Here is a 50,107-nt window from a genome sequence, read left to right as displayed (position 1 = left end):
GGCGGCCAGCGCCAGCGCATCGCCATCGCCCGCGCGCTGGTGCTGAAGCCGGCGCTGATCCTGCTCGACGAACCGACCTCGGCGCTCGACCGCAGCGTGCAGTGCCAGGTGGTCGAGCTGCTGCGTCGGTTGCAGCGTCGCCACGGGCTGAGCTACCTGTTCATCAGCCACGACCTGGCCGTGGTACGCGCCCTGGCCCACGACATCCTGGTGCTCAAGGACGGCCGGGTGGTGGAGCAGGGCAGCGCCGCTGCGCTGTTCAGCCAGCCGCGCCACCCCTATACCCGCGAGTTGCTCGGAGCGATACCCGCGCTGCGCCTGGAAGAGCATCTGCGGGTGGCCGGGCTGGGAATCTGAGGCGGGAAACCATGCTGACTCTAAGGATGTTCCGAAAGGTTCTTTCCAGACGCCCCGGCGCTTTTCTTAAGATCGGCCTGCGGGCCCGTCAGGGACAAGGAGCCATGTCGGCTTCCGGGTCCGTCCGATCGATTGGGGGAATGCGATGAGTTCGTTACCGTTGTACTTCGATTACGCCGCCACCACGCCCGTGGACGAGCGCGTGATCCGGGCCATGGTGGAATGTCTCGGCTACCAGGCGTGTTTTGGCAATCCCGCGTCGAACTCCCATGCCTACGGCCGCCAGGCGCGGCGGGCAGTGGAGCGGGCCAGGGAGCAGGTGGCCGCGCTGGTCGGCGCCAGCGCCGGGCAGATTGTCTGGACTTCCGGCGCCACCGAATCCAACAACCTGGCCCTCAAGGGCGTGGCCCAGGCGCTGGACGCACCCGGCCACCTGATCACCAGTCGCCTGGAGCACAAGGCGGTGCTGGACACCGTGCAGCAACTTGCCGATGACGGCTGGAGCGTGACCTGGCTGGCGCCCGGCACCGATGGCCTGATCCGGCCGGAACAGGTGGAGGCGGCCTGGCGCGCCGATACCCGCCTGGTGTCGCTGATGCGGGTCAACAACGAACTCGGCACCCTGACCGACATCGCCGCCATCGGCGAACGGGTGCGCGAGCGCGGCGCGCTGTTCCACGTCGACGCGGCGCAGGCCAGCGGCAAGGTGGCGATCGACCTGGGCCGCCTGGCGGTGGACTTGATGTCGTTCTCCGCACACAAGACCTACGGGCCCAAGGGCATCGGCGCGTTGTACGTCGGGCCGCGCGCCGAGCGGCGGCTGAAGGCGCAGATCCACGGCGGCGGACACGAGCAGGGCCTGCGTTCCGGGACCCTGGCGACCCACCAGATCGTCGGTATGGGCGAGGCCTTCGCCCTCGCCGGCGAGCTTTTCGAGGAGGAGGGCAGGCGCATCGCCGGACTCCAGCGGCGTCTGCTGGAGGGGCTGGCGCAGATCGACGGCTGGCGCCTGAACGGCAGCGCCGACGCACGCATCGCGCATACCCTGAACCTGACCTTCGACAACCCGGCCTTTGTCCCCCAGGCACTGGAGTCCAGCCTGGCGGTGTCCAGCACCTCGGCCTGCAACTCGGCGCGGCCGGCGCCGTCCCACGTGCTTCTCGCCCTCGGCCACGATGCCGCCAGCGCTGGCCGCAGCGTGCGCCTGAGCCTCGGTCGCTACACCCGCGAGGCCGACGTCGACGCGGCGGTGGCCGCCCTCAAGGCCGCGGCGGATAGTGGCGCGCCGGCGTGGCAGCCGTTCCTCGGGGTATCCAGGGCAGGCTGAGCGGCCGGCTCGACCCGCCCTCGCCGAAGCCAGGGGCTGCGGATAACCGCGAAGCGGTTATTCGCCCTGCGGCTTCAGGGGCTTTTCGTCTTTGCCGCCATTTCCCGGCAATGTGCGCTTGGCGGATCATCCAGGTTGGGTATCATGCGTCGCCATTCCCATCCACCGCCGACGGAAGTCAGGCTTTGCCTGCGTGAGCCCAATGGACGATCTCTCCCCCGATTCCGCCTTGCCGTCTGCCGGCAGCGCCCAGGACAACGACGCGCCGCGCCAGTTGGTGGTCTGCATCGACGGAACCTCGAACCGCTTCGGCGACCAGCCGACCAACGTGGTGCGCCTGTACCGCTCGCTGTCGCGCGATCCGCGCAGGGTGCTGGCCTACTACGACCAGGGCGTCGGCACCTTCGGCCTGAAGGAAACCCTGTTCGAGTGGCAGAAGTTTCCCTCGCGGATCGCCGGCCTGGCCTTCGGCTGGGGGCTCAAGCGCAACGTCGAGGGCGCCTATCGCTTCCTCGCCGAGCACTACCGGCCCGGCGACCAGATATTCCTCTTCGGCTTTTCCCGCGGGGCCTACGCGGTGCGGGTGCTGGCCGCGATGCTGCGCGCGGTGGGCCTGATCGATGCGCACCAGCCGCACCTCTTCGACTACGCCTGGACCCTGCTCACCACCCGCATGCCGCCCCGCGACGAAGACAAGCGGGCCGGCACGCGTCGCCGCGGACCGGACTTCGGCCTGCTGGGACGCTTCCGCAAGGTCTTCGGCCGGCAGGTGAAGGTGCACTTCCTCGGCCTGTTCGACACCGTGACCTCGGTGGGCTGGGTCTACGACCCGCTGACCGTGCCGTATTCCTCGAACAACGAAATGGTCGACGTGGTCCGCCAGGCCCTGGCCATCGACGAATGCCGCTGCTTCTTCCGGCAGAACCTCTGGTTCGGCGAGAAGGACCGCAAGTCCGACGTGTTGCAGGTGTGGTTCCCCGGCATGCACTCCGATGTCGGCGGTGGCTATGCGCCGAAGGACTCGCGGCTGGCTCTGGTGGCCTTTACCTGGATGCTCGGCGAGGCGCTGGAGGCCGGCCTGCATGTCGACCCGGCGCGCAGCCGCGACCAGTTGCGCGCACGTTCGAAGCAGGGCCCGGACCCGACCGCGCCGATCCTGCCGGTGATGACCCGGCCCTGGCGCCTGGCCGAGTGGCTGCCGCTGCTGGTCTGGGACCGCCGCAGCGGCAACCGCGCCTGGCGCTGGTCGCGTGGCCGGCCGCGCTCGCGGCCGCTGGAACCGGTCGGGCAGGAAACCCGGGTCAAGCTGCACCGTTCGGTGCAGCGGCGGCTGGACGAATGCCCCGACTACCGGCCGTGCAACCTGCCAGCGCTGGAACGCTGCGACCTCATCGACGACTCGCCGTTGCTCGACGGCTACCGCTAGCGGCTGGCCGCGATCGCGTTCAGAACCACATGCGGATACCGGCGACGAAGCGCGCCTCGTCGTCGTCCTCGCCCTCGGCGCGGGCCAGGTCGGCGCTGTTGCCGTAGGAGCGGTTCCAGGTCACCCCGATGTAGGGCGCGAACTCGCGACGGATCTCGTAGCGCAGGCGCAGGCCCAGCTCGCTATCGGCAAGGCCCGAACCGATGCCGCGGGCGGGATCGTTCCTGCCGTACAGGTTGACCTCGGCGCTGGGCTGGAGGATCAGCCGGTTGGTCAACAGGATGTCGTACTCGCCCTCCAGGCGCAGCGCGCTCTGGCCGTTCTCGCCGAGGAAGGCGGTGACTTCCGCCTCGAAGTCGTAGAGCGCCAGGCCCTGCACGCCGAACGCCGCCCAGGTCTGCGGCGAGCCGGGCTTGAAATCCTGGCGCACGCCGGCGATCAGGTCCCACCAGGGACCGATGGCGTGCCCGAACAGCGCCTGGACCTCGGCGTCCTCGGTCTTGCCGTCGAGCCGTTCGCCTTCGCTGCGCAGCCACAGGCGGTTGATGTCGCCGCCGATCCAGCCGCTGGCGTCCCAGGCCAGCGCGCTGCCGTCGTCGGCGTCCTGGTATTCCAACTGGTCGAGCAGGAAGAAGCTGTTCAGCGCGCTGTCGTGCACCTTGTGCCCCTCCAGCGGCGGAAAGGCGGCACGGCGGTCGGCCTCGGTCGGCACCGGGATCGGCGTACGGCTCTGGCTGGGCGCGGCCTGCGCCGGAGGTTGCCGCGCAGCGCGGCTCATCCCCGGCATCCGGCCATGGTCCATTCCCTGGTGCTCCATGGGCTGTGCCGGGGCGGGCGATGCGGTGCCGTGGTCCATCCCCGGCATCCGGCCATGCCCCATCCCCTGGTGGTCCATGGGTTTCGCCGGGGCGGAGGTCCTCTGGCCGTGGTCCATGCCAGGCATCGCGCCGTGGTCCATGGCCGAGTGCTCCATGCCATTGTCCTGCGCGGCCTCGACGGGATTCGGCAGGCCCAGCAGCAGACCCAGGGCGAGGGCACCGCCGGCCAGGCGGGCGGGTTTCGGCTGGCGGCTCATGCGTTGTCTCCTTCGTCTACCCGCACTTCGCGGAACATGCCCATCTCCATGTGGAACAGCAGGTGGCAGTGGTAGGCCCAGCGCCCCAGGGCGTCGGCGGTGACCCGGTAGCTGCGGCGGGTGCCCGGCGGCATGTCGATGGTGTGCTTGCGCACCAGGAAGTTGCCTTGCTCGTCCTCCAGGTCGCTCCACATGCCGTGCAGGTGGATCGGGTGGGTCATCATGGTGTCGTTGACCAGGACGATCCGCAGGCGCTCGCCGTAGGTCAGGCGCAGCGGCTCGGCGTCGGAGAACTTGATGCCGTCGAAGGACCAGGCGAACTTCTCCATGTGTCCGGTCAGGTGCAGCTCGATGGTGCGCCCCGGCTCGCGGCCGTCCGGGTCGGCGAAGCGGCTGCGCAGGTCGGCGTAGGTCAGCACCCGCCGCCCGTTGTCGCGCAGGCCGAGGCCGGGGTCGGCGAGCTTCGGTGTCGGCGTCATGGTCTGCATGTCGACCAGCGGGTTGCCGTCCTCCGAAGCCGGATGGGACTGCATCGGCATGGTGTCCATGCCCATCCTGGAGTGGTCCATGCCGGCCATCTTGGAGTGGTCCATGCCGTTCATGTCCATGCCGGCCATCTTCGAATGGTCCATGCCATTCATGTCCATGCCCGACATCTTCGAATGGTCCATCTCTCTGGCGGGCCTCGTCGCCGCTCCATGCCCCATGGCGCCGTGGTCCATGCCGCCCATGCCCATGTCGTCCATGCCGATCAGCGGGCGCGGATCGGGCGTCGGCACCGGCGCGCTAAGCCCTTCGGCCAGCGCCAGGGTGCCGCGGGCGTAGCCGCTGCGGTCCATGGACTGGGCGAAAAGGGTATAGGCGCGCTCGCCGCCCGGTTCGACGATCACGTCGTAGGTCTCGGCCACGGCGATGCGCAACTCGTCGACGCTGACCGGCTCGACGTGCTGTCCGTCGGCGGCCACCACGGTCATCTTCAGGCCGGGAATGCGGACGTCGAAATAGCTCATCGCCGAGGCGTTGACGAAGCGTAGGCGGAGCTTTTCGCCGGGGCGGAACAGGCCGGTCCAGTTGCCGTCCGGCGGCTGTCCGTTGAGCAGGTAGGTATAGGTGTAGCCGCTGACGTCGGCGAGATCGGTGGGACTCATCTTCATCTCGGCCCACATCTTGCGGTCGGCCAGGGTCGCGGCCCAGCCGTTGGCGCTGACGTCGTCGATGAAGTCGCCGACGGTGCGCTTGTGGAAGTTGTAGTAGTCGGACTGCTTCTTCAGCTTGGCGAGGATGCGCTGCGGCTTCTCGTCCGACCAGTCGCTGAGCAGCACCACGTAGTCGCGGTCGTAGCTGAACGGTTCCGGCTCGCGGGCGTCGATCACCAGGGCGCCGTAGACCCCGGCCTGCTCCTGTAGCCCCGAGTGGCTGTGGTACCAGTAGGTGCCGTTCTGCCGGACCTTGAAGCGGTATTCGTAGAGACCGCCGGGAGCGATGCCCTCGAAGCTGAGGCCCGGCACGCCATCCATGTTGGCCGGCAGGATGATGCCGTGCCAGTGGATCGAGGTGTCCTCGGCGAGGCGGTTGCGCACCCGCAGGGTCACGTTGTCGCCTTCGCGCCAGCGCAGGGTCGGGCCGGGCAGCGAACCGTTGATGGTCATGGCGGTGGCCGGCGAGCCGCTGAGGTTCACCGGGGTCTCGCCGATGAACAGGTCGAAACTGTCGCCGGCGAGCAGGTTCTGCTGGCCCGGCCCGGCCAGGGCCCAGGCCGGGGCGCGCCAGAGACCCAGTCCGCCGAGCAGACCGGTGGCGGCGAGGCCTTTGACGAAGGTGCGTCGCGAAGTTCTGTGCATCCGCTGGTTTCCACGCAGGTGGCAGGACGGACTGCGCGAGCCTGCGCAGCCGGGAGGTCGCGGCCCCGCCAGGGCGGTGCGGCGATGCGGACACCCTAGCGGCGCGCGCCTGTCGGCAAGCTGTGGGGAAGATTACAGTGCTGTCAGCTCAGCGCGGCGGGTTCACCAGGTGGCGGTCGAAACCGCGCGCCACCAGGCGTTCCCAGGCGTCCATGACCTGCGCCGGGATCGGGCAGGCGACCTGGAAGCCCAGCGCCGGGTAACGCATGATGCGATCAAGGTCGCCGACCATCTCGTCGATCACCCCGAGTACGCCGACCAGGTTCGAGATGCCGTCGGGAAATGCGTAGTCTGGCGCATCCACGTGTCCCTCCAGCCCCGGCCAGCGGACCGGCAGGGTCAGCGCCACGCGGCGGATCGAGTTGGGCTTGGTGACGAAGGTCGCGCGGCGCAGGTCGGGGAACAGCTCGCGGGCGAAGGCGATGTTCTCGGCGAAGTTGGTCGCCCGCGGCTCGATCACGATGAGGCTGTCGCTTACCCCGCGTGCCCTGGCGTGGCGGGCGAACAGCTCGGCTTCCGGCTCGACCCAGAGATGGCGCGTCCAGTGCCCGGTGTTGCCGGTGAACAGCAGGCGTTCGGCGAGGCCGCGTTCGAGCAGTTCGCAGGCGTGGTCGCAGACCCGCAGGTCGTAGGAGCCGCATACCACCAGCAGTTCGCAGGGCACATGGCAGCGGCCCTGGCCGAGGAAGTCCCAGAGCAGCCGGGCATCTTGCAGGGTCGGGCTCATGGGACGCCAACGCTCCTCTCGCTGCCGGTCGTGGCGGGGTGCCGATGCTGGCAGTACAGCCGGTCGTCTTCGCGGACGATCCGCAGCTCGCGGAAATCCCGGACCGACCAGCGCGCGCCGGCGGCGAGCAGGCCGCTCTCCTCGCCGATCGCCACGCAGGTCGCGCCGGCGGCGCAGGCGGCCTGCACGCCGCTGAGGGAGTCTTCGAACACCAGGCAGCGCGACGGTGCCACGCCGAGCCTGGCCGCGGCCAGGCGGTAGCCATCCGGAGCCGGCTTGCCGTGGACCACGTCGTCGCGGCTGACCAGGGTGCGGAACGCCGCCTGCAGGTCGTGCTGGCGCAGCACGTGGTCGATGCGTGCCGGCCAACTGCTGGTGACCAGCGCCAAGGGCACGTCCAGCCAACGCAACTGGCGGATCACCGCGGCGACGCCGGGCAGCAGGGGACAGTCGGCGCCTTCCTCCAGCGCATCGACCCGTTGCTTGAGGATCCGCCGGCGCTCCATCGGCAGGTGGCCGAACAGATAGTCCAGGGTGTAGCCGCCCGGGCGACCGTGCACGTGGTCGCGCAGGCAGTCCGGGCCGAGCGCCACGCCCTGTTCGCCGGCAACCCGGCTCCAGGCCGCGGCGATGGCTTCGCGGGAGCTGATCAGGACGCCGTCCATGTCAAACAGAACGGCTGAAAACGCTAGTCGATGCATCTCGGGCACTCTGTAGGGCAAGCCAGACCAGGACCGCGCCGCCGAGGGCGAACAGCGCCATGATCAGATAGGACCACTGCGGCAGGCCTTCGTACAGCCAGCCGGCGGCCGGACTGGCGAGGCCCATGGGCAGCGCTACCGCCAGAGAGTAGTAGATCCCCTGGGTCAGTACCCGCGCGCTTTCCGGCGCGTGGTCGCGGATGTAACGCATCACCGCGGCGTGGTAGGCGGCGAAGCTGAGGGCGTGCAGGCACTGGCCGAGGAGGATCGCGGCGAGGTGTTCGCTGCCGGCCAGCAGGCCCCAGCGCAGCGCCGCGCAAAGGCTGGAGAAGAGCATCACCTGGAGCGCCGGGTGGCGGTCCAGGATGCGGTTGGAGACGGCGAAGAAGCTGATCTCGGCGATCACCGCCAGGCCCCAGAAGGCGCCGACCGAGAACGACGAGTAGCCCAGCGTCTGCCAGCCCAGCGAGGCGGTGGTGAAGTACAGCGAGTGGCTCAGCTGGATCATTCCCGCCGCGGCGATGGCCAGCAGCAGGGGGCGTTGCCGGAGGATCCCGCGCAGGTCGGGACGGCGCCTGGCGCCCGGCAGCGGCGAGTCCGGACGGCGCAGGCTGCGGCGACGGAGGAACAGGCAGGCCAGCGCGGTGAGCAGCATCGTCAGGCCGACCAGGGCGGGCACCAGTTGCTGGCCGAACCGACCGAGCAGCAGGCCGCCCAGGGTCGCGGTGAGGATGAAGGCCAGCGAACCGACTGCGCGTACCCGCCCGTAGTTCTGCAGGGCGGCCTTGTCGCGCTTGAGCAGGTAGGATTCGGTGAGCGGCAGCACGCTGGTCCAGAACGCGCCGTAGAGCACGCTCAGGGCGATGAACAGGGGCAGGCCCTCGGCCAGCTGGAACAGCAGGGCGCAGGCGCCGGCCAGGGCCGCCAGCAGGGTCGCCAGGCGCAACTGGTCGATGCGCCAGTCGGCCACGTAGGTCAGCGCCACCCCGGCGATCACCTGCGGCCAGTAGGCCGCGGCGATCAACAGGCCGATCTGGCTGGCGCCGAAGCCCAGGCTGGCCAGCCAGGTCGGCCAGAACGGATAGATCAGCCCCTCGGCGGCGAAGTAGCCGGAAAAGATCAGGTACATGCCGGTTCCCGCGTCGCCGTGCCGGTTCGCTGCGGTTTGCGCCTCACTCGAAGCGCGCCCTGGCGAAGGCGTTCTCGCCCTTGCGCCAGACCAGCAGGGACTCGCCCAGCACCACCAGGTCGACCATGCCGTCCTCCAGCGCGCCGAGGGCGTCCTGCGGGGCGCAGACGATCGGTTCCTCGTGGCGGTTGAAGGAGGTGTTGATCAGCGCCGGCTGGCCGCTGCGGGCATGCCAGGCATGCAGCAGGGCGTGCATGAACGGATCGGCCTGCGGCCGGATGATCTGCGGCCGCGCGGTGCCGTCGACATGCACCACCGCCGGGCAGCGCGCGCGGAAATCCGCATGGCAGTCGTAGGTCATGGTCATGTAGTCGGCCGCCACCTGGTCTTCACGCCAGCCAACGTAGCAAGCCTCGGCGTGTTCTACCGCGGTGACCGGGGCGAATGGCATGAACTCGGTGCGTTCCATGCGCTGATTGAGCCAGTCGTTGGCGCTGGCATCGCCGGGATGGTAGACGATGCTGCGGTTGCACAAGGCGCGCGGGCCGAACTCCATGCGGCCCTTGAACATGCCCAGCACCTGGTTTTCCCGCAGCGCTTCGACCAGCGTCTCGATCAGGTTGGCCGGCCGGCTGTAGGCCAACTGCGGGTACTGGCTGGCGATCAGCTCGGCATTCTGCGCGGCGCTGCGCGCGTCCGGCCCGAGGGCCATGCTCGGCGCCGGGAAGCGCGTACCGTTCTCGCGATAGGCCACCGCCACCGCCGCGGCCAGGGCCAGGCCGCCGTCGCCCATGCAGGGCAGCACGTAGACATCGCGGACCCCGGGGATCTCGCGCAGGCGCTGGTTCAGCTTGACGTTGCCGAACACCCCGCCGGCCAGGCACAGGTTGGCGCAGCCGGTGCGCGCCACGTGCTCCCGGGCGATGGCCACCAGCAGGTCTTCGGAGTGCCGTTGCGCGGCGGCGGCGACATCCGCCGGGCGTTCCGCCGCGCAGCGTTGCAGCAGCGGATCGCTGTAGCCGTCGTAGGAGGGCAGGTACAGTTCGCCGCAGCGGGCGCGCAGGCGGCCGTTCTCCAGGCGGATCATGTCGTTCATCAGCGGCAGCAGCTTTTCCGCGTCGCCGAACGCCGCCAGGCCGGTGATCTTGCCTTCGTGGCGGTTCGGCTTGAAGCCGAGCAGGCGGGTGATGCGCCCGTAGAAGTAGCCCAGGCTGTCGACGCTGGTCTCGCGTTGCAGGACCGTCTCGCCGCCGTCGGCGCGGTAGTGGGTGACGGTGAGCGACTGGAAGTCGCCGCGGCCGTCGCAGGTGAGGGTCAGCGCCTCGTCGAACGGCGAGCAGACGAATGCGCCGAGGGCGTGGCATTCGTGATGGTCGATGTACTCGACCTTGCCGCGCAGGCCGTTGGCGCGGACGAAGGCATCGAATTCGCCGCGCTTGGCCTTGTCGTTGGCCATCTCGTCGGCGATCCGCTTACGCAGGTGCGGCAGGCCCTCGGGACGCTCGCGGGCTTCCTCGAGGACCCGGTCCAGGTAGAGGTCGAGGTGCCGCCCGGCGTCGAACCCGGCGTTCCAGCCGTAGGCGATGCGGTCGATGTCGGCCAGGTCGATGCCGGCCTCGCCGAGCACATAGTCGATGGAGCGGCTCGGCCAGGCCTTGTGGTCCTTCTGGCGGGTGAAGCGCTCCTCGCTGGCGGCGGCGACGATCCCGCCGTCGCGCACCAGGCAGGCGCCGGCCAGGTCGTTGTTGGTGATCCCGAGAATGATCATGCGGTGTCCTCTTGCGCGAACGGGTGGGGGGCGAGAGGCGTAATAGGTTGCATGGCACCGGGAGCCCAACAACCTGCCAGATCTGGTCGCCTGCGAAATCTGGCAGGGCTACCGGATCTGGTAGCTGGACAGCCGTCGACGGGCTTGCCGGCCATACCGGCCGGGCGCCCGCGCCGGCATCAGAAGCTGTAGCTGAGGCGGCCGAACAGGATGCGCCCGTAGGGATCGGTGTAGCGCGGGTCGTAGCCGCTCTGGAAGGTGTAGGTCTGGTTGCTGAACGGCGGTTCGCGGTCGAACAGGTTCTTCACCCCGAGGGTCAGCCCCAGCGCGTGGCTGAGGCGGTAGCTGCCGGCCAGGTCCCAGAGGTTCCACGAGCCGACCTTGCCGTGGCTGGCGCGGTCGTAGTCGTTGTAGCCGCTGGTGTAGCGGTTGCTCAGGGTGGCCTGCCAGGCGTCGCGGCTCCAGGTGGCGTTGGCGACGTGCTTCCAGCGGGCGATCACGCCGACGCCCTGGAAGTCGCCGACGTTGTCCAGGTACTGGCCGCCGATCTGCTGCTGGAAGTCGTAGCGGGACACGTAGGTGCCTTGCAGGTCGAGCCCGAACTGCCCGTAGCGGCTGGCCGGGAAACGATAATCGAGGCTCAGGTCGACGCCGCTGGTCTTTACCTTGCCGAGGTTGGCCAGTCCGGTGACGACGTGATCGATCGAGCCGTCGGCCTTGCGCACGATGCGTCCGGCGTAGGCCTGCGGGTCGGCGAAGATCGCCGCTTCGGGAAACTCGGCGATCTGGTTGGCGATCCTGATCCACCAGAAGTCCAGGCCGACGGAAAGGTCGCGCAGCGGCTGGTAGACCAGGCCCAGGGTAACGTTGCGCGCGGTTTCCGGTCGCAGGTCGGTATTGCCGCCGGTGGCGTTGTAGAACTGCTGGGCGCAGTCGCGGTTGGCGATGCCGCCCTGGCTCGGCTGGCCGCCGGCGCACAGGCGCGGGTCGTCGTAGTTGGCGCTGGTATAGGTGGTGAAGGTCGGGTTGTACAGTTCGTACAGCGACGGCGCACGGAAACCTTCGCTGTAGGCGCCGCGCAGGACCAACTGGCGGAACGGCTGGAAGCGGAACGAATATTTCGGGTTGCTGGTGCTGCCGAAGTCGCTGTACTTGTCGTGGCGGATCGCCGCGCTGAGTTCCAGGCTGTCCAGCACCGGCACGTTGAGTTCGGCGTACTGCGCCTTCAGGTTGCGCTCGCCGCTGACCGTGGCGGCGGGATCGACGCCGAGGCTCTGCACGTTGCCGGCGAAGTCCTGGATGTCCTGGTGGAACGCTTCCTTGCGGAACTCGCCGCCCAGCGCCAGGGCCGCCGGCCCGGCGCCGAACCAGTCGCCGATCTCCCGGCTGGCGCGGGCGTCCAGGCCCTTGACGCGGCCGATCGAGGTACGGAAGTCGCCGCTCAGGGCATGGCTGCCGAGGTAGGCGAGGCCGGCGTCGGTCTGCGGCCCGAACGGGTTCAGCGTCCCGTTGGCGATGCCGAGGGCGGCGGCGCGATCATCGACGTAGCCGCTGTGGATATGGTCGACCACCTTGTTCTGGTTGTACGAGGCGCCGATATCGTAGTCCCAGCCGGCGAACTGGCCGTCGAAGCCGAGCAGCAGGCGCTGGCCGGTGTTCTGCGAGGATTGCAGGCGCGGCCCGAGCACGCTCTGTCGCCAGTTGACCTCCACCGGCCGGCTCGGGTCGAGGACGAAGCCGCCGGGTCCGGGAGTGATGCCGTTGCCGGGATAGAAGGCGGTGCCGGGATCGATCTGCAGGCCGGTGAGGGTCCCTGGGCCGACCTGGGTAGCGTTGTCGTTGCGCGACCAGAAGTACTCCAGGCTGACGTTGTGCTCGTCGGCCAGCTTGCCGGTGGCGCGGCTGAACACCGAGGTCTTCTCGGTTTCCGGCACCAGGTCGAGGTAGCGCCACAGGCTCTGCCGGCAGATGCCGTTGCGCGGAATCAGGTCGGCGCCCTTGCAACCGCCGGCGGCCAGCGGATTGCTGGCGTTGGCGCCCTGGCTCCAGTTGCCGGGGAAGGCGGTGCCGGAGCTGTAGTCGAGGCCGCGTCCCGGCTGGTAGTTGTAGGTGTAGCCGCGGTCCTTGGCGCCGAGGCGCTCCTGCTTGTCGTAGTTGGCCACCGCGAAGACATTGAAGCGATCCTCCTCCAGCTCGCCGAAGCCCCAGCTAGCGCTGACGTTGCGCTGGTTGCCGCCGCCGTCGTGGGTGGGGGAGGCGTAGCCGCTGTCGAAGCGGCCTTCGTTCAGGCTCTTGCGGGTGATGAAGTTGATCACCCCGCCGATGGCATCGGTGCCGTACAGCGCGGAGGCGCCGTCGCGCAGCACCTCGACCCGGTCGATGGCGGCGAAGGGAATGGTGTTGAGATCCACCGCGGAGCCGTCGATGGCATTGTTCGCCAGGCGCCGGCCGTTGAGCAGCACCAGGGTCTTGTTCGCGCCGATTCCGCGCAGGTCGGCGAACGAGGCGCCGCCGGTGGCGCTGCCGACCGAGCGACTGGAGTTGTATACGCCCTGGTTGCCGGAAAGCCGGCCGATCAGTTCCTCGGTGCTGGTCACGCCCTGTTGGCGCAGCTCCTCGGCGCGCAGGACGCTGATCGGCACCGCGGTTTCCGCATCGACCCGGCGGATCGCGCTGCCGGTCACCTCGATTCGTTGCAACTGGACCGTGGGCGGGTCGACAGGCGCCTGTTCCTCCGCCGCGGCGGCGCTGCCGGGAGCGAGCTGCAGGGCCAGCAGCAGGGCGGCGCCCAGCGGCGCGTCGGTGTGGAGCGATCGGTGCATGGTCGGGGCATCCCTTGTTCCGGTGTGTCCAGGGATGTCCGTCGAGCCGGGGGATTTTCCAGGGACGGCTTAGACCTTTGCGCCATGAGTTTATGTCCGCTGGGAACAAGCCCTGCCGTCGCGCCTTTCGTCGGCGGGCCGGAGCGGCAGAACCAGTCCCCTCTGCCGAGGTCGAAAAGCAGGCGTCGCGGCGGTGCTGCGGCGTCCTTTCTTCAGCTACATTTTTCTTTCAGCAGTCGTTCCCATCATCCAGGGCAGCACCCAAGGGGCAGATCATGGCTCGCACCACTCCCATCGAGCTTTATCGCAACATCGGCATCGTCGCCCACGTCGACGCCGGCAAGACCACGACGACCGAGCGGATCCTCTTCTACACCGGCGTCAACCACAAGATGGGCGAGGTCCATGACGGCGCGGCGACCATGGACTGGATGGTCCAGGAGCAGGAGCGCGGCATCACCATCACCTCGGCGGCGACCACGGCCTTCTGGCAGGGCTCGACCAAGCAGTTCCCGCACCGCTATCGCTTCAACATCATCGACACCCCCGGCCACGTCGACTTCACCATCGAGGTGGAGCGCTCGCTGCGCGTGCTCGATGGCGCGGTGGTGGTGTTCAGCGGCGCCGACGGGGTCGAGCCGCAGTCCGAGACGGTCTGGCGCCAGGCCAACAAGTACCATGTGCCGCGCCTGGCCTACGTCAACAAAATGGATCGCCAGGGCGCCGATTTCCTCCGCGTGGTCGCGCAGATCAAGCAACGCCTGGGCCATGTCCCGGTGCCGATCCAACTGGCGATCGGCGCGGAGGAAAACTTCAGCGGGCAGATCGACCTGGTGAAGATGAAGGCCATCTACTGGAACGATGCCGACCAGGGCACCAGCTACCGCGAGGAGGAGATCCCGGCGGAGCTGCGGGCGCTGGCCGAGGAGTGGCGGGCGCACATGGTCGAGGCCGCCGCCGAGGCCAACGACGAACTGATGAACAAGTATCTGGAAGGCGAGGAACTGAGCATCGAGGAGATCAAGGCCGGGCTGCGCCAGCGGACCCTGGCCAACCAGATCGTACCGGCGGTGCTCGGCTCCTCGTTCAAGAACAAGGGCGTGCCGCTGGTGCTCGACGCGGTGATCGACTATCTCCCGGCTCCGTCGGAAATCCCGGCGATCAGGGGCACCGACCCGGACGACGAAGAGAAGCACGACGAGCGCCATGCGGACGACGACGAGCCTTTCTCGGCGCTGGCGTTCAAGATCGCCACCGACCCCTTCGTCGGCACCCTGACCTTCGCCCGCGTGTATTCCGGGGTGCTGACTTCCGGCGACGCGGTGCTCAACTCGGTGAAAGGCAAGAAGGAGCGGGTCGGGCGGATGGTGCAGATGCACGCCAACCAGCGCGACGAGATCAAGGAAGTGCGCGCCGGCGACATCGCCGCGCTGATCGGCATGAAGGACGTGACCACCGGCGACACCCTGTGCGCCATCGACAAGCCGATCATCCTCGAACGCATGGACTTCCCCGATCCGGTGATCTCGGTGGCGGTGGAACCGAAGACCAAGGCCGACCAGGAGAAGATGGGCATCGCCCTGAGCAAGCTGGCCCAGGAAGACCCGTCGTTCCGCGTGAAGACCGACGAGGAGACCGCGCAAACCATCATTTCCGGGATGGGCGAGTTGCACCTGGACATCATCGTCGACCGCATGCGCCGCGAGTTCAGCGTCGAAGCCAATATCGGCAAGCCGCAGGTGGCCTATCGCGAGACCATCCGCAACACCTGCGAGATCGAGGGCAAGTTCGTCCGCCAGTCCGGCGGCCGCGGCCAGTTCGGCCATTGCTGGATCCGCTTCGCTCCGGCCGACGAGGGGCAGGAAGGCCTGGAGTTCCACAACGAGGTGGTCGGCGGGGTGATTCCCCGAGAGTTCATCCCGGCGATCCAGAAGGGCATCGAGGACCAGATGCAGAACGGCGTGCTCGCCGGCTACCCGCTGATCGGCCTGAAGGCGACGGTGTACGACGGCTCCTACCATGACGTCGACTCCAGCGAGATGGCGTTCAAGATCGCCGCCTCGATGGCCACCAAGCAACTCTCGCAGAAGGGCGGAGCGGTGCTCCTGGAGCCGGTGATGAAGGTCGAGGTGGTGACCCCGGAGGACTACATGGGCGATGTGATGGGCGACCTCAACCGCCGGCGTGGCCTGATCCAGGGCATGGAGGATACTCCGGCGGGCAAGGTGATCCGTGCCGAGGTCCCGCTGGGCGAAATGTTCGGCTATGCCACCGACGTGCGCTCGATGTCCCAGGGGCGCGCGAGCTACTCGATGGAGTTCGTCCGCTATGCCGAGGTACCGGCCAGCGTGGCCGAGGCGATCATCGCCAGGCAGGGCCGCTGAGAGCCGCCGCGCGCCGCCGAGGCCAGCGGCGGCGCGCGCCTTTGCGGGAGCGGCAGCCGCATCTTCGGCGCCGATGCGCTTGCCAAGCGGGGTTTTTGACGCCCCCTGGATGCTTAACTATAAGACAGTGACCAAGGCCCGCACCTATACGGTCACAAGGATGGCGAATCGATGCTTGCTTCAGCGATTGCCAGCGGTACCGCAGTCTCCCAGGTCTCCAAGCATCTCCTAATGTTCCTGGCCGCCCTTTTCCTCGCCCTCGGTGCATGCGGCTGGGCGATCCTGCACATCGCCAGGCACCAGGACGACATCGCCATCGAGCAGAGCCATTTCTACGTGGAAAAGGCGCTGCAGAATCGCCGGGAAAATTCCGAGCAGTTCTCCACCACCTATTCCTTCTGGACCGATGCTTACGTCTATCTGGGAAACCGGGTCGACGTGGACTGGGCCTTCACCAAGAACAACCTCGGCTCGGTGCTCTACACCACCAACGGCTACGACGGCGTCTTCGTCATCGACGACCGTGGCACTCGCTACGCCATGCTCGAGGGCGAGCTTTCCGAACGCTCGCTGGCCGACTCGCTGAACGCCGACACCGGGGACATCCTCCGCTCCGCACGCCGTGCCGCGGTGGACGAAGCGGCGATCAGCCGCTACGTCGACTTCGACGGCGCACCGGCGATCCTGGTTGCCTCGGCGATCAAGCCCACCAGCGATCATGCGCCCATCGACCTGGCCAAGGCCTCGGTGATGGTCTTCGTCGACCGGCTGACCCCGGCGAAGCTGGCCAAGCTCGGCGGCGACTACGGCATCGCCAACCTGCACCTGCTGGCCGGCGGCGCGGCGGGCGACAAGGAAAGCCTTGCCCTGGAGGGCACTCCCCATCGCCTGGCCTGGGTGTCGTCGCGTCCGGGTAGCGCCATGCTGCGGGAGACCGCGTTGCCGCTGCTGGGAATCTTCGTGCTCGCCGCCGGGCTGCTGTTCTGGCTGAGCCGCAGCGCCGTGCTCAACGCCCGCGCGGTGGATCGCCAGCAGAAGGTCCTGAAACGCAGCAACCAGGCCCTGCTGGCCAGCGAGGAACGTTTCAAGTCGATAGCCGAGGCGGCCTCGGACTGGATCTGGGAAGTCGACGGGCATTTCGTCTTCACCTATCTCTCCGTGCGCTTCCGCGACGTCACCGGCTACCAGCCGGAGGCCTGGATCGGGCGGCGGCTGGACGAGTTGCTGGATAGCGATACGGTGAACATCGTCAAGTGGCTGGAAGGGCTGCCCGATGCCGGTGCGCCGTCCAGCCTGGTCTGCGCTTTCCGCGACAGCCAGGGCCAGGCGCGGGTCGGCAAGCTGAGCGCCAGCGCGATCCGCAACGGCGTCGCCAGCGGCTATCGCGGCACGGCGGCCGACATCACCGACGAGGTCGAAGCCCATGCGAAGATCCAGCATCTGTCCCTGCACGATGCCCTGACCGGCCTGCCGAACCGCAACAAGCTGTTCCAGTTCCTCGAACGCCTGCTGGCGGAAAAGGCTGGCAAGTCGCCGGTAGCGGTACTGATGCTCGACCTCGACCGCTTCAAGCCGATCAACGACCAGCACGGCCATCCCGCCGGCGATGCGGTGCTCTACGCCATCGCCGAACGGCTGCGCGCCTCGACCCGCGACCAGGACATGGTTGCCCGGCTCGGCGGCGACGAGTTCGTGGTGGTCAGTACCCACGTGTCGTCGAAGCTGGAAATCGAGAAGTTCTGTAGCCGGCTGATCGACGTGATCAACCGCGAGGTCGCCTACGAAGGGCACAGCTTCCATGTCGGCGCCAGCATCGGCGTGGCCCTGGCGCCGGAGCACGGCGGCGATCCGCGCGGCCTGCTGCGTTGCGCCGACGTGGCGATGTACGAGGCCAAGGCCGCGGGGCGCAATACCTGGCGTTTCTACTTGGAAGCGATGGACTCCCATCTCGCCGAGAAGAAGCTGCGCGAGACCGAGTTGCGCGCCGCCTTGCAGAACGGCGAGTTCGAGTTGTACTACCAGCCGCGTTTCCTGGCGCAGGAACAGACGATCGCCTCGGCGGAGGCGTTGATCCGCTGGAACCATCCGCGCCGCGGGCTGATCGGCCCGGACGAGTTCATCGGCCTGGCGGAAGAAAGCGACCTGATCGTACAGATCGGCAACTGGGTGCTGCGCGAGGCCTGCGCCACCGCCGCCAGCTGGCCAGGCGAGGTGATGGTCTCGGTGAACGTGTCGCCGGCGCAGTTCATGACCGGCGATATCGTCTGGCAGGTGCGCGAGGCCCTGCGCCTGGCCCGCCTGGATGCTCGCCGGCTGGAGCTGGAGGTGACCGAGAACGTCATGCTCAACGATGTCGATGGCGCGCTGCGGACCATGACGGCCCTCAAGGAGCTGGGCGTCCGCCTCAACATGGACGACTTCGGTACCGGCTATTCCTCGCTCGGCTACCTGCGCACCTATCCCTTCGACAGCATCAAGATCGACAAGCGCTTCGTCGCCAGCATGGAGAAGACCGGGCGCGACCGTTCGATCGTGCAGGCCATCATCAATCTCGGCAACGCCCTGAACCTGCGGGTCACCGCCGAGGGCGTGGAGACCGAAGGGCAGATGCACATCCTGCGCGACGAGCAATGCCACGAACTGCAAGGGTTCCTGCTCAGCCGGCCGCTGGATGCGCAGCGCCTGCGCGATCTGCTGGAGCGCGAGGCGGGGCAGACCCAGGCGCCCCAGGTTTCCGCCGAAGGCCATGCTGCGCGCCGGCCTTGAGCGGGCGTCAGAAGGGCGCACGCGGTGCCTCGGCGGCCCTCGGTTCAGCGATCGCCCTGCGTATGGTTCAGAAAATGCTGAACTGATTATTTGACCTGACTGATTCCCTTCCCGTCTTCGCTTGCCGACACTCCGTCCTTCCCATGGCCTTGTGCCAGGGCCAGCGCCGGTGGTCGCCACCCGCTTCGGGCGAATCGCGGTGATGGTCTGCTACGACCTGGAGTTTCCCGAATGGGTGCGCCTGCCGGCGCTGTCCGGCGCACAACTGCTCTGCGCACCGGTGAACTGGCCGGCGGCACCGCGTCCCGAGGGCGAGCGGCCGGGCGCGGCTGGGCGAATGAAAAAGGGCGCGGGCCAGTATCGGCGCCGCGCCCTTTTGCCGGAGGAGAACCTTATTCCAGTTCGGCTGCGCTCTCTTCCTGGCGCTTCAACCCGGTATGACTGATGGCGTGCAGAGCGGTATTGAACTGTACGGTCTCGTTGAAACCCTTGACGATCTGCGCCAGCTTCTCGCGGGCGCTTTCCAGCTTCTTGAAGCGCTCGCCGAGTTCCAGGCTGCGCTGCTGGACGCTGGCTTCGCGCTTTTCCAGTTCGGCCTGGCGCAGGTTCTGCTGGCTGCGCAACTCTTCGAGGCGTTCCTGCTCGATCTGCAGTACTTCGGCTCGCCGCGCGCTGCTGCGCTCGCGGGCTTCGACGCTTTCCGCGAGTTGTTGCAGGGCCGCGCTGCGCTCGGCGAGGAGACGGTTGCTCTGCTCGGTTTCCCGCTCCAGCGCCTGGCGGTCGTCCTGCAGGCGCTTGTGCCACTGCCGGAGCTGCTTTTCCTTTTCCTGCAATTGCCGCTCCTTCTCGTGCAGTTGCGTCTGGAGCGACTCCAGCGACTCCTGCTGCTTGAGCGCTTCCTGCTTCTGCTGGCTCAGTTGCTGGGCCATGCCGGCGAGGTCGGCCAGGGTGCCCTGCACGTCCTGTAGCAGATGCTCGGTATCGTTGCCGATATCGAGCGCGGTATCCGTATCCACGTGGGCTTCATCCTCGGGTTGGCGAATGACGGCGGCGGCCTGGGTGGGCGCCTCTCTGGCGTTGGCCCCGCCCTCGGCGCCGGCCAGGCGTGCGGGCGGCACCCGGAGGCGCAGCGACAGGCTGGGGACCCTGGCCGATACCGGTTCCGGCGCGGGTGCGGCGAGGGGGGAGGGGCTCGGGGGCATGGAGGATTCCTCGGCGGCGTCTGGAGACGGAAGGTTGGCGCTGCCCGTGGCGTCGGCGGCGTGCAGCGCGGGGTGGAGCATCTGCGCCAGGTCGGCAAGCTCCTCGCGAAGATGACTGGCGTTGTCGACGAAGGCGCCGATGGCCTCGGCATCCGCTACCTTGGCGGACTGCTCCGCTTTCGCCGCGAACTCGGCTGGCGCCCCACCCTCGGGCGCTGCCGTTTCCGCCTCCGGCCGCGGCTCGGGCTCGACGCATCCGGCCTCGGTGACGGTTTCGTCTTCCGCCGCCTCGGGCTCGTCGATGGGCTCCGCCGGCCCGTCCGTGGTCTCGTCCGCATCGTCTTCGGCGAGGACATCGGGAGCGGCGTCTTCGAAAAGGGCCTCCTGGACGAGTGGCGGGACTTCCGCGCAGGGTTCCTCGCCATCCAGGGCGGGGCCGTAGCCATGGGGGGACTCGAAGGTGACGAGCTTCATCACCCATTCGCGTTCGAGCACCAGGGAGCGGTGTTCTTCCCGCCGCGAGGGGGCGATGGCCGCGTCCTGCAGGTCGATGAGGTGGTAGGCCAGATCGCTGGTCCGGCGGTTGCCGGTGGTGGCTTCGCGGACCAGTTGGCGGAACACCTGGATGGCCGCCTCGCAGGCCTCGTCGGTGTCGAGACGGCCCAGGCGGAAGCCGTCGTCGGTCTTGAACAGGGAGGCGATGTAGACGCGCGAGTCGTTTTCGTCGACCTGTTCGTTGAGGCTGTAGGCGATGAAGTTGCGGTCGCTGGCGGGAATGGCGAAACCACACAACAAGGCCGCATTCAGTTCCGTCTGCTCGGCAGTTTCCACACTGATGGTTCGAAGAAGCATAAGCCCTGGAGATCCCGTTGGTGCTTGAAAGGTGTAACGGGCGAGGGTACCGGGAGCTATGGGCGAGGTAACTTGGACGAGTCCTATTGCCTTGTAAGAAAAATCTTGAAGATTTTACTGCGTGCCGTGCCCAGCGCACCGCGCAGGCTCGTCCGCTCGTACGGGGCCGGCGCGCTTCAGCGATCCGCCATCAGGACGACGATGGCCTCGGCGACGAAATCGGCGTTGCGCTCCAGGGTCTGCAGGTGGTTCATGACGACATCGTAGGTTTCGCCGCCTTCATGGCGCTTCGCCCAGATCGCCAGCTCCTCCAGGGCCATGCCGAGGGCACTCTGGTTCTGGTTGAGACGGCAGAGCAGGGCGACAGTCAGGTCGTGATCCAGCATGGCGGTACTCCTGATCCTGAAAAACTCAGCGTAGCCCCCCTGGCGCTCCGCCGACACGGAAGCGGTTCACGAAAAGACGAAGCGGTTCAGCCGCTGCCGACGGGGTGGCCTGCGTTCGTGGCCGGTGCCCACGGCGCAGCGCTTTCGATAGCCCCCGGCAGCTTCGGACCGACCTGGCAAGGGGACCTATCCGAACGGCGAGGGTGGCCCGCGGTGGTGGCGCGCCGCATGGCCAGTTTCCCATGCCGCCTGGCTATACTGGCGGCGCGGGAACAAGACGCCGTCCATGAAGAGCGTCCCGGACCCGAACGTCGCGCTTCCTGTCATCTCCGCTACCTATCTTTCGTTCTTCTGCCGCGAAACGGCTTTCGGATGAAGGCGGCCGGCGGTCGCTCGTCGCGCCGTCCCGGGGTTTCCCTGTCCGTGCCGATCCGACCCGTGTTGCCAGCGAGGGGTATGTACGCAATGTCCGTGACCGATGCCAGTTTCCCGATCATCAATTGGTCGAAGGCGATGCCTTCGTTGCGCCAGCTGATGTATTTCGCCTGTGTCGCCGAGTACGGCAGCATCGGCCAGGCCGCCGAGGTGCTGCACGTTTCGCAGCCGTCGCTGTCGCGGCAGATCCAGGCGCTCGAAGTGCACATCGGCGAGGCGCTGTTCGTCCGCGGTCCGGCCGGGGTGAGCCTGACCGAAGTGGGCAGGGTGGTGCATTGCCGCGCGGTGAAGATCATCGCCGAGGCCAAGGCGCTGACCCGCGACATCGGCGACGGCGACGACCGCCAGTTGCACATCGGTTTCAGCCGCTACCTCGATCCCGGCTGGTCCGGCGAGCTGGCCCGGCAACTGAAGGAAGCGCGGGTGTGCAGCGCCGTTTCGCCATCCTGGGCGCCATCGCTGGACCTGCTCAGCCTGGTCCGCGAGTCGTCCCTGGACGCGGCGATCATCGGCGCGCCGCCGAAGGTGGTGCGCGAATACGAGCTGATGGAGATCGGCAGCTACGAGCACGTCATCGCCCTGTCGGAAACCCTGCACCGGCGACTGGCGCCCGACTGGTCGCTGAACGACCTGATTGGCGAGCCGCTGCTGGTACCGAAGGACTCGCTGTTTCCCGCCTACAGCCAGTTCATGAACGATGCGATGGATGCCGTCGCCTTCGCGCCCCGGCGCAGCGTGCGGCCGAACGACCTGAGCATTCTCCTGGCCCAGGTCGCCAGCGGCGACGGCTTCGCCTTCCTGCCGTTGTCGCTGACCAAGTTCGCCTATCCGGGGGTGGCCTTCACCGCTCTGCCGGCGGCGGTCAACGAAGGCTTCCGCCTGCCGGTGGGGCTGGCGGTGTCGCCGACTTCGCGGCTTCGCGCCAGCGACACCCAGTTCGAATGCTTCGTCGAGACCGCGCGGCGGGTCGCCGCCGGTTGAGGGACGCGGCCGGGAGCGCCGGCCGCGCGAGGGGCTTCAGAGGGTCTTCATGTACTCGACCAGGGCGCGGCGCTGCTGCTCGTTGAACTGCGCGTTGCCGTAGTCGTGGCCGCCATTGGCGTTGCCCGGCTTGCCGCTGTCGAAGAGGAAGCGGTTGGCGCCGCCGGCATCGGTGATGTAGCCGACGTTGACCGGGTCGAACTCGACGCTGCCGGTATAGAAGGTCCGCGGCCGCAGGTCCGGCGGCAGCAGCAGGTCGTAGAGGGTCGCCACCGAGCCGTTGTGCAGGTAGGGCGGGCTGGCCCAGATACCGTTCAGCGGGCGCGCCTTGTAGGCCATCAGGTCGCTGGTCATCGCCAGGCACTGCTCCAGGCGCCGGGCCTTGTCGCTGCCGGCCGCGACGTTTTCGGCCAGGAGCAGGGCGCCTGGCGCGTCCGCGGCGGTCGCTTCGGCGCTGTCGGCGTCGGGGCTGTCCGGCACCGGACTGATCAGCGGCGGCAACTGCCCGTCGAAGATGCCCAGGGCGGCGGTCTGGAAGGCACCCAAGGCGACGCTCAGGCCGCGCGCGGCCAGGGCCTGGACCACCACTTCCTGGAGCACGTCCACCGCATAGGCCTGCTTGCCGTAGAAACCGCGCTGGCCGGTGCCGACGAAGGACAGGTAGGGCTTGCCGCGCACGTAGCCGGTCTTCAGCTGGGCGATGCTGTTGCAGGCGGTCCACGGGTCGGTGCCGATCGGCGCGACCTCGCCGCGCGCCTGCAGGTGGGTGAGCACGGTCTTCACCGGGGTCCGCAGGTCGTTGCGGTCCAGCGGCGTGTGGCAACTGGAGCAATGTTGCCGGTACAGCTCGCGGCCCTCGGCGACCCTGGTCGGCTCCGGGGCGCCGAACAGCTGGTTCGGCCAGGCCGGCGGCTTCAGTTGGCCGAGCTGGTCTTCGATGCGGATCAGGTTGTCGACGTTGATGCTCGACGGGTAGCCGATGTGCAGCGCCGACTGGATCGGGCTGAGCACCTTGACGTCGGCGAATACCCCGACCGCCTCGCCGGCGTTGCGCGCCAGGGCGCCGACGTCGAACTTGCGGTTGTCGATCTCGACCACGTTGATGTGGTTCGGGTTGAAGCCGGTCCACTGTACGCGGTCCAGCTGCGGTACGTTCCACAGGAACGGATAGCTCACGGGGGCGTCCTCGGCGCCGTAGATCTGCTCGTCGGCATGCAGTTCGTAGCCCACCGAGTTGAAGATCGAACCGATGGCGTCCAGGCGGCCCGGGCCGAACTCGGGATCGTGCGGCAGGTTGAAGTGCGAGCCGTCGCGCAGGCGCACGATGGTGGCGTCCAGGGCTGCCTGCAGGCGTGCCTTGTTGGCGTCGTTGTAGCCGCTGACCAGGCCATCGGCGCCGAGCACCTTGCGGGCGAAGCGCTCGAACTTGGCGGTGTCGGCGCGGGTGCTCTGCAGGGCGCCGAGGATCTCCAGCTGGAAGCCGGCGAGGTCGCCCATGGTCTGCCCGCCGTAGACGGTCAGCTGGGTGCCCTGGTAGCTGATGTGCGAAGTGTGGCACATGCTGCAGGTCGGTCCGACCCAGGGTTCCCTGGAGCCCTGCAGGGCTTTCCAGCGCAGCTTGGTGAAGGTCAGGTCGCTGTCGTCGCTGCGGTCGACCGCGTAGCCCTGCACCACCTTCACGCTGGAACCGCCGAGGGTGTGCGGGACATAGCCGTACTGGCGGATCAGCGCATCGGACATCAGCGGTTCTTCGCTGGCGCGCTGCTCCAGCGCCACCAGCCAGGCCAGCGGCAGCATCCGCGAGCCCTGGCCGGCTTCCAGCCAGGCGGTCTTCTGGGTCTGGTTCCAGCCCTGGTCGAGGTCGACGCCGCTGTCGTCGGCGAATGCCGGGGCACCGGCGAGGACGGAAAGGATGGCAAGGCTGAGTCGCGATAGGGTCATCGGGCGGTTCTCTCTATTGGGCATGTGGGCGGGGCCGGCTCACAGGGTCTTGAGGTATTCGAGCAGCGCCAGGCGCTGGCTTTCGTCGTACTCGCGGGCGAAGTCGTGGCCGGCGTTGGAGTTGCCTTCCAGGTGGGTGTCGAAAAGGAAGGCGTTGTCCGGGCCGGGCGCGGTGAGGTAGCCGACCCGGCTCGGATCGAACTCGTGGCTGCCGGTGTAGAAGGTGGCCGGCCGTTGCTCCTGGGGCAGCAGCAGGTCGTACAGCGACGGCACCGAACCGTTGTGCAGGTAGGGTGCGGTGGCCCAGATGCCGTTCAGCGGGCGAGCGATGTAGCCGAGGAATGGATGCTCGGTATTCAGGCAGTAGTCCTTGCGCGCACTCTTGTCGGTGGGGACTTCGCCGGCGGCGAGGCTCTGCGCCTGGCTGTCGGCAGGGGCGGCGCCGGCCAGCAGCAATTGTCCGGCGGGCACCGCTTGCAGGCTGTCGGAGCCGGGCAGGGTCTGCTGCCCGGTGACGATGGCGTGGATGATCTCGGCGATGCCGTCGGCCAGCTGGCCTTTCTTGCCGAGCATGATCTGGAACACCTCGGGGACCTGCATGTCGGCGATCTTCGAAGTCCGCCCGACGATGCCGACGCCGCTGGGGGTGCCGAGGGACGGTCGGAACAGGCCGAAGTAGTTGCCGCTGGGGCTGCTGAAGGTGAAGGTGTTGCAGGCCATCCACGGGTCGGTGCCGATCGGTGCGTCGTCGCCATGGGCCTTCAGGCGCACCTGGCGGACCTTGATCGGGGTTTGCAGGTCGTCGCGGCCGATGCTCGCATGGCAGGCCGCGCAGTTCTCCTCGTAGAGGCGCTTGCCCTGGGCCAGCCTGGCGCTGTCCGGGGCGCCGAACAGCTGGCTCGGCCAGGCCGGCGCCTTGAGCTTGTGGATCAGACCCTCGACACGGGTCAGGTTGTCCACGCGGATGCTCGATATATAGCCCTCCAGGCCGGACAGCGGATGGCTGACCACGTCGCCGTAGTCGCCCTGGACCACGCCGATGTCGCCGGCCAGGTAGCCGAGGTCGAAGACCTGGCCGTTGAGGTCGAGGACCTTGACGTTGGGCACGAATCCGCTGGATTGCAGCTTGTCCATCTGCAACGTGTGCCACAGTGCCGGGAAGCTGGTCGGCGCGTCGGTCGGGTTCGCTTGCAGATGGCGGGCGCCGGAGTTGATTGCCGCGCGGTTGAGTGACTGGCCGGTGGCGTCGAGGCGCCCCGGGCCGGGTTGCAGGTCGGTCGCGGACATGCTCAGCAGGGTGTCGATCAGCGCCGCGCGTTTGACCAGGGCGGCCTTCAGCAGCTCGCGGTTGGCCGGGCTGTCCTCGCTGCCGAGGACGTTGCCGGCGAAGCGCGCGAACTTGTCGCCGTCGTCGCTGGTGCGGCGCAGCGCGGCGAGCACTTCGTCGAAGATCGCCTGGACGTTGGCCAGGGTGGCGCCGGCGTCGACGGTCAGTTCGCTGCCGCGGTAACTGATGTCGGTGGAGTGGCAGCCGGCGCAATTCAGCCCGACCCAGGGTTCGCTGGACGACTGGCGGGCTTTCCAGCGCAGGCGGGTGTCGGAGAACTGGCTGTCGTCCTGCTGGTCGAGGGCGAAGCCGCGCGGCAGGCGCAGTTCGCCGCCTTGCCAGTTGCGCAGGGGAAAGCCGAGGCGCCGGGCGTTGTCTTCGGAGAACAGGCGCTCCTCGCTGTCCGGACGCTCCAGCGCCTGGGCCCAGGCCAGCGGCAGCAGCCGTGAACCGAGCGAGGCGTCGTACCAGGAGGCGCGTTGCTCGGCGTTCCAGCCTTGCTCGAGCTGGATTTCGGTGGCGACGGCAGGGCTGCCGGCGGCGGCCAGTGCGGCGGCCAGCAGGACCCGCGAAAAGGTCGGATGCATCGTGTTCCCCTCATGGCTGACGACGTCTGCGTCCCCACAGGGCAGAGCGATGCAGTGCGCTCGATGGCTGGGCGTGCCGCCACTTCGTCCCTGACGGGAGCGCGCCGGCCGCGGCGCGCCGCGGGCCGGAACGTCCGGTTGGGCACTACGCTACGGAGTCGCGGCGGCCGGCGGGTAATGCTTTTTGTGCGACGGAAAAGGTATGGGAAACGGAACCGCCCGGTCCGGAAAGGGCGCGCCGGTCGGGCTTCGCCGTGCGCGCCAGGTTCGCAGGGCGGAGAGCGCCTAGGGCGTTGCCCGTTCTATCGGACAATCCCTGCCGGGCTTGCGGACGAAGACCAGGTAGAGTGCGCTGAGCAGCGCGAGGAACGGCACGCCGAAGACCAGGGTCATGCGGAACGCCTCGGTGAAGAAGGTGGTGACCAGGATCGCCGCCATCAGCGCCAGGCCGAGCAATGTCGACCAGGGCGCCAGGCGCATGCGGAAGGCCAGCGGCGCGCCGCCGTGGCGGGCGCGGTGGCGGCGGAAGCAGAGGTGGGTGAAGAAGATCATCAGCCAGGTGAAGAGGGCGCCGAACATCGACACCGCCATCATCAGGGTGAAGGACTGCTCGGGGTAGACCAGGTTGAGCAGGGTCGCCAGGGCGATACCGACGCTCGACAGCAGCAGCGCGTTCAGCGGCACGCCCTGGCGGCTCAGTTCGCCGAGGCCCTTCGGCGCGTGCCCCGCGCGCGACAGGCTGAACATCATCCGGGTGGTGATGTAGAGCTGGCTGTTCATCGCCGACAGCGCGGCCACCAGCACCACGAAGTTCATCACCCCGGTGGCGCCGGGCAGGCCGATCGCCTGCATCACCGTGACGAACGGGCTCTGGCTCTGCCCGGCCTGGTCCCAGGGGACGATGGCGAGCATCAGCGCCAGGGTCAGCAGGTAGAACACCACCAGGCGCACGATGGTCGAGCGGAACGCCGACTTCACCGCCTGTTCCGGATGCTCGGCCTCGGCGGCGGCGACCGCGATCATCTCCACGCTGAGATAACTGAAGATCGACACCACCACGGCGATCCACATGCCTTTCAGGCCGTGCGGGAAGAAGCCGCCGTGGGCGCTGTAGTTGTGCACGCCGTAGGCCGGGTTGGCGGAGCCGAACACCAGGTAGGCGCCGAGCAGGATGAAGGCGACGATGGCGGCGATCTTCAGTGTCGAGAAGCAGTATTCGAAGTTGCCGAAGGCTTTCACGCTGCTGGCGTTCAGGCCGATCAGCAGGGTCGAGAAGGAGATGATCCAGACCCATTCCGGGATACCGGCGAACCAGTACTTCATGTACATGGCCACCGCCGTGACCTCGGTGCCCACCGCCAGGACGATGGCCGCCCAGTAGGCGTAGCGCACCAGGAACCCGGCCAGCGGGCCGACGTAGTGCTCGGCGAAGGCGCCGAACGAGCCGGGGGTGGCATGGGCCACGGTCATTTCCGCCAGGCAGCCCATCAGCAGCAGGGTGATCAGCGCGCCGATGGCATAGCTGAGCAGGACGCTGGGGCCGGCGAAACCGATGGCGAAGGCGCTGCCCATGAACAGGCCGGTGCCGATGGCGCCGCCAATGGCGATCATGCTCATCTGCGCGGCCGAGAGCCGCCGTTGCAGGCCCTGTTCGCGGCGCGAGATGGCCTCGAAGCCCTGGGGGTCGTTCATCTGGATGTCCTCTGGAATCTTATTGGGGTTCTTATGAATTGCCGAGGGAACGTCGGTGGCGATGTGCGGGTGCCGGTCGCGGGCTCCTGTGCGCGAGAGCGGTGGGTGCTCGCGGGCCGCCCCGGGAATACCGGCGCGGTCCGCGCGGGCGGGACTCAGGTCACCTTGTGCCGGACCTGGTAGCGCGGCTCTTTCCAGGCTTCGCTCTGGAGGATTTCCAGCAACGCCTGCACCGCATCCCAGACCTCGACGAAGCGGGTGTACAGCGGGGTGAAGCCGAAGCGCAGGATGCCCGGCTCGCGGTAGTCGCCGATTACCCCCCGGTCGATCAGGGCCTGGACGATGGCGTAGCCCTGGGCATGCTCGAAGCTGACATGGCTGCCGCGCCGGGCATGCTCGCGCGGGGTCACCAGGGTCAGGCCGAAGCGTTCGCAACGGCTTTCCACCAATTCGATGAACAGATCGGCGAGGGCCAGCGACTTGTCGCGCAGGCGCTGCATGTCGGTCCGGGCGAAGATATCCAGGCCGCATTCGACCAGGGCCAGCGAGGTGATCGGCTGGGTGCCGCAGAGGAACCGGGTGATGCCTTCGCCGGGCTGGTAGCGCGGCTCCATGGCGAACTGGCGGGAATGACCGAACCAGCCGGACAGCGGTTGCCAGACACGCTCGCGCAGGCGCGGCGCGACCCACACGTAGGCCGGCGAGCCGGGGCCGCCGTTGAGGTACTTGTAGGTGCAGCCGATGGCGTAGTCGGCGTCGGCCGCGTGCAGGTCCAGCGGCAGCGCGCCGGCCGAGTGGGCCAGGTCCCAGATCGCCAGGGCGCCGTTTTCGTGGACCAGGCGGGTGACCTCGCGCATGTCGTGCAGGTAGCCGGTCTTGTAGTTGACATGGCTGAGCATCACCACCGCGGTATCCGCGTCGATCGCCGCCGGCAATTGCTCCGGGTCATCTACCAGGCGTAGCCGGTAGCCGCGCTGGAGCATGTCGGTAAGGCCCTCGGCGATGTACAGATCAGTGGGGAAGTTGCTCGATTCGGAAACGATCACCTTGCGCCCTGGCGCGTCTTCCTCCTGGATCCGCAGGGCGGCGCTGAGCACCTTGAACAGGTTGATCGATGTGGTGTCGGTGATCACCACTTCGCCGGCGCGCGCGCCGATCAGGGGCGCCAGCTTGTCGCCGAGGCGCTCCGGCAGGCCGCGCCAGTCGGCGCTGTTCCAGCTGCGGATGAGCCCCTCGCCCCATTCCGCGGCGACCACTTCGGCGGCGCGCTCCACGGCGGCCCGGGGGCGGGCGCCGAGGGAGTTGCCGTCGAGGTAGATCACGCCGTCGGGCAGGGCGAACAGTTGGCGCAGGTCGGCCAGGGGATCGCCGGCGTCGAGCGCCAGGCAGTCGTCACGAGTGGTCATCGGTTACTCCGCGGTAGGCAGGGCTCGCAGCACGGCACGCACCGGGCTGGCATCGAGGTGGGTGAATTTCAGCGGCAGGGCGAGCAGTTCGTAGTCGCCGGCGGGCACGTCGTCGAGAACCACGCCTTCGAGGATCGCCATGCCGTGGCAGCCCACCGCGTGGTGGGCGTCGAGGGTCTTGGAGTGCTGGGGGTCGAGCGACGGGGTGTCGATGCCGACCAGCCTGACGCCGAGCTCGGCGAGGCACTCGATGGTGGCCGGAGCGATAGCGCAGAAGCCTTCCGGCCAGTTCGCCGGGACCCGTTCGAAGGTCCGCAGCAGCACCCGCGAGGGCAGGTCGTCGAGCTGGCCGGCGAGGTGTTCGGGGGTCACCAGCGGGTTAGCGCCGATACAGTGGATCACCCGGCACGGTCCCATGTAGACGTCCAGCGGCACCTGGCCGATGGGCAGGCCGTCGGCGCGGTAGTGCAGGGGGCCGTCGACGTGGGCGCCGGTATGCGGCGAAAGGGTGATCCGGCCGACGTTGACCGGGCACTGCTCGTCCAGCCGCGCCGCCCATTCCTGCTGGAACGGCGTGTCGCCGGGCCAGGTCGGCGTGCTCGGGTCGAGGGCGGGACTGATGTCCCAGTAGCGGAGCGAAGTCATTGTTTTTCTCCGGAAATCCAGCGAATGATAATGAACGAGATTTCGGAGAATTTTCGTGCGAAATGCAAGGTCGCATGGCAATCTGTTCGCACAAAATTCGAAGATAGCTATTCATTCTGATAGGAACTGCACATGTCCCTGGACGCCATCGATCTGCGCATTCTCCGTCACCTGCAGCAGGACGGGCGGATGAGCAACCAGGACCTGGCGGAGAAGGTCTCCCTCTCGCCATCCGCCTGCCTGCGCCGGCTGCGCCTGCTGGAAAGCGAGGGGATCATCCGCGGCTACTCGGTGGAACTGGATGCCGAGCGACTGGGCGTGGAGCTGGAAGCCATCGTCCATGTGTCGCTGCGCCAGGACGTCGAGGGTTGGCACGAGGCGTTCATCGCCAGGGTCCGGGACTGGCCGGAGGTGGTCACCGCCTATGTGGTGACCGGCGCCACCAACTATGTGCTACGGGTCCGGGCGCGCAACCTCAAGCACTATTCGGACTTCATCGTGAACAAGCTGAACCGCGCCGCCGGCGTCACCGACATCCGCTCGGAAATCGTCCTGCAGGAGATCAAGGCCGGTGCCGACCTGCTCGACCTGGTGAACCTGAAGAGTTGAACGGGGCGACCCCTCATAAAAGCATGAGTGCAATGAGCGGGAGGAATTTTCAGTCGTCGAGGGAAATAATTATTTTGTCTTTTTTCATGGGGTTACGAGTTATTAGCTAATGAATAAATAGTCTGCCGGAATTGATTTTCCCCGTGCTAGGTTTCCTCCGTCCCCGTTGCCGGGTTGTCAACGTTACACGGAGGTTAGGCGGTGAGTGAATATATCGAGACCGACGACGCAAGTTACTTCCGGGTCAGGCGCCAGGCCTATGTTTCCGCGGAACTGCACCGGCGCGAACTGCACGAGATATTCGACGACAGCTGGCTGTATGCCGCCCACCTCAGCGAACTGCGCGAGCCCGGCGACTTCATCACCCGCGACGTCGGCGGGCGCAACCTGATCATCCAGCGTCGCGCCGATGGCGAGCCGGCGGTCTACCTGAACGCCTGCGCGCACCGTGGGGCCAAGGTCTGCGCCGAGCGCCAGGGCAACAGCCAGCGTTTCACCTGTCCCTACCATGGCTGGACCTACGACAGCCACGGCAGCCTGATCGGCCTGCCGGACAAGGCCGCCTACCAGCATGCCGGGCAATGCCATCCGGAGCTGTCCCTGACACAGGTGAAACACGCGGTCTACCGCAACTTCCTGTTCATCCACTACGCCGCCCGGCAACCGTCCCTGGAAACCTACCTGGGCCAGGCGAAGGACTATATCGACCTGATCTGCGACCAGTCCGAGGCGGAACTGGAGATCATCCCCGGCGGCTTCGAGCATTCGATCAAGGCCAACTGGAAGCTGCTCGCGGAAAACGGCGTGGACGCCTACCACCTGCCGTTCGCCCACAAGCGCTACCTGGAATACCTGAATACCCTCGGCACCGATCCGGAGTCGCACAAGCGCCACGGTCGCGGCGAGGCGCTGGGCAACGGCCACGCGCTGATCATCAGCGGCCCGCCGTCCACCGGACGGCCGATCGCCTACTGGAGCCCGTTGTTCCCGGAAGCGCTCAAGCCGTCCATCGCCGCCAAGTTCGAACGCCTGGTGGAACGCTTCGGGCAGGCGCGGGCAGAGGACATCGCCCACACCAACAAAAGCCTGTTCATCTTTCCCAACCTGGTGATCAACGACATCCTCGGCCTGAACATCCGCTCGTTCTTCCCGACTGCCGCCGATGAGGTCAGCGTCACCGTATGGGGCGCCGGCTTCGCCGATGAGACCCGCGAGGAGCGGGCGGCGCGGATCAATGGATTGATCTCGTTCATCGGCCCGGGCGGTTTCGGCACCCCCGACGACGTCGAGATCCTCGAATCCTGTCAGCGCGCCTACGCCCACGCCGCCCTCGGCTACAGCGATTTTTCCCGCGGCATGGGACCGGCAACCCGCCGCCACGTCGACGAGGAGCAGAACCGCGGCTTCTGGCGCGAGTGGAGCCGCCGGCTAGGGCAGCAGCCCGCCGCCCTGCGGCTTCTCGCCGTGGCCGTCTGAGCCGTCTTCAACCATCGCTCCCTGCAGATCCCTGCGCGCCGCCCTGGCTACGCGGGGAATAAAGGGTCACTGCAAGGAACGTCATCCATGTGTGGAATCACCGGCTGGACCGACTGGAGCCGCGACCTCGGCGAGCAGCGCAGCATCCTCGAACGCATGACCCGTACCCTGGCCCCGCGCGGGCCGGACGCCGAAGGCCTGTGGCTGTCGCGGCACGCGCTGCTCGGCCATCGGCGCCTGGCGATCATCGACCTGGAGAACGGCGCCCAGCCGATGCTTGCCGAGGCTGGCGGGCGGGTGGCGCTGACCTACAGCGGCGAGGTCTACAACTTCCGCGAGCTGCGCGCCGAGCTGGAGACGCTGGGCCAGGTCTTCCGCACCCGCTCGGACACCGAAGTGGTGCTGCGCGCCTATCTGCAATGGGGCGAGGCTTCCTTCGCCCGGCTCCGCGGCATCTACGGCTTCGCCCTGTGGGACGAGCGCGAGCAGAGCCTGTGGCTGGTGCGCGATCGCTTCGGGGTCAAGCCGCTGTACTACTACCCGACCGCCGGAGGCGTGCTGTTCGCCTCGGAACCCAAGGCGATCTTCGCCAACCCCGAGGCCAACCCGGTGCTCGACGCCAGCGGCATCGCCGAGCTGTTCGCCCTGACCACCGCGCCGACTCCCGGCCACGGCCTGTACAAGGGCCTGCGCCAGGTCCGGCCGGGCCAGGCGCTGCGCTTCGACCGCAATGGTGTGCGCGAGTTGGTCTACTGGGCGCTGCGCGCGGAACGTCACGAAGAGGGCGCCGAGGACAGCGCCGAACGCGCCGGCCAGTTGCTCCGCGAGGCGGTGGCCGAGCAACTGGTGGCCGACGTCCCGCTGGGCAGCCTGCTTTCCGGCGGGCTCGACTCCAGCGCCATCAGTGCCTTCGCGGTGGCCGCGCTGGATGGCGACGCGCGGCGCCTGCCGACCTTCTCCGTGGACTTCCCCGGCGAAGGCCGCGGCTTCGTCCCGACGCCCTGGCAAAGCAGCTGGGACGAACCCTATGCGCAGCTGGCGGCGAACTTCCTCGGTACGCCGCACCGTACCGTGCTGGTCGCCCCGGAAGAGGTGCTGGAACAGGACGAGGCGGTGCTCCAGGCCCGCGACCTGCCCGGCTGGGGCGAGCTGGACGCCTCGCTCTACCTGCTGTTCCGCCAGGTCCGCGAGCACACCACGGTGGCACTGTCGGGCGAGTCGGCCGACGAGGTGTTCGGCGGCTACCCGTTCTTCCACGACCCGAGCGCCCTCGCACACGACGGCTTCCCCTGGCTGGCCGGCAAGAGCGGGCCCTGGCAACTGCTGCGGCGGGAGGTCGCCGAACGGGTGGCGGCGCCGGAATACATCCGGGCGCGCTACCGCGAGGCCCTCGCCGAAGTGCCGCGGCTGGATGGCGAGGATGCCGCCCAGCGACGCCAGCGCGAGGTCGCCTACCTGGCGCTGAGCCGCTGGCTGCCGGCGATGCTCGAACGCAAGGACCGGATGAGCATGGCGGTCGGCCTGGAAGTGCGCGTGCCGTTCTGCGACCACCGCCTGGTGGAGTACGTATGGAACCTGCCCTGGGCGCTGAAGAGCGTCGCCGGGGAAAGCAAGAGCCTGCTGCGCCGGGCCCTGCGCGGGCACCTGCCGCAGGCGATCCTGGAGCGGCGCAAGAGCGGTTTCCCGGCCAACCCCGACCCACGTTACCTGGCGCTGCTGCGCGAGCGGGTCGGCCGCCTGCTCGACGACGGCCGCTCGCCGCTGTTCGAACTGGTGGACGCCGGGCGGGTCCGCCAGGCTCTCGAACAGGGCACGCCGCTGCCCAGCCCGCGTGCCTCGGCGAGCCCGACCGCCGGCCTGGCCTACCTGCTGAACCTGGACCGCTGGCTGACCCGCCATGGGGTCGACATCAGCCTCTGAGCGGCACTTTCTTAGCGGAGGATACTCATGAGCCTTGCCTTGTCCCGTCCCGACAGCGACCTGCTGGCGCGGGTCAGCGATTTCCTCGTCGCCGAAGCCGAGCTGCTCGACGACCGCCTGCTGGATACCTGGTTCGCGCTGTTCGAGCGCGCCGCACGCTACCGGGTGCTGCCCTTACAGGAGCAACTGGCCGGCCAGGCGCCGGAGGACAGCCTGTACATCATCGACGACGACCACGTGCGCCTGCGCGAGCGGGTCGACAGCATCCTCGGCGGGCATACCTGGATGGAGCAGCCGCGCTCGCGCACCCGCCGCCTGGTGGGCAACGTGCGGCTGAAGCGGGTCGAGGGCGAACTGGTCAGCAGCCGCAGCAACTTCGTCGTCCATCAGTTCCGCAACCGCGAGGCCTGGAACTTCGTCGGCGAAGCCAGTCATGTCCTGCGCGACGGTCCCGAGGGCTTGCGCATCGTCTCGCGGGAGATCCGCCTGGACCACGAGACCATCAGCGCCCAGCGGCGCATCAGCATCATTCTGTGAGGCGCCGCCCATGAGCACCGATCCGTTGCTGCCCGGCTTCGACTACCTGACCCTGCACACCTCCGCCGCGCGCCTCCGCGTCGCCGTGAAGGGCAGCGGCCCGCCGCTGCTGCTGTTGCATGGCTATCCGCAGACCCACCTGGCCTGGCATCGCATCGCTCCGCGCCTGGCCGAGGACTACAGCGTGGTCCTCGCCGACCTGCGCGGCTATGGCGAATCGCGGGCGCTGGACGAGGAGGGCGCCGACTATTCCAAGGCCGCGCTGGCCCGCGACCAACTGGAAACGATGGGCCAGCTAGGCTTCGAACGCTTCGCGGTGATCGGCCACGACCGCGGCGCGCGGGTCGGCTATCGCCTGGCGCTGGACCATCCGCAAGCGGTCGCGGCCTTCGTCTCGCTGACCGTGGTGCCGATCCTCGACAACTGGGCCGCGGTGAACAAGGCCTTCGCCCTCAACGCCTATCACTGGTTCCTCCTCGCCCAGCCGTACGACCTGCCGGAGCGCCTGATCGGCGCCGATCCGGAGCACTTCCTCGACTACACCCTGCGACGCATGGCCCAGGGCCGCGACATCTACCACCCGCAGGCGCTGGAAAGTTACCGCCGGGCGTTCCGCGACCCCGCCGTGCGCCATGCGATGTGCGAGGACTACCGGGCCGCGGTGGGCGTCGATGCCGACGCCGACCAGGCCGATCGCGACGCCGGCCGGCGCCTGCAATGCCCGGTCCAGGTGCTCTGGCAGGAGCGCCCCTACGCCGCCGGGCAGCATCCGCTGGAAATCTGGAAGACCTGGGCCGGGCAGGTCGAGGGCGCCGCCATCGGCGCCAGCCACATGCTTCCCGAGGACGCGCCGGACGCCGTGCTGGAGCACCTGCTGGGGTTTCTCGCCAGCCACCGGGAGGCGCTCCGATGAGCGCCGTCGAACGCGATCCGGCGGCGCAGGCGACGCTCTGGCGACAGCGGGTGTTCGAGGTGCACGCGGCGATGTCCGCCTACGTCGCCGAGCGCCATCGGCGTGAAGACCTGGGGGACTGGGTGGCGACCAGCGCGCGGATATTCGCCGATCTGCCGGCGACCGACGACCTGCGCGCCGAAGCCTGGCAGGCGGTGTTCTTCCGCGCCCAGGCGCTGATCGAACAGTTCATCGTCGCGCGCCCGGCGGATTACCGGCTCGACGACTGGGCGCGCGCCACCGCGCGGATCTATCGCGCGCTGGAACCGGCGGGGCGGGGCGATCCGGCCAGCGCCGCCGACCGTCTGGCACGCCAGGCCGCGCTCTACGGTTCGCGTTTCGAGGTGCAGGCCGAGGCTGACGGGCGCGCGGTATTCCACAACCGTCACTGCGCGATCTGGGACTACCGCGAGCGCGCCCGCGCCCGAGGCGTGCCGATCACCCTGGAGTCGGCCTGCACCTATTGCACCAAGCTGCTGTCGGCGTTCGTCGCCGCCAGCGATTGCCGCGCCGACTGGCGGCTCTACGAAGAGCCGCAAGGCCACGGCTGCGTATGGACCATCACGGCGGACAGCCTCAACCAAGGAGCAGGCGTACATGAACGCGATCATTGAACAGGCGCGCAGCCTGGACGGCTACCAGGATTCCAGCGAACTGCTGCAACGTCGCGACCAGGACTGGGTGCTCGACCGCGCCGGCATCGAGCCGCGCAGCCTGCTCGATCTCGGCTGCGGCATCGGCTCGCTGCTGCTCGGCGGCGCCCGGCGCTGGCCCGGCCTGCAACGGTTGTGGGGCATCGAGCGTTCGCCGCTACGCCTGGAGCAGGCGCGCGCGCAGTTGCGCGGGGCTGGCGTCGAGGCGCGTCTGCTGGAGGGCGACCTGCTCGACCTGCCGCCGCTGGCGGAACGCTTCGAGCTGATCAGCATGACCGCCGTGCTGCACTGGCTGTATCCCGATGAAGAGCGGCTGTTCCGGTGGGTCGCGCGGCACCTCGAGGCGCAGGGGGTATTCCTGTTCACCTCGCACCATCCGTTCGCCGAGGATGGCCTCGGCGGCGAGGACGACCTGGTCGCCCAGGCCCTGGTCGAGATGGGCCTGGCTGCGCCGGAACGGGTGGCGGCGCTCTACGCGGAAGCCGGGCTGCTGCCGATGGGCACCCGCACCCGTGGCCGGGAGGCGTTGCGCGAACGCGTCGAACGACACTTCCGGGTCGACTCCATCGTCTCCCGCCCGGCGGTCCTGCGTGTCGCCGACTCCGCCGAATACCAGCGTTTCCACGCCGCCACCTTCGGCACCTATTTCGCACCGCTGGTGCCGGCGACGCGCCTGGAGGAATTCTTCGTCCGCCTCGGGCGGATCGCCGAGCGGCGCATGCAGGCCGACGGACAGGTCAGCGAAATCCCGGTCAGTGTCTGGCGCTGCCGGGCTCGGGAGGGCGAGGCATAACCTTATGCGCAATCGGTCTGCCGCGCGGCTGAAAATCGGTACGGGCAATTGCACTCGGTGGCATCCGCAACCGATCAAGGATGAACCGACCATGTCCAACCCGCGTTCGCCACGTCTTCGACTTGTCCCCGTGCTCTGCGCGGTCGGCCTGGCCTGCCTTGGCCAGCCCGGCGAGTCGGCGGCAGAGGAGGTCCGCGCCACCAGCAGCGCCGAGATCCAGCGCTTCGACATCCCGGCCGGCGAACTGGCCCAGGTACTGCTGAGCATAGTCCGCCAGAGTCGCACCCCGATCGCCTTCGACCAGCACCTGGTGGAGGGCCTGCCGGCACCGGCGATCCAGGGCTCCTACAGCGTCGAGCAGGCGCTGCAGCGGGCCTTGCAGGGCAGCGGCCTGGAATACATCCGCAGCGCCGCCGGCGTGCTCAGCCTGCAACGCGCCACGGCGCCGGATGCCGCGCTGCCGGCGGCGAAGCCCGCCGGGACCCTGGCCACGGTGGTGGTCACCGGCACCCGCAAGGCCGATGTCAAGGCCGGCGAGAGCCTGGCACCGATCGATGTGGTCAGCGCCGAGCAATTGCGCGACAGTGGCAGCGGCGACCTGCGCGACGCCCTGGTGCGCCTGCTGCCCTCGCTGTCGCGCCAGGCCCAGGCCTACAACGCTTCGGCGCTGACCAACGCGCAGTCGCTGCGCGGCCTGAGTCCCAACCACGTGCTGGTGCTGGTGAACGGCAAGCGCCGTCACGAGACCGCCAACATCAATGTCAGCGGCGGGCTGCAGAGCGGCTCCACCGGGGTCGACCTGGATACCATCCCGCTCGCCGCCATCGAGCGCATCGAGGTGCTGCGCGACGGCGCCTCGGCGCAGTACGGCTCGGACGCCATCGCCGGGGTGATCAACGTCATCCTCAAGTCGGCCGACCACGGCGGCCGGCTCGCCTACGACAACGGTCGCTACGGCGATGGCGACGGCCTGACCCAGAACGGCGGGGTGAATGGCGGCCTGCGTTTCGGCGAGAGCGGTTTCCTCAACCTCAGCGCGCAGTTCCGCGAACAGGCGCGGACCATCCGCGCCGGCATCGACCAGCGTACCGGGCACTACGGCAACCCGTCCATCGGCGACCCTTCGCTGCACCGCCAGGCGCTGGCCTACAACGCCGGCGTGGCGCTGGACGACAACGTCGAGCTGTACAGCTTCGCCACCTATACCCATCGCTCGGTGTCCTCGGCGCAGATCTACCAGTTGCCGTCCCTGGCGCCGCGACTCTATCCGAACGGCTTCACCCCGCGCATCACCAGCGACGAGGACGACTATTCGCTGACCCTCGGCGCCCGTGGCGGCGAGCTGTTCGGCGCCTGGGACTGGGACCTCAGTTCGACCTACGGTGCCGACCGCCCGGAGATCGGCATGGACCATTCGATCAACCTCGCCCTCTACGGCGAGACCGGCGATTCGCCGCGCTCCTTCGACCTGGCGCGCTACAAGGCCACCCAGTGGACCAACAATCTCGACCTGCGCCGCGACTTCGACCTCGCCTGGCTGCCGGCGCCGCTGAATTTCTCCTGGGGCCTGGAGCAGCGCCGCGAGCTCTACGAGGTCGAGGCCGGCGATCCCTGGTCCTACTACAACGGCGGTTCCAAGGCACTCCCCGGGCAGGCGCCGGCCACCGCCGGACAGTGGAGCCGCGACGTGCTCGGCGCCTATCTCGACCTGTCCATCGCCCTCGACGAGCGCTGGCAACTGGAGACGGCGGCGCGCTACGAGCACTACAGCGACTTCGGCAGCACCACCAACGGCAAGCTCGCCAGCCGCTACCGCTTCAGCCCCGAGGTATCGGCGCGGGCCAGTCTCAGCAGCGGCTTCCGCGCGCCGTCGCTGGCCCAGGAGAACTACACAAGCCTGGGCGTCTCGCCGACCATCGCCAGCGGCCTGCTGGCGGTCAACTCGCCGGCGGCCAGGCTGCTCGGCGCCGAAGACCTGGAGCCGGAAAAATCGATCAGCTACAACCTCGGCCTGGTGCTCGATCCCTTGCCGGACCTGAACCTGGCCATCGACGCCTATCGCATCGAGATCCGCGACCGCATCGTCGACGGTGCCACCTATTCCGGACAGCCGGCGATCGATGCGCTGCGCGCCGGCGGGATCAGCATCCCGGCCGGACTGACCCAGGTCAGCACCCACTACATGACCAACGGCGCCGACACCCGTACCCACGGCCTCGACCTCACCGCCAGCTACCTGACCCGGCTCGGCGAGTGGGGCCGGATCGACTGGCGCCTGGGCGCCAACGTCAATCGCACGAAGCTGGTCAGGAATCATCGCGGGCGCAACGGCCAGCCGCTGCTCAACGACCAGCAGCAGGCCTGGATCACCAGCTCCACGCCGCGCAGCCAGGTCAGCCTGCAGGCCGACTGGAGCTACCGGCGCTGGGGCCTGACCCTGCGCGAAACGCGCTACAGCAAGACGGTTTCCGAACTGGACTACTACACCGGCGAGCATGCCTATTCGACCACGGTCTTCAACCGCTTCGAGAACTCGCCCAAGTACATCACCGACGTTGCCCTGCGCTATGCGGCGAGCCGCAACCTGACCCTGAGCGCCGGGGCCAACAATCTGTTCGACGTGAAGCCCGACAAGCTGCCGGCCGAGAGCGCCTACCTCGGCTTCAACCAGTACGACACCTATGCCTCGCAGATCAGCTTCAACGGCGCCTTCTACTACCTCGGCGCGGCCTACACCTTCTAAGGAGGACGAACCATGAGCATCGAACTGCGCGGCGGCGTGCGCGCCTCCGCGGTCATCGGCGACAGTGCCTTCGCCCGCCAGGCCGCGCGTTTCCTGCCGGACACCCGCAGTCGCGCGGTGAGCGCCTTCGACATCCAGCAGAAGGCCCGCCTGGAAGAGGCGGACGGCCTCGACGGCGCGCTGTTCACCGTTTCCGCTGCCTGGCCCGACCCCTGGCTGGTCGCCGGCTGGGCTTTGGCCGCGGCGCCGCGCCTGCGCGCCACCGTCGCGCACCGACCGGGGAGCGCCCAGCCGACCGTTGCCGCGCGCGCCCTGGCCACTCTCGACGGCCTGTCCAACGGGCGCGCCGGCGTACACCTGGTGATCGGCTCCAGCGACGCCGACGTGCGCCGCGACGGCGACTTCGCCGACAAGGACGAACGCTACCGGCGCGCCGTGGAGTACCTGGAGGTCTTCACCCGCGCCCTGGAAAGCCGCGAACCCTTCGACTACCACGGCGAGTTCTACCGGCTGGAGGACGCCGGCAGCGGCTTCCTGCCGATCCAGCGGCCGCGCCCGCCGCTATCCGTTGGCGGCTCCTCGGCGCAGGCACAACGCCTGGCGGTGCGCTTCGCCGACGTCTACGCCGGCCACTTCGCCAGCCCCACGCAGACCGCGGAGCTCAAGCGCAGGCTGAACGAGGAGGCGGCGGAGCAGGGACGGCGGCTGAAGTTCTGGAAGCACTTCCAGGTGATCCTCGGCGACAGTCCGGCGGCGGCCCTGGACATCGCCGAGCACTACCGCCAGGCCGCTTTCGAACTGCTTCTGGCACGGCCCCTCGACGAACTGGCGGCATCGCCGCAGGTCGCCCGCGACGGCGAGCGCGACCGGCTCGCCCGGCTGGAGCCGGAGGCCTTGCGCGAATGGGTGGCGAATACCGTGCAGCGCAGCTTCGCCGGGGTGCTGGTGGGCAGCGTCGGCGAGGTGGCGGAACAGATCCTGGCCTTTCATCGCGCCGGCATCGAGATCGTCCAGCTTGAGGCCACCACCGAGAACGCCGAGGACATCCGCTTGCGCCGCCAACTGATCGAGCGCCTGAGGCGCGACGCATGAGCGGCGTCGCCCGCGAGGCCATGGAGGACGTCGCGCCGGCGGCGCCTGGCGTCGGCGAGTTCGGCGTGGCCAGTTGTGGGGTGCTGCTGGCCTCGGTAGTGGGGGTGATCTTCGGCCCCACCGGGCTGGTGATCAGCAGCTTCTCGCTGTTCATCGAGCCGATCGCCGCCGACCTGGACTGGGACCGCGGCCAGTCGGCGCTGCCGGTGACCCTGCTGGGCCTGGCGGTAGCCCTGAGTAGCCCGCTGAAGGGCTGGCTGGTGGATCGCTGGGGCGCGCGCGCCCTGGTCCTGCCGCTGACCGCCGCGCTGGCCCTGTGCCTGGCCAGCCTGGCGCTGGCGCGCAGCGGCTGGCAGCTATACCTGCTGTTCGCGCTGCTCGGCCTGCTGACGCCGGGCAACATTCCCTATGCGCGGATTCTCGGCGGCTGGTTCGAGCGTCGTCGCGGCGCGGCCTACGGCATCCTCGGACTCGGCTTCGGCGTCGGCGGGCCGCTGGCGCTGTACCTGGGCAGCGCCTGCATCGACGCCTTCGGCTGGCGCGCCACCTTCCTCGTCTATGGCCTGCTCGAAGGCCTCCTGGCGCTGCCGCTGCTCTATGCGTTGTTCCGCGAGCGACCCGGCGACCTGCCGCAGGCGCGGCGCCCGCCAGCCGACGCGCTGCCCGGAGCGACGCCAGGCCAGGCCTGGCGCTCGGCGGACTTCTGGCTGATCGTCGGCAACCTGATCCTCGGCGTGTTCGCCGTCACTGGCGTGATGGTGCATGGCGTGCCGCTGTTGCAGGAGCGCGGCCTGTCGCGGGAAGTCGCCACCGACGTGCTGGCGGCGCTGTGGGTCGGCATGATCGTTTCGCAACCGGCGCTGGGCTACCTGCTGGACCGCTACGACACCCCGCGCATCGCCTTGCCGTTCGCCCTGCTGGCGGCGCTCGGGCTGCTGCTCCTGCTCCTTGGCGGACCGCCGGCGCTGCTCTGGGGCGCGGTGTTCCTGATCGGCCTGGGCGCCGGCGGCGAGACCGGCACCACCCAGTACTTCGTCAGCCGCTACTTCGGCCTGCGCCATTTCAGCGTGATCTATGGCTCGATCCAGCCCTTCACCTTCGCCATCGCCATCAGCCTGGGGTCCTGGCTGCTGGGTTACTTCTACGACCGCGCGGGCTCCTACGCGGGCTCGACGCTGGTCCTGCTCGGCGCGTTCGGCGTGGCGGCAGGGCTGCTGGTCATGCTCGGGCGCTATCGCTACGCCATCGACGGGGAGGCACGCAGCCATGGGCGAGACTGAACGGAGCAGGGCGGAGGTCGGCGTCTGGCTGCTGGCCGGACTGGCCTTCGTGGTCGGCACGGTGGAACTGGTGGTGGCCGGGGTGCTCGACGAACTGGCCGCCAGTTTCGCCGTCAGCCAGGGCCGGGCCGGGTTGCTGATGAGCCTGTACGCGCTGGTCTATGCGCTGCTCGGCCCGCTGCTGGTCTACCTCAGCGCCGGTATCGAGCGCCGCCGCCTGCTGGCCGGCGCGCTGCTGGCGTTCATCGGCGCCAACCTGGCCAGCGCCGCCGCGCCGAGCTTCGCCCTGTTGCTGGCGAGCCGGCTGCTGGTGGCGGCCAGCGCCTCGGTCATCGTGGTGGTGGCGATCACCCTGGCGGTGGCCATTGTCGCGCCGGAACGGCGCGGCCGAGCGATCGGTCTGGTGTTCGCCGGCATCGTCGCCTCGCTGGTGCTGGGCGTACCGCTGGGCACCCTGATCGGCGAGTTCTGGGGCTGGCGTAGCCTGTTCCTGCTGCTCGCCGGGGTCGCGTTGCTCGGCCTGCCGCTGCTCCTGCGCCTGCTGCCGGCCATCCGCGGCGCGCCCGGCATCGCCCCGGCGGAGCAACTGCGGGCGCTGGCCCGGGGCCGGGTGCCGTTCGCCCACCTGGCATCGCTGTTGCAGATGACCGGCCAGTTCACCGTCTACACCTACATCGTGCCGTTCCTGGTCGGCAGCATGGCCCTCGACAAACCGACCATCAGCCTGGTCCTGCTGGTCTACGGGGGCGGCGGCATCCTCGGCGCGCTGCTCGGCGGACGCGCCGCCGACCGCTGGCCGGGGCCGGCCACCTTCGTCGCCTTCCTGCTCCTGCACGCACTGGCCCTGGTCCTGCTGCCGTTCGCCACCGGCGGCCTGCCGCTGCTGCTGGGCGCGGTGGTGTTCTGGTGCGTGTTCAACATGGCGCCGGGGCCGGCGATCCAGAAATACCTGGTGGAACTCAGCCCGGACACCGCGGCGATCCAGATCAGCCTCAACACCAGCGCGATCCAGCTCGGCGTGGCCCTGGGCGCCTTCATCGGCGCGATCCTGGTGGACCAGGTGGCGGTGCGCGCGCTCCCCTGGTGGGGCGCCGCGCTGATCCTCGGCGCCGCCGCCTGCGGCTGGCTGTCCGCGCAGCGGCCGGCGGGCACGGCGGACTGCCGGGAGCGCCTCGATTGATTCCCTACCGCGCGCCACGGGAACAGCCCCGGGCGCCGTTCCTCAACCTCCAGGCTCACTACCGCTATCCGTGGCGTGGCCTGCCAGCAGCGAACGCTTACCATGGATAGCCAAGGCTCCATCAAGAACACCCTGATCGCCCAGTTGTTCCAGCAGAACTACGACTGGCTGTGCAAGAAGCTGTCCTACCAGACCGGCTGTAGCCACAGCGCCGAAGACCTCGCCGCCGAGGCCTTCCTGCAGGTCTGGATGCTCCCCGACCCGGCGTCGATCCGCTCGCCGCGGGCGTTCCTCGCGACCATCGCGCAACGCCTGATGTACGAGAGCTGGCGGCGCAAGGACCTGGAGCGCGCCTACCTGCAGATCCTCGCCGAGGCGCCGGAGGCGGTGCAGCCGTCGCCTCACGAGCAGTGGATGCTGATCGAGAGCCTGCAAGCCATCGACCGCCTGCTCGACGGCCTGTCCGGGCAGGCCAGGGCAGTGTTCCTGATGAGCCAGCTGGAAGGCCTGACCTACGTGCAGATCGGCGAACGCCTCGGATTGTCCCTGGGGCGCATCCACCAGTTGATGAAGGATGCCTTGCACTGCTGCTACCGGGGATTCCAGGAATGAGCGAGAAGCCGGAACGGCAACGCATCGTCGAGGAGGCCATCGAATGGATGGTGCGCCTGCAATCCGGCGACTTCAGCGCCGCCGAGGGCGATGCCCTGGAACGCTGGAAGGCGCTGTCGAGCGAGCATGCCGAGGTGTTCCGGCAACTGCTTGGCAGCCTCGCGCCGCTACAGGACTCGCCCTGGCGCGGCCAGCCGAGCGCTACCGTGCTGCGTGCCCTGGAGCAGCCGTCGAGCCGCCGGCGCTTCGTCGGCGGCGCCCTCGGGCTGTTCGTCCTGCTCGCCGGCGGCGCCGGCCTGGAGCGCTGGGTCCAGGCCGGCATGGGTCTGCCCGGCGAACTGGCGACCGGCACCGGCGAGCGCCGCGACTGGTTGCTGGCCGACGGCAGCCGCCTGCGCCTGAACGCGCGGAGCAAGGCGCGACCGCTGCTCGACGGCGCCCAGCGACGCCTGGAGCTGCGGCGCGGCGCGATGCGCCTGGAAGTGAAGGAGGACCCGCGCGGCGCCTTCGCCCTCGACTGCGCCGCCGGACGGGTGGACTGCGCCAGCGGCAGCCTGCTACTGGCCGAGGAGCGCGGGGCGATCCGCCTGGTGACCCTGCGCGGCAGCGCGCGGCTGACCACCGGCGAGGGACGCCAGCTGGCGGTGGCGGCACGACGTAGCCTGCTGTTCGATGCCGGCGGCCTGCTCGAACAGGGCCCGATGCAGGCCGGAGAGGATGCCTGGGCCAGCGGCTGGCTGGAGGTCCACGACCGCTCCCTGGCCTGGGTCGCGGAGGCCTTCCGGCCCTATCTGCCAGGCATCCTCCAGCTCGACGCGGAGATCGCCGGCAACCGCGTCAGCGGTCTGTTCCCGCTGGACGACATGCACACGTCCCTGGACATGCTCGGACGCAGCCTGCCGATCCGCGTGCTGCGCTACAGCGACTACTGGATCAGCCTGCGCCCCGCCTGACTCATTCGTCGAAGAACAGCAGGCAACGCAGTTCGATACTCTGCCGCGGCGGCGCATCGGCCGGGGTGCAGGGATCGTCGAAGGCGGTGTGCGCGCCGAGGCGGGCCTGCGCGTCCTCCCGCGAATCGTAGATCTTCAGCAGCAGCGCTTCCTCCGGCAGCAGGTGCGGGTAGTAGTACCAGCGGTGCTCCGGGTTGGGCTTGACCGAGTAGGTTTCGCCCACCTTGTCGCGGTACACCAGGTCACTGGCCACCAGGTCGTCGAACGCCAGGCTGCGGGCGTCCAGCAACGCCAGCGGCGCGCGCTGCGCCGGGTGGCCGAACGGACGCCACAGGTTGACGATCTGGAAGCGTCCGGCCAGGCGCCGTTCGGCGCGTTCCGCCGGCAGGTGGTCGCGGACCCGGCGCGGCGCCGAGCGCAGGGTCTGGTCGTTGTGCACGTAGCGCACCGGTTCGCGCAGGCCGCGTTCTTCGCGCCCGGCCTGGTCGACGCGCAGCGTGTGGTCGAAGATCACCGCCTCGGCGGCGCCGGTCAGGCGGCGGAGCAGGGCGATGCTTTCCGGGTAGTAGCGTTCACGAACCTGGGCTTCATCCTCGAAATCGCCCACCGCGCTCGCCTCGCGCACCAGTTGGAAACCCTCGCGCTCCAGGCTGGCCGGTTGCGCCAGCAGACGCGCATTGCGGATCGCCACCCGGGTCGGCTGCAACAGCGCGCTGCGCTGCGGCGTCCCGGCAGGGGCCGGATAGGTGTAGGCGACCGGCCGTTGGCCGTTGTCGCGGATATAGTTGACCTCGGCCTCGACCTGCTCCGGCGCGTGCGCCGGCCATGCGTGTTGCTGGCAACCCATGTGTCGTTCTCCCGTTGCCAGCGGAGATGCCTCCGCTGCCGCGCCGCCGGATGCCGCGCGTGAACGGCCAATCTAGCCGCTGGCAGGCGGCGGCGAAACGAACATCGAGCGCTGGCGTCCTGCCTTCGTGGAATAAGCCCGGAGCGGCTCAGGACATCGCGTCGAGTCGTCGCCGCTGGCGATACTGGCGCGGCGTCATGCCTTTCCAGCGCCTGAAGGCATGGATGAAGTTGGACACCTCGCCGTAGCCGAGGCGCTCGGCGATCTCCTCCAGGCGAATCGCGCCGGTGGCCAGCAGCTCTTCGGCGAGGGCCTGGCGCACCTCGTCGAGCAACAGGCGGTAGCTGCTGCCCTCGTCGTCCAGGCGGCGACGCAGGGTACGCACGGTGAGGTGCAGTTCCATGGCCAGGGTCTGCATGTCCGGCAAGTGGCCGGGCGTCCTCAGCAAGCGGTCGCGGATGCGTCCGGCCAGACCGCCGCGCACCTGGCGGCGAGCGAGCAGGGCGCGGCACTGCTCCTCGCAGGCGCGCGCCACCTCTGGATTGGCGCCGGGCAGCGGGAGGTCGAGGAAGCGCCGTTCGAAGACCACCCGGTTGTCCGCCTGGCCGAACGCCGGGCACAGGCCCAGCTCGCGCACGTAGGGCGCGGGATCGGCGGGCGGTGGGCGGCGGAAGCCGGCGCGGAGGATCGGCAGGCGCTGCCCGGTGAGGTCGCGCTGGATGCGCAGCACGCCACCGGCGTCGCGTTCGAGGAGGAAAATCCGCAGGTCCTCGGGAATGCCGGCGTCGTCGAGCACCAGGTGCGCTTCATCGTCGTGTACCTCCAGGCGGATGCCATGGAAGGCGAAGGTCAGGTCGAGGTAGCGCAGGCCCAGTTGCGCGGCGCTGAGGAAGGTCGGGCTGCTGAGCAGGGCGAAGCCCCAGATGCCGTAGGCGTTGAGGTGATAGCGCAGGCCTGCCGCCAGGCCCGGCGCGCAGGCGTCGCCCAGGTGCCGGACCAGGTTGCGCACTACGCTCAGTTCCTGGGCCGCGTCGATTTCCCCGGAGGGATCGCCGAGCAGGCGGATATCCAGGCCGCTACCTGCCAGGCACTGCTCCAGGCCGAGGCCGCGGTCGATGCCGAACTGGATCAGCAGGTGCGCGCTGATGGCGCTGCGGCGGGGAGACCAGGGCGGAGTGGGCATGGTGGCGTCCGAGGTTGACCGAAAATCACAACTTTATGTCCGGCCCGGCCATAACGCCAGTCGCCCCGGCGAACTAGGATGCCGCCATCCGCCGCTGGGCGGAATCGCGCCGGACGGCGTGGCAAGCAACAAACGGGAGCACAACAATGCACAACGAGTCCCGCCCTGAAGCCCCCTTGCGGGTGCTGGTGGTCGGCGCCGGCTTCGCCGGTCTCGGCTTGGCGATCCGCCTGCGACAGGCAGGCATCGACGATTATCTGGTCCTGGAAAAGGCCGCCGATGTCGGCGGTTGCTGGCGGGAAAACCGCTACCCGGGCGCCGCCTGCGACGTCCCCTCGCATCTCTATTCGTTTTCCTTCGAGCCGAAGGCCGACTGGTCGCGCAAGTTCGCCCCGCAGGCGGAAATCCTCGACTACCTGCGGCATTGCGCGGACAAGTACCGTCTGCGCGAGAAGATCCGTTTCCACTGCGAGGTGGAGGAGGCCCGTTTCGACGCCGGCAGCGGCGAATGGCAGGTGCGCTGCGCCGATGGCCAGACGCTGCGCGCACGGGCCCTGGTCTGCGCCACCGGCCAGTTGAGCCGGCCGCTGCTGCCGCGCCTGCCCGGCCTGGAGCGCTTCCAGGGTCCGGCGTTCCACTCGGCGAACTGGGACGCCGAGGTCGAGCTGGCCGGCAAGCGGGTCGCGGTGATCGGCACCGGAGCCAGCGCCATCCAGTTCGTCCCGCGGATCGCCCCGCAGGTGCAACGCCTGTCGCTGTTCCAGCGCAGCGCGCCTTACGTGATCGCCAAGCCGGACCGCACCTACGCCGACTGGGAACGCCGCCTGAAGGCGCGCTGGCCGTGGCTGCAACGCCTGGATCGGGGGCTCAAGTACCTGCACCACGAATCGCGGATGCTCGCCTTCGCGACCTTCCCGGCGCTGATGAAGGTGATGCGGCTGAGCTTCCATCGTCACCTGCACCGGCAGATCGCCGATCCGCAACTGCGCGCGCGGCTGGTTCCCGACTACCCGCTGGGTTGCAAGCGCATCCTGATCAGCAACGACTATTACCCGGCGCTGGCCAGGAGCAATGTCGAACTGGTCGACACGGGCATTCGCGAAGTCACCGAAGACGCCGTGGTCGGCCGTGACGGCCGCCGGCACGAGGTCGACGCGATCATCTTCGGTACCGGCTTCGCCGCCACCGAGTTCCTCGCCCCGATGCGCATCCTCGGCCTCGACGGACGCGACCTGCGGCAGGCCTGGGCGGATGGCGCGGAAGCCTACAAGGGCATCAGCGTCAGCGGCTTCCCCAACCTGTTCATCCTTTACGGGCCGAACACCAACCTCGGCCACAACTCCATCGTCTACATGCTGGAAAGCCAGTTCCCCTACGTGCTCGGCTGCCTGCGCCAGCTCCAGGAGCAGGGCTTGCGCTACCTCGACGTGAAGCCCGAGGTCCAGCGGCGCTTCAACCTGGAGGTGCAACAGGGGTTGCGCCATACCGTCTGGGAGCGTGGCTGCGACAGCTGGTACAAGACTGCCGCCGGCAAGAACACCAACAACTGGCCGGGCTACACCTTCGTCTATCGCTGGCGTACGCGCCGGCCGGAGCTTGCCGACTATGACCTGGCCCGCTGAAGCGCCCCTGATGTCGCCGCCGCAACGCCTGCGCGCCGGTCTCCTGCGCGGCTGCCTGCGCCTGTTGTTCCGCGGGCTGGTCCGTCCGCCCATGCCAGTGGCGCTGCAACGCGGCGTGTTGCGCGGGCTGAGCCTGGCGACGCTGGGCGCCGGCGGCGTCGTCCGCGAGCGCCGCAGCCTCGCCGGCGTGCCCTGCGAGTGGTTGCGGCCGCGCGGGGTGGAGGCGCGGCGCCGGGTGCTCTACCTGCACGGCGGCGCCTACCTGATCGGCTCGCCGGCGACCCACCGGGCGATCACCACGCACCTGGCCCGGCGTTGCGCCGCCGAGGTCTGCGCGGTGGACTACCGGCGCGCCCCGGAACATCCGTTCCCCGCCGCCCGCGACGACGCCCTGGCGGTCTACCTGGCATTGCTGGAGGCCGGCCATTCGCCGCGCCGGCTGCTGCTCGCCGGCGACTCCGCGGGCGGCCACCTGGCGCTGTCCCTGGCCCTGGAGCTGAAGGCGTGCGGCTTGCCGTTGCCGGCCGGGTTGCTGCTGTTCTCGCCCTGGACCGACCTCGGCTGCCAGCGCCTGCACACGCCGGCGGCCGGCGACCCGCTGCTGTCGCGGGCCTGGCTGGAAAGCGCGGTGCGCCTGCTGCTGCCGGCCGACGCGGAGCCAGGCTCGGCCGCCTTGTCGCCGCTGCATGCCGACCTGGCGGGGCTGCCGCCGCTGCTGGTACAGGTCGGCGAGGACGAACTGCTGCGCGACGACAGCCTGCGCCTGGCGCAACGGGCCGGTGAGCAGGGCGTCGCGGTGCGATTGCAGCGCTACGCCGGTTGCTGGCACGTGTTCCAGGCTCATGCCGGCGTGTTGGCCAGCGCCGACCGGGCGTTGGACGAGGCGGCCGCGTTCGTCGTCGAATGCAGCGCGGAGGGCGACAGGTGCAGAACATTCTGATCAGTGGTGCCGCTTCCGGAATCGGCGCCGCCAGCGCGCGGCTGTTCCACCGCCGGGGCTGGCGGGTCGGTTTGCTGGACATCGATGCCGAGGCGTTGCGCGGCTTGGCCGCGCAACTGCCGGGCGCCTGGCACCGCGCCGTGGACGTCAGCGAGCCCGACGTGGTCGGCGAGGCGCTTGCGCAGTTCTGTGCCGATGGCCGCCTGCGCCTGCTGTTCAACTGCGCCGGCGTCCTGCGTTTCGGCCGCTTCGAAGAGGTCGCCCTGGAGGACCACGCGCGGTTGCTGGCGATCAACCTGCATGGCGTCCTCAACTGCTGTCACGCGGCCTTTCCGTTCCTGCGCGCGACGCCGCAGGCGCAGGTGCTCAACATGGGCTCGGCATCGGGGCTGTATGGCGTACCGGAGATGGCCGTCTACTCGGCCTCGAAGTTCGCCGTGCGCGGGCTTACCGAGGCGCTGGAGCTGGAATGGCGCCGCCACGGTATTCGTGTGGCCGACCTGATGCCGCCGTTCGTTCGCACGCCGATGGTCGCCGGGCAGGCCTACCAGCCGCCGGTGTTGCGTCGCCTGGGGCTGAGACTGGACGCCGAGGATATCGCCGAGGCGGCCTGGCGGCACGCGCACAGCCGGCGGGTACACCGGCCGGTGGGCGGGTTGTTCACGGCGCTGTACTGGGCTGGGCAGTTGTCTCCGCCGTGGGTGAACCGAGCGGTGATGGCGTGGTTGTCGCGGGACGAATAGGCACTTGCGTTTATCCGCCGCTTATCCGGGGTATTGGCGGATACCGCCTGTGGCTGTATTCGCCCTACAGGCCTGCGGAAACGCCGGCTGCCGCTCCAGCTCCGTAGGGCGGATAACCGCTCGCGGTTATCCGCC

General features: G+C 68.8%; 38 protein-coding genes and 1 pseudogene. 23 read left to right on the top strand and 16 right to left on the bottom strand.

What is annotated here, in order from left to right; all coding sequences use genetic code 11:
• From HMPREF3014_RS04775 to HMPREF3014_RS04765, 3 genes are all read left to right on the top strand, one after another.
• A partial coding sequence (locus HMPREF3014_RS04775) for an ATP-binding cassette domain-containing protein (RefSeq protein WP_139147661.1) occupies positions 1 to 357 on the top strand: 357 nt, incomplete at its 5' end.
• Positions 358 to 502: 145 nt separating this feature from the next.
• Complete coding sequence (locus HMPREF3014_RS04770; RefSeq protein WP_003120247.1) at positions 503 to 1,684, top strand: aminotransferase class V-fold PLP-dependent enzyme; 1,182 nt, start codon at positions 503 to 505, stop codon at positions 1,682 to 1,684.
• A gap of 202 nt (positions 1,685 to 1,886) precedes the next feature.
• Complete coding sequence (locus HMPREF3014_RS04765) at positions 1,887 to 3,110, top strand: DUF2235 domain-containing protein (protein ID WP_023087545.1); 1,224 nt, start codon at positions 1,887 to 1,889, stop codon at positions 3,108 to 3,110.
• Positions 3,111 to 3,129: 19 nt separating this feature from the next.
• Here the strand turns inward: HMPREF3014_RS04765 and HMPREF3014_RS04760 are convergent, their stop codons facing one another.
• The 7 genes from HMPREF3014_RS04760 to HMPREF3014_RS04730 form a co-directional block, all read right to left on the bottom strand.
• The gene (locus tag HMPREF3014_RS04760) at positions 3,130 to 4,185 is read right to left on the bottom strand and encodes a copper resistance protein B (RefSeq protein WP_023085210.1); all 1,056 of its coding nucleotides are present in this window, start codon (positions 4,183 to 4,185) and stop codon (positions 3,130 to 3,132) included.
• Positions 4,182 to 6,026, bottom strand: coding sequence for a copper resistance system multicopper oxidase (locus tag HMPREF3014_RS04755; protein WP_023085211.1), 1,845 nt, complete (start codon positions 6,024 to 6,026; stop codon positions 4,182 to 4,184). The genes HMPREF3014_RS04760 and HMPREF3014_RS04755 overlap by 4 nt, the downstream gene beginning before the upstream one ends.
• Before the next feature lie 148 nt (positions 6,027 to 6,174).
• On the bottom strand, positions 6,175 to 6,813 hold the full coding sequence (locus tag HMPREF3014_RS04750; protein ID WP_003088740.1) for a YdcF family protein: 639 nt from the start codon (positions 6,811 to 6,813) through the stop codon (positions 6,175 to 6,177).
• Positions 6,810 to 7,478: an HAD family hydrolase gene (locus tag HMPREF3014_RS04745; RefSeq protein WP_003103648.1), complete on the bottom strand. Its 669-nt coding sequence runs from the start codon at positions 7,476 to 7,478 to the stop codon at positions 6,810 to 6,812. The genes HMPREF3014_RS04750 and HMPREF3014_RS04745 overlap by 4 nt, the downstream gene beginning before the upstream one ends.
• A 1-nt stretch (position 7,479) precedes the next feature.
• Positions 7,480 to 8,643: an MFS transporter gene (locus HMPREF3014_RS04740; RefSeq protein WP_003114866.1), complete on the bottom strand. Its 1,164-nt coding sequence runs from the start codon at positions 8,641 to 8,643 to the stop codon at positions 7,480 to 7,482.
• Positions 8,644 to 8,686: 43 nt separating this feature from the next.
• Positions 8,687 to 10,411 (bottom strand): carbamoyltransferase family protein, encoded by a 1,725-nt coding sequence (locus HMPREF3014_RS04735; RefSeq protein ID WP_015648711.1) that lies wholly within the window; start codon positions 10,409 to 10,411, stop codon positions 8,687 to 8,689.
• 179 nt (positions 10,412 to 10,590) lie between these two features.
• Positions 10,591 to 13,233 carry a TonB-dependent receptor gene (locus HMPREF3014_RS04730; RefSeq protein WP_023085212.1) on the bottom strand — a complete coding sequence of 881 codons (2,643 nt, stop codon included), beginning with the start codon at positions 13,231 to 13,233 and terminating at the stop codon, positions 10,591 to 10,593.
• A gap of 275 nt (positions 13,234 to 13,508) precedes the next feature.
• Between HMPREF3014_RS04730 and fusA the strand changes: the two genes are divergently transcribed.
• From fusA to HMPREF3014_RS34765, 3 genes and pseudogenes are all read left to right on the top strand, one after another.
• The gene (gene fusA / locus HMPREF3014_RS04725; RefSeq protein WP_023085213.1) at positions 13,509 to 15,617 is read left to right on the top strand and encodes an elongation factor G; all 2,109 of its coding nucleotides are present in this window, start codon (positions 13,509 to 13,511) and stop codon (positions 15,615 to 15,617) included.
• Between the two features lie 171 nt (positions 15,618 to 15,788).
• The gene (locus tag HMPREF3014_RS04720) at positions 15,789 to 18,383 is read left to right on the top strand and encodes a bifunctional diguanylate cyclase/phosphodiesterase (protein ID WP_003120255.1); all 2,595 of its coding nucleotides are present in this window, start codon (positions 15,789 to 15,791) and stop codon (positions 18,381 to 18,383) included.
• 160 nt (positions 18,384 to 18,543) lie between these two features.
• Positions 18,544 to 18,747: pseudogene (locus tag HMPREF3014_RS34765) on the top strand (nitrilase-related carbon-nitrogen hydrolase); the annotation flags it as partial.
• Positions 18,748 to 18,775: 28 nt separating this feature from the next.
• On the opposite strand, the gene HMPREF3014_RS04715 reads toward HMPREF3014_RS34765, so the two are convergent.
• Positions 18,776 to 20,437: a hypothetical protein gene (locus HMPREF3014_RS04715; RefSeq protein WP_003142545.1), complete on the bottom strand. Its 1,662-nt coding sequence runs from the start codon at positions 20,435 to 20,437 to the stop codon at positions 18,776 to 18,778.
• A 176-nt stretch (positions 20,438 to 20,613) separates the two neighbouring features.
• Positions 20,614 to 20,823, bottom strand: coding sequence for a hypothetical protein (locus HMPREF3014_RS04710; protein WP_003088759.1), 210 nt, complete (start codon positions 20,821 to 20,823; stop codon positions 20,614 to 20,616).
• A 513-nt stretch (positions 20,824 to 21,336) separates the two neighbouring features.
• Between HMPREF3014_RS04710 and HMPREF3014_RS04705 the strand changes: the two genes are divergently transcribed.
• Entirely contained in the window at positions 21,337 to 22,239 is a 903-nt protein-coding gene (locus HMPREF3014_RS04705) for a LysR family transcriptional regulator (RefSeq protein ID WP_073647875.1), read from the top strand.
• Positions 22,240 to 22,275: 36 nt separating this feature from the next.
• Here the strand turns inward: HMPREF3014_RS04705 and HMPREF3014_RS04700 are convergent, their stop codons facing one another.
• The 5 genes from HMPREF3014_RS04700 to kynB all read right to left on the bottom strand — a co-directional run bounded on the left by HMPREF3014_RS04700 (position 22,276) and on the right by kynB (position 29,837).
• Complete coding sequence (locus HMPREF3014_RS04700) at positions 22,276 to 24,180, bottom strand: 10S-dioxygenase (protein WP_016253490.1); 1,905 nt, start codon at positions 24,178 to 24,180, stop codon at positions 22,276 to 22,278.
• 39 nt (positions 24,181 to 24,219) lie between these two features.
• Positions 24,220 to 26,094, bottom strand: coding sequence for a (7S,10S)-hydroperoxide diol synthase (locus HMPREF3014_RS04695; protein ID WP_003114856.1), 1,875 nt, complete (start codon positions 26,092 to 26,094; stop codon positions 24,220 to 24,222).
• Positions 26,095 to 26,379: 285 nt separating this feature from the next.
• Positions 26,380 to 27,786 carry an amino acid permease gene (locus HMPREF3014_RS04690; protein WP_003088769.1) on the bottom strand — a complete coding sequence of 469 codons (1,407 nt, stop codon included), beginning with the start codon at positions 27,784 to 27,786 and terminating at the stop codon, positions 26,380 to 26,382.
• A gap of 155 nt (positions 27,787 to 27,941) precedes the next feature.
• On the bottom strand, positions 27,942 to 29,192 hold the full coding sequence (gene kynU, locus HMPREF3014_RS04685) for a kynureninase (RefSeq protein ID WP_003114854.1): 1,251 nt from the start codon (positions 29,190 to 29,192) through the stop codon (positions 27,942 to 27,944).
• 3 nt (positions 29,193 to 29,195) lie between these two features.
• Positions 29,196 to 29,837 (bottom strand): kynurenine formamidase KynB, encoded by a 642-nt coding sequence (gene kynB / locus HMPREF3014_RS04680; RefSeq protein ID WP_023085217.1) that lies wholly within the window; start codon positions 29,835 to 29,837, stop codon positions 29,196 to 29,198.
• A gap of 132 nt (positions 29,838 to 29,969) precedes the next feature.
• Here kynB and kynR point away from each other — a divergent pair, with 132 nt between their 5' ends.
• From kynR to HMPREF3014_RS04615, 13 genes are all read left to right on the top strand, one after another.
• The gene (gene kynR / locus HMPREF3014_RS04675) at positions 29,970 to 30,446 is read left to right on the top strand and encodes a kynurenine pathway transcriptional regulator KynR (protein ID WP_003088777.1); all 477 of its coding nucleotides are present in this window, start codon (positions 29,970 to 29,972) and stop codon (positions 30,444 to 30,446) included.
• A gap of 201 nt (positions 30,447 to 30,647) precedes the next feature.
• Positions 30,648 to 31,922: an aromatic ring-hydroxylating oxygenase subunit alpha gene (locus tag HMPREF3014_RS04670; RefSeq protein ID WP_003118521.1), complete on the top strand. Its 1,275-nt coding sequence runs from the start codon at positions 30,648 to 30,650 to the stop codon at positions 31,920 to 31,922.
• 87 nt (positions 31,923 to 32,009) lie between these two features.
• On the top strand, positions 32,010 to 33,842 hold the full coding sequence (gene asnB / locus HMPREF3014_RS04665; RefSeq protein WP_003105325.1) for an asparagine synthase (glutamine-hydrolyzing): 1,833 nt from the start codon (positions 32,010 to 32,012) through the stop codon (positions 33,840 to 33,842).
• A gap of 27 nt (positions 33,843 to 33,869) precedes the next feature.
• Positions 33,870 to 34,379: an aromatic-ring-hydroxylating dioxygenase subunit beta gene (locus tag HMPREF3014_RS04660; RefSeq protein ID WP_003088783.1), complete on the top strand. Its 510-nt coding sequence runs from the start codon at positions 33,870 to 33,872 to the stop codon at positions 34,377 to 34,379.
• Between the two features lie 10 nt (positions 34,380 to 34,389).
• Positions 34,390 to 35,292 carry an alpha/beta fold hydrolase gene (locus HMPREF3014_RS04655; protein WP_019396433.1) on the top strand — a complete coding sequence of 301 codons (903 nt, stop codon included), beginning with the start codon at positions 34,390 to 34,392 and terminating at the stop codon, positions 35,290 to 35,292.
• Positions 35,289 to 35,945: a hypothetical protein gene (locus HMPREF3014_RS04650; RefSeq protein WP_003118518.1), complete on the top strand. Its 657-nt coding sequence runs from the start codon at positions 35,289 to 35,291 to the stop codon at positions 35,943 to 35,945. Before HMPREF3014_RS04655 ends, HMPREF3014_RS04650 begins: the two co-directional genes overlap by 4 nt.
• Positions 35,929 to 36,777 carry a class I SAM-dependent methyltransferase gene (locus tag HMPREF3014_RS04645; RefSeq protein ID WP_003105335.1) on the top strand — a complete coding sequence of 283 codons (849 nt, stop codon included), beginning with the start codon at positions 35,929 to 35,931 and terminating at the stop codon, positions 36,775 to 36,777. Before HMPREF3014_RS04650 ends, HMPREF3014_RS04645 begins: the two co-directional genes overlap by 17 nt.
• Positions 36,778 to 36,868: 91 nt before the next feature.
• Positions 36,869 to 39,520: a TonB-dependent receptor gene (locus HMPREF3014_RS04640; protein WP_003118516.1), complete on the top strand. Its 2,652-nt coding sequence runs from the start codon at positions 36,869 to 36,871 to the stop codon at positions 39,518 to 39,520.
• A gap of 12 nt (positions 39,521 to 39,532) precedes the next feature.
• Positions 39,533 to 40,612, top strand: a complete 1,080-nt coding sequence (locus tag HMPREF3014_RS04635; RefSeq protein ID WP_003120261.1) for an LLM class flavin-dependent oxidoreductase — start codon at positions 39,533 to 39,535, stop codon at positions 40,610 to 40,612.
• A complete protein-coding gene (locus HMPREF3014_RS04630) occupies positions 40,609 to 41,892 on the top strand; it encodes an MFS transporter (RefSeq protein WP_003120262.1) in 1,284 nt (427 codons plus the stop codon). The genes HMPREF3014_RS04635 and HMPREF3014_RS04630 overlap by 4 nt, the downstream gene beginning before the upstream one ends.
• Positions 41,879 to 43,072, top strand: coding sequence for an MFS transporter (locus tag HMPREF3014_RS04625; protein ID WP_003120263.1), 1,194 nt, complete (start codon positions 41,879 to 41,881; stop codon positions 43,070 to 43,072). The genes HMPREF3014_RS04630 and HMPREF3014_RS04625 overlap by 14 nt, the downstream gene beginning before the upstream one ends.
• Positions 43,073 to 43,174: 102 nt before the next feature.
• Positions 43,175 to 43,684: a sigma-70 family RNA polymerase sigma factor gene (locus HMPREF3014_RS04620; RefSeq protein ID WP_003107976.1), complete on the top strand. Its 510-nt coding sequence runs from the start codon at positions 43,175 to 43,177 to the stop codon at positions 43,682 to 43,684.
• Positions 43,681 to 44,637 (top strand): FecR family protein, encoded by a 957-nt coding sequence (locus HMPREF3014_RS04615; RefSeq protein WP_003118512.1) that lies wholly within the window; start codon positions 43,681 to 43,683, stop codon positions 44,635 to 44,637. Before HMPREF3014_RS04620 ends, HMPREF3014_RS04615 begins: the two co-directional genes overlap by 4 nt.
• 1 nt (position 44,638) lies before the next feature.
• Here the strand turns inward: HMPREF3014_RS04615 and HMPREF3014_RS04610 are convergent, their stop codons facing one another.
• Complete coding sequence (locus HMPREF3014_RS04610) at positions 44,639 to 45,484, bottom strand: CmcJ/NvfI family oxidoreductase (protein WP_003107935.1); 846 nt, start codon at positions 45,482 to 45,484, stop codon at positions 44,639 to 44,641.
• Positions 45,485 to 45,632: 148 nt separating this feature from the next.
• Positions 45,633 to 46,667: an AraC family transcriptional regulator gene (locus HMPREF3014_RS04605; protein ID WP_003118509.1), complete on the bottom strand. Its 1,035-nt coding sequence runs from the start codon at positions 46,665 to 46,667 to the stop codon at positions 45,633 to 45,635.
• Positions 46,668 to 46,813: 146 nt separating this feature from the next.
• Between HMPREF3014_RS04605 and HMPREF3014_RS04600 the strand changes: the two genes are divergently transcribed.
• Genes HMPREF3014_RS04600 through HMPREF3014_RS04590 form a run of 3 tightly spaced genes read left to right on the top strand, consistent with a single transcriptional unit; the run spans position 46,814 to position 49,972 of the window.
• Entirely contained in the window at positions 46,814 to 48,289 is a 1,476-nt protein-coding gene (locus tag HMPREF3014_RS04600) for a flavin-containing monooxygenase (RefSeq protein ID WP_003107859.1), read from the top strand.
• Positions 48,290 to 48,299: 10 nt separating this feature from the next.
• Complete coding sequence (locus tag HMPREF3014_RS04595) at positions 48,300 to 49,229, top strand: alpha/beta hydrolase (RefSeq protein WP_073647876.1); 930 nt, start codon at positions 48,300 to 48,302, stop codon at positions 49,227 to 49,229.
• Positions 49,214 to 49,972 carry an SDR family oxidoreductase gene (locus HMPREF3014_RS04590; RefSeq protein ID WP_003118507.1) on the top strand — a complete coding sequence of 253 codons (759 nt, stop codon included), beginning with the start codon at positions 49,214 to 49,216 and terminating at the stop codon, positions 49,970 to 49,972. The genes HMPREF3014_RS04595 and HMPREF3014_RS04590 overlap by 16 nt, the downstream gene beginning before the upstream one ends.
• The last annotated feature ends 135 nt before the right edge of the window (positions 49,973 to 50,107 follow it).

The organism is Pseudomonas sp. HMSC065H01 (genome assembly GCF_001815235.1).
GTDB lineage: Bacteria > Pseudomonadota > Gammaproteobacteria > Pseudomonadales > Pseudomonadaceae > Pseudomonas > Pseudomonas aeruginosa.
Note: the sequence above shows the minus strand (reverse complement) of the source record. Positions and strands in the feature narration are given on the sequence as shown.

Coding starts and splice junctions, on each gene's coding strand:
- HMPREF3014_RS04650 (WP_003118518.1), top strand. CDS start 35,289: ATGAGCGCCGTCGAACGCGATCCGGCGGCGCAGGCGACGCTCTGGCGA.
- HMPREF3014_RS04750 (WP_003088740.1), bottom strand. CDS start 6,813: ATGAGCCCGACCCTGCAAGATGCCCGGCTGCTCTGGGACTTCCTCGGC.
- HMPREF3014_RS04715 (WP_003142545.1), bottom strand. CDS start 20,437: ATGCTTCTTCGAACCATCAGTGTGGAAACTGCCGAGCAGACGGAACTG.
- HMPREF3014_RS04625 (WP_003120263.1), top strand. CDS start 41,879: ATGGGCGAGACTGAACGGAGCAGGGCGGAGGTCGGCGTCTGGCTGCTG.
- HMPREF3014_RS04695 (WP_003114856.1), bottom strand. CDS start 26,094: ATGCATCCGACCTTTTCGCGGGTCCTGCTGGCCGCCGCACTGGCCGCC.
- kynU (WP_003114854.1), bottom strand. CDS start 29,192: ATGACCACTCGTGACGACTGCCTGGCGCTCGACGCCGGCGATCCCCTG.
- HMPREF3014_RS04700 (WP_016253490.1), bottom strand. CDS start 24,180: ATGACCCTATCGCGACTCAGCCTTGCCATCCTTTCCGTCCTCGCCGGT.
- HMPREF3014_RS04640 (WP_003118516.1), top strand. CDS start 36,869: ATGTCCAACCCGCGTTCGCCACGTCTTCGACTTGTCCCCGTGCTCTGC.
- HMPREF3014_RS04760 (WP_023085210.1), bottom strand. CDS start 4,185: ATGAGCCGCCAGCCGAAACCCGCCCGCCTGGCCGGCGGTGCCCTCGCC.
- asnB (WP_003105325.1), top strand. CDS start 32,010: ATGTGTGGAATCACCGGCTGGACCGACTGGAGCCGCGACCTCGGCGAG.
- HMPREF3014_RS04655 (WP_019396433.1), top strand. CDS start 34,390: ATGAGCACCGATCCGTTGCTGCCCGGCTTCGACTACCTGACCCTGCAC.
- HMPREF3014_RS04730 (WP_023085212.1), bottom strand. CDS start 13,233: ATGCACCGATCGCTCCACACCGACGCGCCGCTGGGCGCCGCCCTGCTG.
- fusA (WP_023085213.1), top strand. CDS start 13,509: ATGGCTCGCACCACTCCCATCGAGCTTTATCGCAACATCGGCATCGTC.
- kynB (WP_023085217.1), bottom strand. CDS start 29,837: ATGACTTCGCTCCGCTACTGGGACATCAGTCCCGCCCTCGACCCGAGC.
- HMPREF3014_RS04690 (WP_003088769.1), bottom strand. CDS start 27,786: ATGAACGACCCCCAGGGCTTCGAGGCCATCTCGCGCCGCGAACAGGGC.
- HMPREF3014_RS04620 (WP_003107976.1), top strand. CDS start 43,175: ATGGATAGCCAAGGCTCCATCAAGAACACCCTGATCGCCCAGTTGTTC.
- HMPREF3014_RS04635 (WP_003120261.1), top strand. CDS start 39,533: ATGAGCATCGAACTGCGCGGCGGCGTGCGCGCCTCCGCGGTCATCGGC.
- HMPREF3014_RS04595 (WP_073647876.1), top strand. CDS start 48,300: ATGTCGCCGCCGCAACGCCTGCGCGCCGGTCTCCTGCGCGGCTGCCTG.
- HMPREF3014_RS04660 (WP_003088783.1), top strand. CDS start 33,870: ATGAGCCTTGCCTTGTCCCGTCCCGACAGCGACCTGCTGGCGCGGGTC.
- kynR (WP_003088777.1), top strand. CDS start 29,970: ATGTCCCTGGACGCCATCGATCTGCGCATTCTCCGTCACCTGCAGCAG.
- HMPREF3014_RS04645 (WP_003105335.1), top strand. CDS start 35,929: ATGAACGCGATCATTGAACAGGCGCGCAGCCTGGACGGCTACCAGGAT.
- HMPREF3014_RS04610 (WP_003107935.1), bottom strand. CDS start 45,484: ATGGGTTGCCAGCAACACGCATGGCCGGCGCACGCGCCGGAGCAGGTC.
- HMPREF3014_RS04705 (WP_073647875.1), top strand. CDS start 21,337: ATGCCTTCGTTGCGCCAGCTGATGTATTTCGCCTGTGTCGCCGAGTAC.
- HMPREF3014_RS04630 (WP_003120262.1), top strand. CDS start 40,609: ATGAGCGGCGTCGCCCGCGAGGCCATGGAGGACGTCGCGCCGGCGGCG.
- HMPREF3014_RS04770 (WP_003120247.1), top strand. CDS start 503: ATGAGTTCGTTACCGTTGTACTTCGATTACGCCGCCACCACGCCCGTG.
- HMPREF3014_RS04765 (WP_023087545.1), top strand. CDS start 1,887: ATGGACGATCTCTCCCCCGATTCCGCCTTGCCGTCTGCCGGCAGCGCC.
- HMPREF3014_RS04720 (WP_003120255.1), top strand. CDS start 15,789: ATGCTTGCTTCAGCGATTGCCAGCGGTACCGCAGTCTCCCAGGTCTCC.
- HMPREF3014_RS04735 (WP_015648711.1), bottom strand. CDS start 10,411: ATGATCATTCTCGGGATCACCAACAACGACCTGGCCGGCGCCTGCCTG.
- HMPREF3014_RS04615 (WP_003118512.1), top strand. CDS start 43,681: ATGAGCGAGAAGCCGGAACGGCAACGCATCGTCGAGGAGGCCATCGAA.
- HMPREF3014_RS04755 (WP_023085211.1), bottom strand. CDS start 6,026: ATGCACAGAACTTCGCGACGCACCTTCGTCAAAGGCCTCGCCGCCACC.
- HMPREF3014_RS04745 (WP_003103648.1), bottom strand. CDS start 7,478: ATGGACGGCGTCCTGATCAGCTCCCGCGAAGCCATCGCCGCGGCCTGG.
- HMPREF3014_RS04605 (WP_003118509.1), bottom strand. CDS start 46,667: ATGCCCACTCCGCCCTGGTCTCCCCGCCGCAGCGCCATCAGCGCGCAC.
- HMPREF3014_RS04710 (WP_003088759.1), bottom strand. CDS start 20,823: ATGCTGGATCACGACCTGACTGTCGCCCTGCTCTGCCGTCTCAACCAG.
- HMPREF3014_RS04600 (WP_003107859.1), top strand. CDS start 46,814: ATGCACAACGAGTCCCGCCCTGAAGCCCCCTTGCGGGTGCTGGTGGTC.
- HMPREF3014_RS04740 (WP_003114866.1), bottom strand. CDS start 8,643: ATGTACCTGATCTTTTCCGGCTACTTCGCCGCCGAGGGGCTGATCTAT.